The sequence below is a fragment of the Phyllobacterium chamaecytisi genome, assembly GCF_020164455.1.
Lineage (GTDB): Bacteria > Pseudomonadota > Alphaproteobacteria > Rhizobiales > Rhizobiaceae > Phyllobacterium > Phyllobacterium chamaecytisi.
The window spans coordinates 1-53,914 of sequence record NZ_JAIQWW010000030.1 but is presented as its reverse complement, the minus strand read 5'-3'; the positions used below and the strand labels follow the sequence as shown (position 1 = coordinate 53,914).

53 protein-coding genes and 6 pseudogenes are annotated in these 53,914 nt (G+C 55.5%); 31 read left to right on the top strand and 28 right to left on the bottom strand.

What is annotated here, in order from left to right; genetic code table 11:
- Positions 1 to 406 precede the first annotated feature (406 nt).
- Positions 407 to 1,228 (bottom strand): transglutaminase-like domain-containing protein, encoded by an 822-nt coding sequence (locus LB462_RS29000; RefSeq protein ID WP_224515261.1) that lies wholly within the window; start codon positions 1,226 to 1,228, stop codon positions 407 to 409.
- Positions 1,229 to 1,315: 87 nt separating this feature from the next.
- Positions 1,316 to 2,200, bottom strand: coding sequence for a transglutaminase family protein (locus LB462_RS28995; RefSeq protein ID WP_224515259.1), 885 nt, complete (start codon positions 2,198 to 2,200; stop codon positions 1,316 to 1,318).
- Between the two features lie 655 nt (positions 2,201 to 2,855).
- Between LB462_RS28995 and LB462_RS31715 the strand changes: the two genes are divergently transcribed.
- From LB462_RS31715 to katE, 8 genes and pseudogenes are all read left to right on the top strand, one after another.
- Entirely contained in the window at positions 2,856 to 3,089 is a 234-nt protein-coding gene (locus LB462_RS31715) for a DUF892 family protein (protein ID WP_370637339.1), read from the top strand.
- A complete protein-coding gene (locus LB462_RS31710; RefSeq protein WP_370637338.1) occupies positions 3,073 to 3,249 on the top strand; it encodes a DUF892 family protein in 177 nt (58 codons plus the stop codon). The genes LB462_RS31715 and LB462_RS31710 overlap by 17 nt, the downstream gene beginning before the upstream one ends.
- A gap of 1,285 nt (positions 3,250 to 4,534) precedes the next feature.
- Positions 4,535 to 6,115 (top strand): Fic family protein, encoded by a 1,581-nt coding sequence (locus LB462_RS28985; RefSeq protein WP_224515257.1) that lies wholly within the window; start codon positions 4,535 to 4,537, stop codon positions 6,113 to 6,115.
- 687 nt (positions 6,116 to 6,802) lie between these two features.
- Positions 6,803 to 7,282, top strand: coding sequence for a DUF2243 domain-containing protein (locus LB462_RS28980; protein ID WP_224515276.1), 480 nt, complete (start codon positions 6,803 to 6,805; stop codon positions 7,280 to 7,282).
- On the top strand, positions 7,168 to 7,656 hold the full coding sequence (locus LB462_RS28975; RefSeq protein ID WP_370637337.1) for a DUF4142 domain-containing protein: 489 nt from the start codon (positions 7,168 to 7,170) through the stop codon (positions 7,654 to 7,656). The genes LB462_RS28980 and LB462_RS28975 overlap by 115 nt, the downstream gene beginning before the upstream one ends.
- 57 nt (positions 7,657 to 7,713) lie before the next feature.
- Positions 7,714 to 7,977, top strand: a pseudogene (locus LB462_RS31705) (DUF982 domain-containing protein); the annotation flags it as partial.
- A gap of 168 nt (positions 7,978 to 8,145) precedes the next feature.
- Positions 8,146 to 8,640 (top strand): YciE/YciF ferroxidase family protein, encoded by a 495-nt coding sequence (locus LB462_RS28965; protein WP_224515272.1) that lies wholly within the window; start codon positions 8,146 to 8,148, stop codon positions 8,638 to 8,640.
- 47 nt (positions 8,641 to 8,687) lie between these two features.
- Positions 8,688 to 10,796: a catalase gene (katE, locus tag LB462_RS28960; protein ID WP_224515254.1), complete on the top strand. Its 2,109-nt coding sequence runs from the start codon at positions 8,688 to 8,690 to the stop codon at positions 10,794 to 10,796.
- Between the two features lie 88 nt (positions 10,797 to 10,884).
- On the opposite strand, the gene LB462_RS28955 is transcribed toward katE, so the two are convergent.
- Complete coding sequence (locus LB462_RS28955; RefSeq protein ID WP_370637336.1) at positions 10,885 to 11,610, bottom strand: DUF6766 family protein; 726 nt, start codon at positions 11,608 to 11,610, stop codon at positions 10,885 to 10,887.
- Positions 11,611 to 11,723: 113 nt separating this feature from the next.
- Positions 11,724 to 12,614: a PhnA-like protein gene (locus tag LB462_RS28950; RefSeq protein ID WP_224515252.1), complete on the bottom strand. Its 891-nt coding sequence runs from the start codon at positions 12,612 to 12,614 to the stop codon at positions 11,724 to 11,726.
- A gap of 650 nt (positions 12,615 to 13,264) precedes the next feature.
- On the opposite strand from LB462_RS28950, the gene LB462_RS28945 reads away from it, so the two are divergent.
- Both LB462_RS28945 and LB462_RS28940 read left to right on the top strand, forming a co-directional pair.
- Entirely contained in the window at positions 13,265 to 13,426 is a 162-nt protein-coding gene (locus LB462_RS28945; protein ID WP_224515240.1) for a hypothetical protein, read from the top strand.
- A gap of 242 nt (positions 13,427 to 13,668) precedes the next feature.
- The gene (locus LB462_RS28940; RefSeq protein WP_224515238.1) at positions 13,669 to 13,938 is read left to right on the top strand and encodes a hypothetical protein; all 270 of its coding nucleotides are present in this window, start codon (positions 13,669 to 13,671) and stop codon (positions 13,936 to 13,938) included.
- A gap of 620 nt (positions 13,939 to 14,558) precedes the next feature.
- Here LB462_RS28940 and LB462_RS28935 read toward each other — a convergent pair.
- From LB462_RS28935 to LB462_RS28915, 5 genes and pseudogenes are all read right to left on the bottom strand, one after another.
- On the bottom strand, positions 14,559 to 14,990 hold the full coding sequence (locus LB462_RS28935; RefSeq protein ID WP_224515236.1) for a thymidylate synthase family protein: 432 nt from the start codon (positions 14,988 to 14,990) through the stop codon (positions 14,559 to 14,561).
- A 117-nt stretch (positions 14,991 to 15,107) separates the two neighbouring features.
- Positions 15,108 to 15,260, bottom strand: a complete 153-nt coding sequence (locus tag LB462_RS28930) for a DUF6494 family protein (RefSeq protein ID WP_224515235.1) — start codon at positions 15,258 to 15,260, stop codon at positions 15,108 to 15,110.
- 38 nt (positions 15,261 to 15,298) lie between these two features.
- A complete protein-coding gene (locus LB462_RS28925) occupies positions 15,299 to 15,541 on the bottom strand; it encodes a hypothetical protein (RefSeq protein ID WP_224515232.1) in 243 nt (80 codons plus the stop codon).
- Between the two features lie 55 nt (positions 15,542 to 15,596).
- Entirely contained in the window at positions 15,597 to 15,935 is a 339-nt protein-coding gene (locus tag LB462_RS28920) for a hypothetical protein (RefSeq protein WP_224515231.1), read from the bottom strand.
- 236 nt (positions 15,936 to 16,171) lie between these two features.
- A pseudogene (locus tag LB462_RS28915) lies at positions 16,172 to 16,534 on the bottom strand (cell division protein FtsZ); the annotation flags it as partial.
- Positions 16,535 to 16,682: 148 nt separating this feature from the next.
- On the opposite strand from LB462_RS28915, the gene LB462_RS31700 reads away from it, so the two are divergent.
- On the top strand, positions 16,683 to 16,985 hold the full coding sequence (locus LB462_RS31700) for a DUF982 domain-containing protein (RefSeq protein ID WP_224515229.1): 303 nt from the start codon (positions 16,683 to 16,685) through the stop codon (positions 16,983 to 16,985).
- A gap of 100 nt (positions 16,986 to 17,085) precedes the next feature.
- Here the strand turns inward: LB462_RS31700 and LB462_RS28905 are convergent, their stop codons facing one another.
- From LB462_RS28905 to LB462_RS28895, 3 genes and pseudogenes are all read right to left on the bottom strand, one after another.
- Positions 17,086 to 18,063: a L,D-transpeptidase family protein gene (locus LB462_RS28905; protein WP_224515227.1), complete on the bottom strand. Its 978-nt coding sequence runs from the start codon at positions 18,061 to 18,063 to the stop codon at positions 17,086 to 17,088.
- Between the two features lie 159 nt (positions 18,064 to 18,222).
- A pseudogene (locus LB462_RS28900) lies at positions 18,223 to 18,452 on the bottom strand (hypothetical protein).
- 196 nt (positions 18,453 to 18,648) lie between these two features.
- Positions 18,649 to 19,074, bottom strand: coding sequence for an NUDIX hydrolase (locus LB462_RS28895; protein ID WP_224515225.1), 426 nt, complete (start codon positions 19,072 to 19,074; stop codon positions 18,649 to 18,651).
- Between the two features lie 259 nt (positions 19,075 to 19,333).
- On the opposite strand from LB462_RS28895, the gene LB462_RS28890 reads away from it, so the two are divergent.
- Both LB462_RS28890 and LB462_RS28885 read left to right on the top strand, forming a co-directional pair.
- A complete protein-coding gene (locus LB462_RS28890; protein ID WP_224515268.1) occupies positions 19,334 to 19,978 on the top strand; it encodes a DUF47 domain-containing protein in 645 nt (214 codons plus the stop codon).
- Entirely contained in the window at positions 19,978 to 20,982 is a 1,005-nt protein-coding gene (locus tag LB462_RS28885; protein WP_224515223.1) for an inorganic phosphate transporter, read from the top strand. Before LB462_RS28890 ends, LB462_RS28885 begins: the two co-directional genes overlap by 1 nt.
- 44 nt (positions 20,983 to 21,026) lie before the next feature.
- Here LB462_RS28885 and LB462_RS28880 read toward each other — a convergent pair.
- Positions 21,027 to 21,218 (bottom strand): annotated as a pseudogene (locus LB462_RS28880) (PIN domain-containing protein); the annotation flags it as partial.
- A gap of 702 nt (positions 21,219 to 21,920) precedes the next feature.
- On the opposite strand from LB462_RS28880, the gene LB462_RS28875 reads away from it, so the two are divergent.
- Positions 21,921 to 22,535, top strand: a complete 615-nt coding sequence (locus LB462_RS28875) for a type IV toxin-antitoxin system AbiEi family antitoxin domain-containing protein (protein WP_224515222.1) — start codon at positions 21,921 to 21,923, stop codon at positions 22,533 to 22,535.
- Between the two features lie 85 nt (positions 22,536 to 22,620).
- Positions 22,621 to 23,388, top strand: a complete 768-nt coding sequence (locus LB462_RS28870; protein ID WP_224515220.1) for a nucleotidyl transferase AbiEii/AbiGii toxin family protein — start codon at positions 22,621 to 22,623, stop codon at positions 23,386 to 23,388.
- Between the two features lie 638 nt (positions 23,389 to 24,026).
- On the opposite strand, the gene LB462_RS28865 is transcribed toward LB462_RS28870, so the two are convergent.
- A complete protein-coding gene (locus LB462_RS28865) occupies positions 24,027 to 24,458 on the bottom strand; it encodes a hypothetical protein (RefSeq protein ID WP_224515218.1) in 432 nt (143 codons plus the stop codon).
- Between the two features lie 375 nt (positions 24,459 to 24,833).
- Here LB462_RS28865 and LB462_RS28860 point away from each other — a divergent pair, with 375 nt between their 5' ends.
- From LB462_RS28860 to LB462_RS28850, 3 genes are all read left to right on the top strand, one after another.
- A complete protein-coding gene (locus tag LB462_RS28860; protein WP_224515216.1) occupies positions 24,834 to 25,091 on the top strand; it encodes a hypothetical protein in 258 nt (85 codons plus the stop codon).
- A gap of 501 nt (positions 25,092 to 25,592) precedes the next feature.
- Positions 25,593 to 26,582 carry a DUF3991 and toprim domain-containing protein gene (locus LB462_RS28855; protein WP_224515266.1) on the top strand — a complete coding sequence of 330 codons (990 nt, stop codon included), beginning with the start codon at positions 25,593 to 25,595 and terminating at the stop codon, positions 26,580 to 26,582.
- Positions 26,583 to 26,586: 4 nt separating this feature from the next.
- Positions 26,587 to 26,850, top strand: coding sequence for a hypothetical protein (locus tag LB462_RS28850; RefSeq protein ID WP_224515214.1), 264 nt, complete (start codon positions 26,587 to 26,589; stop codon positions 26,848 to 26,850).
- Between the two features lie 88 nt (positions 26,851 to 26,938).
- On the opposite strand, the gene LB462_RS28845 is transcribed toward LB462_RS28850, so the two are convergent.
- Both LB462_RS28845 and LB462_RS28840 read right to left on the bottom strand, forming a co-directional pair.
- Positions 26,939 to 27,187: a hypothetical protein gene (locus LB462_RS28845; protein WP_224515212.1), complete on the bottom strand. Its 249-nt coding sequence runs from the start codon at positions 27,185 to 27,187 to the stop codon at positions 26,939 to 26,941.
- A gap of 42 nt (positions 27,188 to 27,229) precedes the next feature.
- Complete coding sequence (locus tag LB462_RS28840; protein WP_224515210.1) at positions 27,230 to 27,448, bottom strand: hypothetical protein; 219 nt, start codon at positions 27,446 to 27,448, stop codon at positions 27,230 to 27,232.
- A 17-nt stretch (positions 27,449 to 27,465) separates the two neighbouring features.
- Between LB462_RS28840 and LB462_RS28835 the strand changes: the two genes are divergently transcribed.
- On the top strand, positions 27,466 to 28,047 hold the full coding sequence (locus LB462_RS28835; RefSeq protein WP_224515208.1) for a hypothetical protein: 582 nt from the start codon (positions 27,466 to 27,468) through the stop codon (positions 28,045 to 28,047).
- Between the two features lie 295 nt (positions 28,048 to 28,342).
- Positions 28,343 to 29,278 carry an ArdC family protein gene (locus tag LB462_RS28830; RefSeq protein WP_224515206.1) on the top strand — a complete coding sequence of 312 codons (936 nt, stop codon included), beginning with the start codon at positions 28,343 to 28,345 and terminating at the stop codon, positions 29,276 to 29,278.
- A 307-nt stretch (positions 29,279 to 29,585) separates the two neighbouring features.
- Here LB462_RS28830 and LB462_RS28825 read toward each other — a convergent pair whose 3' ends face one another.
- The 4 genes and pseudogenes from LB462_RS28825 to LB462_RS28810 all read right to left on the bottom strand — a co-directional run.
- Positions 29,586 to 30,023: a hypothetical protein gene (locus LB462_RS28825; protein ID WP_224515204.1), complete on the bottom strand. Its 438-nt coding sequence runs from the start codon at positions 30,021 to 30,023 to the stop codon at positions 29,586 to 29,588.
- A gap of 353 nt (positions 30,024 to 30,376) precedes the next feature.
- Positions 30,377 to 30,715, bottom strand: a pseudogene (locus tag LB462_RS28820) (YkvA family protein); the annotation flags it as partial.
- Positions 30,716 to 30,925: 210 nt separating this feature from the next.
- Positions 30,926 to 31,282, bottom strand: coding sequence for a hypothetical protein (locus LB462_RS28815; protein WP_224515193.1), 357 nt, complete (start codon positions 31,280 to 31,282; stop codon positions 30,926 to 30,928).
- A gap of 241 nt (positions 31,283 to 31,523) precedes the next feature.
- A pseudogene (locus LB462_RS28810) lies at positions 31,524 to 31,766 on the bottom strand (RNA polymerase sigma factor); the annotation flags it as partial.
- A gap of 44 nt (positions 31,767 to 31,810) precedes the next feature.
- On the opposite strand from LB462_RS28810, the gene LB462_RS28805 reads away from it, so the two are divergent.
- The 7 genes from LB462_RS28805 to LB462_RS28775 all read left to right on the top strand — a co-directional run bounded on the left by LB462_RS28805 (position 31,811) and on the right by LB462_RS28775 (position 38,862).
- Entirely contained in the window at positions 31,811 to 32,212 is a 402-nt protein-coding gene (locus LB462_RS28805) for an autotransporter outer membrane beta-barrel domain-containing protein (protein WP_370637335.1), read from the top strand.
- A gap of 2,277 nt (positions 32,213 to 34,489) precedes the next feature.
- Positions 34,490 to 34,681 (top strand): hypothetical protein, encoded by a 192-nt coding sequence (locus LB462_RS28800; protein WP_224515191.1) that lies wholly within the window; start codon positions 34,490 to 34,492, stop codon positions 34,679 to 34,681.
- An 871-nt stretch (positions 34,682 to 35,552) separates the two neighbouring features.
- Positions 35,553 to 35,750 (top strand): hypothetical protein, encoded by a 198-nt coding sequence (locus tag LB462_RS28795; protein WP_224515190.1) that lies wholly within the window; start codon positions 35,553 to 35,555, stop codon positions 35,748 to 35,750.
- Between the two features lie 1,597 nt (positions 35,751 to 37,347).
- A complete protein-coding gene (locus LB462_RS28790) occupies positions 37,348 to 37,653 on the top strand; it encodes a DUF982 domain-containing protein (protein ID WP_224515188.1) in 306 nt (101 codons plus the stop codon).
- Between the two features lie 123 nt (positions 37,654 to 37,776).
- Entirely contained in the window at positions 37,777 to 38,034 is a 258-nt protein-coding gene (locus LB462_RS28785; RefSeq protein WP_224515187.1) for a DUF982 domain-containing protein, read from the top strand.
- 69 nt (positions 38,035 to 38,103) lie between these two features.
- Complete coding sequence (locus LB462_RS28780) at positions 38,104 to 38,268, top strand: hypothetical protein (protein ID WP_224515185.1); 165 nt, start codon at positions 38,104 to 38,106, stop codon at positions 38,266 to 38,268.
- 99 nt (positions 38,269 to 38,367) lie between these two features.
- Positions 38,368 to 38,862, top strand: a complete 495-nt coding sequence (locus LB462_RS28775) for a YciE/YciF ferroxidase family protein (protein WP_224515183.1) — start codon at positions 38,368 to 38,370, stop codon at positions 38,860 to 38,862.
- 72 nt (positions 38,863 to 38,934) lie between these two features.
- Here LB462_RS28775 and LB462_RS28770 read toward each other — a convergent pair whose 3' ends face one another.
- The 6 genes from LB462_RS28770 to LB462_RS28745 all read right to left on the bottom strand — a co-directional run bounded on the left by LB462_RS28770 (position 38,935) and on the right by LB462_RS28745 (position 47,743).
- Positions 38,935 to 39,348, bottom strand: a complete 414-nt coding sequence (locus tag LB462_RS28770; protein WP_224515181.1) for a low affinity iron permease family protein — start codon at positions 39,346 to 39,348, stop codon at positions 38,935 to 38,937.
- Positions 39,349 to 41,160: 1,812 nt separating this feature from the next.
- On the bottom strand, positions 41,161 to 41,451 hold the full coding sequence (locus tag LB462_RS28765) for a hypothetical protein (RefSeq protein WP_224515179.1): 291 nt from the start codon (positions 41,449 to 41,451) through the stop codon (positions 41,161 to 41,163).
- A complete protein-coding gene (locus LB462_RS28760; protein WP_224515177.1) occupies positions 41,436 to 41,687 on the bottom strand; it encodes a hypothetical protein in 252 nt (83 codons plus the stop codon). Before LB462_RS28760 ends, LB462_RS28765 begins: the two co-directional genes overlap by 16 nt.
- Before the next feature lie 1,520 nt (positions 41,688 to 43,207).
- The gene (locus tag LB462_RS28755) at positions 43,208 to 44,521 is read right to left on the bottom strand and encodes an MFS transporter (RefSeq protein WP_224515175.1); all 1,314 of its coding nucleotides are present in this window, start codon (positions 44,519 to 44,521) and stop codon (positions 43,208 to 43,210) included.
- Positions 44,522 to 44,924: 403 nt separating this feature from the next.
- Positions 44,925 to 46,025 (bottom strand): helix-turn-helix transcriptional regulator, encoded by a 1,101-nt coding sequence (locus LB462_RS28750; RefSeq protein ID WP_224515174.1) that lies wholly within the window; start codon positions 46,023 to 46,025, stop codon positions 44,925 to 44,927.
- A 206-nt stretch (positions 46,026 to 46,231) separates the two neighbouring features.
- Entirely contained in the window at positions 46,232 to 47,743 is a 1,512-nt protein-coding gene (locus tag LB462_RS28745; protein ID WP_224515263.1) for an alpha/beta hydrolase, read from the bottom strand.
- Positions 47,744 to 48,490: 747 nt separating this feature from the next.
- On the opposite strand from LB462_RS28745, the gene LB462_RS28740 reads away from it, so the two are divergent.
- Positions 48,491 to 48,754 (top strand): hypothetical protein, encoded by a 264-nt coding sequence (locus tag LB462_RS28740; protein WP_224515172.1) that lies wholly within the window; start codon positions 48,491 to 48,493, stop codon positions 48,752 to 48,754.
- Positions 48,755 to 49,286: 532 nt separating this feature from the next.
- Here the strand turns inward: LB462_RS28740 and LB462_RS28735 are convergent.
- Complete coding sequence (locus LB462_RS28735; protein ID WP_224515170.1) at positions 49,287 to 49,712, bottom strand: hypothetical protein; 426 nt, start codon at positions 49,710 to 49,712, stop codon at positions 49,287 to 49,289.
- 625 nt (positions 49,713 to 50,337) lie between these two features.
- Between LB462_RS28735 and LB462_RS28730 the strand changes: the two genes are divergently transcribed.
- The 3 genes from LB462_RS28730 (at position 50,338) to LB462_RS28720 (ending at position 52,871) form a co-directional block, all read left to right on the top strand.
- Entirely contained in the window at positions 50,338 to 51,243 is a 906-nt protein-coding gene (locus tag LB462_RS28730; RefSeq protein WP_224515168.1) for a S1C family serine protease, read from the top strand.
- Between the two features lie 459 nt (positions 51,244 to 51,702).
- A complete protein-coding gene (locus LB462_RS28725) occupies positions 51,703 to 52,467 on the top strand; it encodes an SDR family oxidoreductase (protein ID WP_224515166.1) in 765 nt (254 codons plus the stop codon).
- 161 nt (positions 52,468 to 52,628) lie between these two features.
- Positions 52,629 to 52,871 carry a hypothetical protein gene (locus LB462_RS28720; protein WP_224515164.1) on the top strand — a complete coding sequence of 81 codons (243 nt, stop codon included), beginning with the start codon at positions 52,629 to 52,631 and terminating at the stop codon, positions 52,869 to 52,871.
- Between the two features lie 353 nt (positions 52,872 to 53,224).
- Here LB462_RS28720 and LB462_RS28715 read toward each other — a convergent pair.
- Positions 53,225 to 53,914: GlxA family transcriptional regulator (locus LB462_RS28715; protein ID WP_224515162.1), on the bottom strand; the 690-nt coding region annotated here is incomplete at its 5' end.

Sequence of the window (53,914 nt, the reverse complement as noted above, 5' to 3'; positions counted from 1 at the left end):
CTCCCCGCACACCTCCGTAAAAGCAACGATGCCATAGCGCTTCGTCATCAATGGACGCTCGAGTGGCGGCAGATCTTCGGAAGGCAGGGGATATCTTCGGCGTCGCCGTTCGGCATAACGAAGCTGAGCGGCTCCCTACGCCAAGCGCAACGCCGACAAAGAAGAGGTGCCATAGACGGATATGGCCAGCGACCAGTTCTTGATTATCATAAACTGCGCATCTCTTACCGTTTCCCCGCAGGCTCGGTACCCACGCTATAGGAGACGAAAACGCGGCTGCCGATGCGGTTGATGATTGCTTCAGCCATCCCCGGGATGCGAGAGAAACAAGGCATGGAAAACCTTATCGGTCACTGCGCGTCCCCTCTACCTGTCAACGGGTGCCGCCAGCACGGGCCGTTGACAGTCAGGTCGGATTGGCGGTCGTCACATCCTCTGCAATTACCTCAAAGCGGGTGAGTAACGAGGCACCGAAACTGGTGGATATGGCCACGTCGGTTGCGTCACGCCCAGTGGCCATGAGTATGCGCCCTATGCGCGGCGTGTTGTGGCGGGCATCGACGGTGTGCCAGTGACCGCCAAGATAGACTTCGAACCATGCGCTGAAGTCCATGGGATCCGGATTGAATGGGACGCCGATGTCGCCAAGATACCCCGTGCAATAACGCGCGGGAATGTTCATGCAGCGGCAAAGGGTGATGGCGAGATGGGAAAAATCTCTGCACACGCCTGTCCTGTCCATATATCCGCCATAGGCTGTTCTTAGTGGATCGGCTTTCTGATAGTCGAAGGCTATGTGGTCGTGGACGTAGTCCCGGATCGCCTCAACCCGAGGCCAGCCCAAGGGTGTCGATGAGAACTGCGACCAGGCAAAGTCGCCAAGCCTGTCCGTGTCGCAATAGCGGCTACCGAGGAGGAAGACGAGAACATCGTCGGGCAAATCCTTGATGTCGTGCTGGATGGCATTCCGGGGAATGACGTCTGGCTCGCCGCCGTCATAGATTACGAATTCAGAGGAGATTGTCGTAAGTCCGGGCGGGGCGACAATACGGGTGCAGGCATTGCCAAATCCATCCGTATAACCCCACGCATCGATTGGCTGGTTGAACGTCAGGTTCTGTTCGGTCAGAAGATCGACGCGCCGCGAGGGATGAATATTCAGCACCAGCAACATCGCTGTCGGCTGTAGGCACTCGTATCCCAAGGTGAACCCGGCGCGTATCTTCATCGTCTCTCCTTGATTATAGCCGACTGCCTTGTTGACAATCATGCGGCAACGTCAAGGAGCCACAATGGGTTCCCTACAAATCTTCAATCATGGCATCGTGTCCTCTGTTGTGACATTCACCTGCACCGACATTCCATCATAGTAGGAGGCGTCACCGTCGTAGCTTCCGGTCAGTGGAATGGCTTGCCGCGGGTCGCGGGCAACAGCCACCCGGATCAAATCCCTGTTTCCGACTATCCCATTCGTTGGATCGAATTCCACCCATCCGGCTCCCGGAAGATAGATCTGGCACCACGCATGAGTCGATCCGCCGCCGCGAGTTATCGAGCCATCGCGACTTGGTACGTAAATGTAACCAGTAACAAAGCGCGCCGCTAATCCCAGTGAACGGGCGGCCTCCATCATCAGCACGGCAAAGTCCCGGCAGGTGCCTCGCCGCAGTTGCAAAGTCTGAACAGGGGACTGCGTTCCCCGAGCTGCCCGACGCTCATACACGAAGCTCTCATGAATTCCGTAGCAGAGCGTCATGAGCAGGTGGCCCGTTTCCGTCGGATGGCCGACCCGAACGAACTGTCTGGCCCAGCGGCCGACTTCATCGTCACGATCCGGATAGTGACGCTCAATTGTGTGCTCCAGATCAGCAATCTCATCGTTCGCATAAGCGAAGGGATAGCTGAGCGCCTTTTCGTCAATCTGCAGATCAAGCCCCGCGTCCGGCGTATGGTCGAGGCGAATGTGGCTTTGAAATCTTAACTCCGACGCAGTTGCAGTGACGTCGATGAGCGCGACACAATTGCCGAAGACGTCGTGAATCCAGCGTATTTGTTTGGGCGTTGGTTCGACAACCAATGTTGCCTCCAAAAGGCGCTGGTCAAAACTGTCTCGCGGACGAAACATCAAGCGGTGCTCACCGAAGGCAACTGGTCGCACATAGCGATAGACCGTCGAATGTCTAACCGAAAAAATCGTCATGGTTCACTTTGCTGAAAGTCGTTTTTGCCGCAACAATTGATCATCATTGACGTATCCGATGCCTAAACGTTCGTGCCATTAGGTTGTTAAAAGCATGTCAGTGAACTCAATGGCTGACAATGAGCCTGCGTCCGCAATCCTTCGTGATATGACAACCCCCATGAAAACGCTGGCGACTCCCAGTATCGTAATGAAGCTTTTCGACAAGCCATGCGCGATGCGATAGCGGTGGCAGCAAAGGCGGCCGACGAGGAGGTCACCGTTTCTACCATTGCCGCGGCTCGAGATAGGATTTCGTGCTAGAATGATGACATCGTCGGCAATTTACGTGTTCGGAACATCATTCCTCACCAAGGTTTGTACCGCGTTTGAGATTCCGGCTCTTCGGCAGGGGCCTGGCGCTCAATCCTCTCCGGGGTAAACCTCGGGCCTCATCTTTTGTTAACCATACAGGCGCACGCTGCAACGACTGACGGTCGCATTTCCATCAGCACCCGACCTGCTCTTGTATCGAGTATCCGGCAGGCCGGGACATCGGCTTGTTCTGACCGCCCAGCGATTCTGACAGCACTCCGAAGGTCAAACCTCTCCGGTGCAAAGCAGGGGAACAATCTTCACCCAGCTTTGTTAGCGGATTTTGGATGGAGGACATTCAATGACTGCTGCAGATAAAATGCTGAATGATTGGCTGCGTGATGCGCACGCTATGGAAGAGCAAGCGCTTACTATGCTCAAGGGTCAACAAAGCCGTCTGGAAAACTATCCGGAACTTCGCGAGCGCATTAATGAACATATAGCCGAAACCGAGCGGCATGCGCAAATGATTCGAAGTTGTCTTGAGCGTCGAAATACTGCCACCTCAGGTATGAAGGATGCCGGGGCTTGCTGAGGCAGCCAACTTTGTCGGCGACGACCAGACACACCAAATTTGCGAAGAGATTTTGACAGAAGAAGAGGCCATGGCACAATGGCTGGCAGATCACGCTGGCGAAGTCACGCGAACGTTCCTGAAGAGGGAATCGACAGACGCAGAGACGGCTAAGCGATAGCTAAACGCCGATGGCGGTTGCTGGGGAGACGATATGGTTCGAATCTTTGTTCATCCCACACTGGCGAACTCTTGGAAGCGGGCCTCATCTTGGCGTCTCGAACGCGGTGCTGACCGGTCGCTGCGATCGCAAGTCGCTTCGGGTCACGCATGCCTTCCTTAAAAAACTTGATGATTGTCCCCCAGGTCCAAGTTTCCATAGATTGAACGAGAGTGTGTTTGAAGGAAGGATGCCACCGCCATATTGTGAGCATAGGGCAAGATGTGGCATTCCTCAGACGTGTATTTTTGATCGTGGAAGAATTTATACGTAGCGCAGCTCACTGTAAGGCGGGAGCACGTCGCATCTCTCCAGCCCCAGCTGGCAAAAGTGCACTGACGACAAGCAAACTTCTGCCACATAGGCGGGGGTGTCAATTGTGCGACAACCGCCGGTACGCAAGTGGCTTCTAGAGGACATAGTGCCACGCAGGTTTTCACAGCCGATATTCTTCAAACTCTAAACGTGGAGGCGACGCAGTTAAATGGACGTTTGGAGCGCTGCGAAGCCACACGACTTATCTGCGCCTACCGACAAAAGTTCCATCTGACAGTCCAATATTGTGTACCACTTGCGGTAACTATATTGGCAGGTGGCATGAAGTCGAAAGCAGTTTTATGGTAGCAACCGCCACCAAAGTTTTACGAACATGCCTAATCCAATTGCATCGGAAGCGACCCTTCAATGTACAAGGGAATGCGACTGCCGACGCGAAAGCCAAGGCTTCGGAATACAAGCGGTATGTACGTGCGCTGGAATTGTATCGCGAATTCTACAGGCGGACGGGGCAACGCTACGAAGCAGTGCCCGAGGCGATCCGATCCCTGCCGTATTTGTCAGAAGGATTCAGCATCTGAAGCGGCCCACGTTAACGTTCGAAAGCGTTCGGATTTTAGGGATAAGGGCTGCACAATGAACCCTGCAGGTGAGAACAGGGCAATCTGGCGTGCATTAACACGCCATTGTCGTTTCACATCGATGCCGACACGCTTCTTGCTTGTCTGCTACTGCAAAACACCGAAAGGCAGTGGCGTCCACATGTTCGCGCGTTCTTTGCGGGAGGTTGCAACGAAGTTAGCTCTAGGAGTTAAAAAGTAACGTTTTTCATCGATTGGATGACATTAGGAACATTTCGTGGGATGCCGGAACGTTTTTCCCGGAATTCGTTGTAATTTGCTCATCTGTGGACAGTTTTCATAGGATCAGGCTATAAAGGTACGAATTTCTTGGCGCGGGAACGTTTTTCATGATACCCACCTTCTCTGGCCCTAGCACAACACTCTTCGATGATTGGTTGCCGGAGGAGGCGACTCCTGCGGGATACGTCGCCTTGATCGATGCATACCGTCTGGATGTGACCATCCCATGGACACGATCCGCCACGTCCTCCCGACACCGTGAGTACACGCAGGATGGGTGGAGGATTTTCACGCAGCGACACGCTCCGGAAGCAACGCTGGTCGGGCACCTGACGTTCGCGTTGAAATACGAAGGGGTCGACCTTCTGGTGTTGAAACGCCTTTTTCAGGCGACAGGTCCCGCGCCGATCCAGCAGCTTCTCAACGATGCTCCATCCGGAGCGTACACCCGTCGGATCGCTCACCTGTACGAATGGCTGTTCGACGAGCGCCTCGACGCGCCGGACTCCGCCGGAGGTCGCTATGTCGAGGTGATTGACTCCGACCTCCAGTTCGCAGGTACCGGAACGACCTCCCGCCGATTCAGGGTGAAGGACAACATTCCCGGTACCAGGGAATTCTGTCCGCTCGTCCGTAAGACCGATAGCCTGAACGCCATTGCATCCGCTGACCTGTCGCATCGCGCGGCGGAAGTCATCGCGCAAATATCGCCTGACATCCTTCGCCGAGCAGCCGCTTTTCTTCTTCTGGAGGACACGAAATCGACGTTCGAGATCGAGGGAGAAAGGCCAAGCAACGATCGGCTCCATCGATGGGGACGGGCCGTCTCGCAGGCGGGCAAACACCCGATCAGCAGGGTGGAACTGGAACGACTTCAGCGCATCGTTCTCGAAGGTGCCGGTGCCGTGAAACTCGGCCTGAGGGAAGAGGAAGGCTTCATCGGTCGCCATGACCGATCGACGCATGAGCCGATCCCAAGCCACATCAGCGCACGTGCAGACGACGTTCCGTCCTTGGTCGAGGGCCTGATCGCGTACGACGCGCTCGACTCTGCGCACATGCCGCCCATCGTGGCCGCGGCCACGCTCTCATTCGGCTTCGTGTTCATCCACCCGTTCGCGGACGGCAATGGGCGACTGCATCGGTACCTGATCCATCACGTCTTGGCGCAGTCCGGTTTCAGCCCGAAAGGAATGATCTTCCCCGTCTCGTCCGTGATGAATGACGAGATCGATGCCTATCTGTCCGCTCTCGAATCATACTCCTCCCGCATCCTGCCTCTCGTGAAGTGGAGGCCTACGCCGGATGGCAACGTGGCCATCGACAACGATACGGCCGACTTCTACCGCTACTTCGACGCGACGATCCAGACCGAGTTTCTAGCGCATTGCATCATCCGGACCATCGAGCACGACCTGCCGCGCGAAGTCCGCTATCTGGAGGCACACGATCTTTTCAAGGCGTCCGTCAAACGCTCGATGGATATCGAAGGCCGCCTCGAGGAACTGGCATTCAGCTTCCTCCAGAGCGGGTCGGGAAAATTCTCGAAGCGGGCGCGGATGCGTGAACTCGCATCCTTGGGAGATGAGCGTCTCGATGCCCTCGAAAGCTTATATGAAGCGGCCTTCGCACAGGCGGACGAGCGTTTGGACGGAGAAGCGAGCGATGAGATTTGGAGGCGCAAATAAGCTTTTCTTGGAAGGCTAGCTCATTCCTCACATGGAGAGTAGTTGAGTCAAGAGTATAATCAGCACCAGTTGCCATCTGGCGAAAGTTAACAGGATCCATGGCCCGAACCCTTTGCATGACACGGTCTGCAAGCAGACCTATCCACCTCACATACGGTCGCCCCTCGCAGCGGCCGCACCAAATCCCGCTTGCGGCGGTCGGGGCTCAGGAGACGAGACCATTCTAAATTCTCGGCTTGTGAAGGCATAGTAGCAAGCGGTCCGTCGCCTGGATCCGCCAGGACTGATCGGGTCCTGGAAGATTGCATACCCTTGGCGTGGGACGAGCTCGGTCCCTCAATTGGTCCTGACTACTTCACGGTGGACAACGCGCCAACTCGCATAGCTGCATTAAGGCTGGATCCTTGGGAAGATTTCCACGCCACAGCAGAACCGTTAAGAGCGACTAATACCTTCCGCAGGAAAATCTGGCGATGGCGCAACAGCTTGCGAAATCATCTTTGCATGCATCCCCAGAGTAAATTGGCTGACGCTTCCAACCGTGCTCGCACCATTTGACATTGAGGCCTTGGGGAACGTCTGCGCTGCGGAATAGTTACTGACGGACCCAGGCGGTTGGATCAAAATGAACACAAGCATGAGCCAAGCTGAGGAAAAGAACCAAGCCTCTGGACAAGCGCCCAAAGCATTTCCAGTGTTGGGAGGGTACTCCTCGGCCTCGGTCTTGGAGGTTTTTTCGACGGGATTGTTCTGCACCAGATATTGCAATGGCACCACATGGCAACCAGTGCGGGATATCCCGCCGACAGCGTTGAAAATCTGGAATTCAATACAATGCTCGACGGCGTATTCCACGCCGGAACGTATGTGTTCACGGTCTCAGGATTGATCGTCTTGTGGAATACTGCGCGCAAACGACATTTTCGGTGGTCGGCAGCTCAACTTTTGGCAACCATGCTGATTGGCTTTGGTTTGTTCAATTTGATCGAGGGTTTCGTTGACCATCATCTGCTCGGCCTTCACCATGTCAACGAAACCGTACGGCATGAACTTTGGGTTTACTGGGATATTGGCTTCCTTATTTGGGGAGCCGTCATGCTGCTTACAGGATTGGCACTTTTACGAAGAGGACGAGCTTCTCAATTGAAGCTGCCCCCTTATTCCTAACGGCATGGGCAAGTCAGCCTTGTCAAAACAGACGTGCATCAGCCACGAAAAAGTTCGCAGAGGATATGATCGCTGACCATACCAAGGCCGGCCAGGAAATGATGCCGGCTGCCAAAGCGGACAAGGTCAAGGTTCCGGAGAAACTCGATCAAAAACATCAAGCCAGATTGGACGCGCTAAAGGCCGCGGACAAATCAGCTTTTGACGCAATGTACCGGGCGGAACAGCTGAAGGCGCACGAAACAGCTGCTGCCTTGTTCTCCGATTACGCGAAAAACGGCGAAAAAGGCGGGCTAAAGACCTTTGCCGCCAAAACGCTTCCGACGCTGGAGCAACATCTGGCTGAGGTGCAGAAAATGAAGGTGGCGCTGTAGGAGGACATCGAGTCGTGAGTTATTAAGAAGTAGGTTTTTGGAACAACGGCGCGACGTGTGCCCGCCTTGGTCGTCGATCCCTTAAGGGGCAGTCGCATACCGACTTTGCGCCGCCTCTGCTTGGTCTACAGCGGAACGACATTGGTCGATAAAGCGGAAAAGGGCTGCAATATTGAGGGCCCTCTGGAAGCCTTGTTCTGGATGCTCAACCACTGGCTCGATGAAGGTGGGCCGGAGTACGAAGATGCGATGGCAATTTGTTATGCGTCACTTGAACTGCCTTCAATGCTCGAACATTCGCGCGCCGCATTCTGTGCCGCTGCTCACGAGGCAATGAGTGACATCAGACCGCGTGCTGATTGGGCGAAATCGGTCGCGTTAGCTTCGTCATTGGGCGCTCATCAGCTGAAAATCACGCTAAAACAGGACGACAGGGAACATCTTCGGCGGCGGCAAGTTAAGGTTGCACTTTTGACAAGGAGCATCCCTATGCAGATCAAAACAGTTGAAGACCTGTTCTATGATGGTTTGAAGGACATTTACTATGGCGAGAACAAGATCGTTGCCGCTTTGCCAAAGATGGCGGCGGCGGCGAAGGCGGCAAGTCTAAAGGCCGCTTTCGAAAAACATCTCGAACAGACCAAGACCCATATTCAACGTCTGGAACAAGTGTTCGATGCCTTGGGGAAACCGGCAAAGGGCAAGACGTGCCCTGCCATAGACGCCATCATCGAAGAGGGCGAGCAAATCATCGCGGAGTATGCGGATAGTCCGGCACTTGACCTTGGTTTGATCGCCGGTGCCCAGGCGGTCGAGCATTACGAGATCGTCAAATACAGGGCGCTCAAGAAGCTGGCCACGTCGCTGGGGCTAACCGATGCCGTCGACCTGCTCGATGCCACCTTGCAGGAAGAAATGCAAACCGATGCCGATCTCGACAGTATCTCCGATGCCGGGGACAGCAGCAAAGCCAAGAAAAGATAGCCCCTCGTTCTGCCGCTTCCTGCACTCATCTTCAAAGGATTTACGACATGTCTGAAACACCGGAAAAATCTGCTGATGCAACAATACACGACCAGAAATTGCGCCGCGGCAATGGCGGCGAACTGCATCAGGTTGCTGAAGGCACCACCCCCATATTGACGACCGCTCAGGGCGGACCAGTGGCCGACGATCAAAATTCGTTGAAAATCGGCGAAAGGGGTCCCACCGTTCTTGAGGATTTCCATTTCCGCGAGAAAATCTTCCACTTCGACCACGAACGAATTCCGGAACGGGTGGTGCATGCACGCGGCTATGGAGCCCATGGATTCTTTGAGACGTATGAGTCTCTTGCAAATTATACCAGGGCCGATCTGTTCCAAAAAGCCGGTCAGCGCACGCCGGCATTCGTGCGGTTTTCCACGGTCGCCGGAAACAAAGGGTCGTTCGATCTGGCACGGGACGTGCGAGGATTTGCCGTCAAGCTCTACACCCAGGAGGGGAACTGGGACCTCGTCGGCAACAACATCCCGGTTTTTTTCATTCAGGACGCCATAAAGTTTCCAGACATAATCCATGCTGTCAAACAGGAGCCCGACCGGGCATTTCCGCAGGCCCAGTCGGCACATGACAATTTCTGGGACTTCATCAGCCTGACCCCGGAAAGCATGCACATGATCATGTGGGTCATGTCAGATCGGGCTATCCCGCGCTCGTTCCGCTTCATGGAAGGTTTCGGCGTTCACACATTTCGTTTCGTCAACGCTCAGGATGCATCCACTTTCGTAAAATTCCACTGGAAGCCGAAACTCGGCCTCCAATCCGTCGCGTGGAACGAAGCGGTCAAGGTCAATGGCGCTGATCCGGATTTCCATCGCCGCGACCTGTGGGAATCGATCAAATCAGGCGCATTTCCCGAATGGGAGTTGCAGGTCCAATTGTTCGATCAAGAATTTGCCGACAATTTCGATTTCGACATTCTGGACGCGACCAAGATCATCCCCGAAGAAATTCTGCCGCCGATCCCTGTTGGACGGCTTGTCCTGGACCGGATGCCCGACAACTTCTTCGCCGAGACCGAACAGGTCGCCTTCATGACCCAAAACGTACCACCGGGGATCGACTTTTCAAACGATCCACTGCTTCAGGGCCGCAACTTCTCGTATCTCGACACGCAGCTGAAACGCCTCGGAGGACCCAATTTCACCCATATCCCCATCAATGCCCCCAAATGCCCGTTCGCCAATTTCCAGCAAGATGGACATATGGCCATGCGCAACCCTATCGGCCGGGTGAACTACCAGCCCAATTCATGGGGCGAGGGGCCGAGGGAATCGCCGGACAAGGGCTTCCGGGCATTCGCCGATGCTGAATCTGGTCAAAAAGTTCGGTTGCGGGCTGAATCCTTTGCAGATCATTACAGTCAGGCCCGCCAGTTTTACATCTCCCAGACGTTGCCGGAACAAAAGCACATCGCGGCAGCACTGACGTTTGAGCTCAGTAAAGTCAAAACGCCGGTTATTCGCGAACGTGTCGTCTCCCACCTTTTGAACATTGACGATACCTTGGCGGGGAAAGTTGCTCGGGGACTGGGGCTGAAAGAATTGCCGTCGCCGGCTGACGCCGCTGTTCCCACAAGGCAGGACCTTGCTCCATCACCCGCACTCAGCATAATCAAGAACGGTCCGCAACGCTTTGAGGGCAGGAAGCTCGGCATTTTGTTGACCGATGGCTTTGATGCCAAGCTTGTCCAGGCCCTTCAAAAGGCCCTGCTCGCAGAGAAAGCGATGTTCGAGATTATAACCCCAACAGTTGGCGGTGCTCAAGCGTCAGACGGCTCGTTCATCGAAGGTCACCAGATGATCGATGGTGGTCCTTCTGTGCTTTATGACGCCGTTGCCGTCCTGCCCTCGGAAAGCGGCATGATTGACCTGCTGAGGGAGTCGACGGCGCGGGATTTTGTGGCTGATGCTTTTGCTCACTGCAAGTTCATTGGTTACACCGCCGCTGCCCTGCCGTTATTTGAAAAGGCCGGGATTTTGAACGAGCTGGACGAAGGCGTCGTCCTCCTTGCCGGCTCTAAAGATGTCGCCGCATTTATCGAGGTTCTCGGAAATTTGCGTATTTGGTCGCGCGAACCCAACGTCAAAATGAAGTAAGAAGAGGGCCCGCTCAATCGGGCCCTTTTTTTGACCACCACGATGCCTTCCAATACGCGCACCCATAGGGGCTGGGACCTCCACCGCTTCAAGCCCCCGTTTCGTCATGACCGGCGTCAAGCCCTTTCGATTCCGGCGAACCTTTGAAGCGAAGGTAGATCGACAGCACCACCAGCATTCCGGTCGAGAAGAACTCCGATTGCCAGTTCTGAAAGGATTCGAACCAGAGTTGCGAACTGCCGAGGTATTCAAGAAGCGATTTTGTTTCGTCTCCATGTGCCAGTGCATCGGCGTTCGAGGCGGCGTTGCTGGCGAGGAAATGTCCGACGAACGACAGCACAAACAATACGAACAGGGTCAGACCGAGCGAATAGCGGTAAAGCCAGCGCAGCAGGTTGGAACGGGACATCGCGGCTGGGTAGACGGGCTTTTCGTCGTCGGCCTTTTTGCCGATCGCCTCGTCAGGGTCGCGGGATTCCGCCGATCCGCGCTGGAAAAGGTATGCCGTAAAGACGACATAAATCGCCATCTGCAGCCATTCGCTTTCCCAGTTCTCGAACAGGGCCGACAAAAAGCTCTCATCCATGAGATAGCTGCCGATCGAGATCGCGGGCAGACCGTGTGTCGCGAGCTCTTCATTCTGATAGTGGTATCCGGCAACGATCATACCGACCATGCTCAAGCCGAAGGCGGCAAAGAGCGCTATGGAGAGGCCGTTGTCGCGCAGAAAACGCCGATCCTCGGACTGCTTTTTTGCAGCCCTTCGACTGGAACCTCGTTTCTTTCTCGTCGAGGTATTCGTGTTGCTGCTCATCTGGGAGACCTCACCGTAACTTTTGTCTTCGAAGCAACGATTTGATTGGGGGTGCCCCGCCGTCCAAGAGGATGGCGAGGCGTTTTCGATGACGGCTCCTAAATACCGTTGTGCTACCGGGACCGGCCGAACCTGGTGCCCGCCGTGCCGCCGAACCATCCGCCCGCCGCTCCAAGAAGCAGGGCAAAGAAGGCGAGAATGGCACCGCTCGAGATGACGGTCGTCGTGGTCTGCGCGGTATGGATGGCTTCCTGTTTGATCTTCTCCACCGACGCGGTGTACTGAGCTTGATACTCGTCAATCTGTTTGCGAGCCTGGTCCGCCGGAATGTTGTTGGCGCGTGCCAGTGCGTCGGCGGCGCGTGTTTTTGCCTCTTCGGCCTTGGCGGGATCGCCCGTCAAGGCTGCCTGGATGGAGGAAACCGCTGTCGAGCGCAGCGCTTCAGGATCGGTCCCGCCGCTGGCGCTGCGAATCTGTTCCTCAATTTGACCCATTGGGTTTGTGGCGCTGGCAACCGCCGGTATGGCGGACGATGCGGCTGAACCCACGGCTTGGCCCGCTCCACCGACGACGCTGCTGAGCCCGCTGAACGCGCCGCCGACGAGTGCTCCGACCGAAGTCGTCAACAGGTAAAGGACGACGATGGTGGTGACCGCCCACACTGTCAGTCCATGAAATCCCCCGGTTGATTTCGAAGGGCGGCCTGACAGGCGACTGGCGACATATCCGCCTATGAACGCAGCTATGATGCCCGCCACGACATACCAGATACCTCCGACGATCGAGAAGGTAGACGCCGCCGGATTGTCAGTCGTCGCGGGATCCAGCACAGCTGCGCCGATGCCTACCCCCAACAGATTTAAAAGAAACTGCGATGCCAGGGCGAGGAAGACCCCGGCAAAAATCGCGCCCCACGAGACTTGATTGTAGGCCTCTGCTATTGAGGCGGGATTGTCTGATGCCGGCCATTCGGAACGCCGGCCAACGCTTAACGGTTCTGACATGACAGCCTCCATTGTCTGAATTCACACTTCTGTGACAAACAACCGTCCGGATGGCCTTCCGTTCCTCTTGAGGGAAAATACTTTCCATGGGCGGAAGTGCGGCAGCTTGGTTGGCAAGCGCTGGCAGGCCGTGCTGCAACCCCACGTGTTAGCTGCGTCCGGGGCTATATTGCCCGCAGCCAGATTACGGGAAAATCGCGTGGTGGAACTTCGGGCGTAAGTGGCAGTTAGCAGGAATGCACGATGTTCATTTCAACGAGGCCATCATTGCCGCAGCCGGCCGGCACCGGGTTGTCAGTTCGGTGGCAATGGCTGCAAAGGATAGGGAATCAAAAAGCCTCTGTCGACGTTGCGAGCCTGTAGCCCAATTCAAGTTCGCCTCGGAGGCCCGATGTATTCCAGACTGCACTTCCTTCTTTTGTCCGTTTCCATGATAGCTTTGCTATACCTTCTGAAGGTATAGCCCAAACCAAAGGGAAAGTCGGTGAGTTTTCCGACCTCGTCGTAGAAGGCTCCATCCTTGAACCGGAGAAGCTGCAGGTTAAGGACGACGCCAAGCTGATGGCCCTCACCAAAGACCTTCAAAGGGAACTTTGGGTTGCCAAGGGTGTTTGAAACTCCACGAGACGAACAACAAAAGAGGTAAGCCAATGACGCCCCCTGTCACCCCGCCCAAACCCGATGACAATGATATTCTACCCGAAAAGCCCAAGCCGAAGGACACGCCCTTTCCGGCACCGGGGCAACCGCCAACTCCCGGACAACGAGCCGATCTTAAGGAAGATGACAGCAAGCGCCCCCGCAAGGCATAGCCAGATCGTGTTCGTCACCCTGCCAAAGCCTCCGACGCAGCGGTAATGGGAACCAAAATACTGGTCGCAAGTTGACCCCACAGAAGACATCGATGGCGAACGCGTTCGGTAAGGGCCAGTCCGCGAGGGCTGTCAGGACGAGGTTGAGACATTCGAGAGCAATACCAAAGAAAACGAACACGCCAGGCGAACACCGTCGGATTGAGTGCAATGCCCTGTTTGCCGCAAATTGAGGAAAGAGGATGACCGACAGCAAAACAACAACCGACCACAAAACAATTCGGCGCTGGTCTGAAGAGCGCAAAGGTGTTCCTTCCAAGGTGGTAGAAAGCGGCGAAGGCGGCATCCTGAGGATTGACTTCGGCGAACCGGAAGAAGGTTTGGAGAAAATCTCCTGGGAAGATTTCTTCAAGGTCTTTGACGAACGCAAACTCGCCTTTCTTTACCAGGACAAGACGGCCGACGGCAAAATGAGCCGCTTCAATAAATTCGTCGCCAGAGACGGGTCATAGACGCAATCTCCGGTTTACGGTTTGGACCCATTGGAAAAAACTCGGTCCATCTATGTGTCGACATGCAAGGATTGTTCGCGCGGGAAGTGCCTGGGCCGTTTGCTGGTGGGATCGCGTCTTGCCAAATATTCACAAGCTTGTAGCGGTCAACGCTGCACGCACCATTTTCACAAGGTTCATTCCCGCCGGCGATCCGACACCGCAGGATGCACTTGGAAGCGCCACTATTCGAGATGGCCGGAAATGATCCTCGGGCGGGTAGAAAAATCACGTGTCGATCTGGTCCCGAAACTCGCGCTTTATGTTCCATACGGAGAGTGGTCGAACAGGTCGAGGCCGTCACTTGAGAACGCATAGCCGAAGCTGCGAAGAGGGCCCTAGAACCGCCTTGCGCCGCGGTTGGCCAGGACCAAGCCAGCTACAGTGGTTTCATCAACTTGAGCTCGTCGACAATAGCTCATCAGACGCAAAATCGAGTGTTCCCTGGAAAAGGCGGCAATCATTGGGCAGTATGGTCGACTATCCGTTGGGACCAAAAACATGCCAGCTGGTGACACGTCGCCGGTTGTCCGGTTCATAGAGAGATAGGCGATAAGCCCGGATCGATACGAGCCCGGCGTTCAGCGGTTGTGGTGATTTCTGGCAACTTGGCCACCCTCCGTAAGCCATCTTGCATCGAACCAGCGGTCCGCCGGCCCGTCATAGGGCAGCCGCGTGACATCCCAGTGGCTGACGAAGCGTGCGTAGGCGTCCCAGACCGGTGGGCCGCCGCCGATGAAGACCACACGGCCAGCAAAGCGCCGGAGCGTGTCCTCGGGATCCATGCTGGAGCGAACGACGACAAGTTCCCGATCCGCCCGAGCAAAATCCGGAACGCTCGCGATCGTCTTGGGGCCGGCGAGCAGGACGTGTCCTCTCGTGACGTCGAAAAACCGTGCAACGTCAGCGACGAACTCCGGCGACCGGTCGCCTTCCCATGGAAGGCCGCCTTTGAGGCCGAGCTGTCCCGCTTGCCCGATGGCACAGACAACCCTAACCACAGCCTTCTTCATGAGAACTCCATCCCTAGCTGGTCTGATGGATCTGTTGCAACGTTCCGGTTACCCGAGGCATGGAGCGGCTTGCATTCAGCTTTACCCGCGTCGACTTGCTTGGTTGCTTCGCCAAGCTTACGCAAGTTCGATCGCGCCGTCCACCACGTGGGTGAGGCCCGTGCCATCCGCCGTCAGCGTCATGCGGGCCTTCAGCTTCTTGCCGCTGATCTGCCTTTCGCGCACCGTCTCCTCGATCTTGCGCTGTGACTCGGGTGAAGGCGACAACAACGATAAGGCGCGCGAGATGGGCTTGGGCGTCAGCCAATTCAGACATCCTTTTTCTTCATCAATTTCGACAACTGGGTTTTTATCGCAAGCGCGATATCGCCACGCCGCGCCAAGGACAGGTTGTCGGCAATCTCGATTATGGCGGACAGTATCTCGTCCCTGTGCCAGCCTACGTCGGACGCTTGGCCGACCAGTTCGATCAGTTTGTCCTCAATCGCCAACTGGCATGCATCAAAGCGCTCGGGATGATTTCTGGAAAAGTGTGGTCTCGGAATTGGCATGATACCTTTCTCCTCAAAGGATATCTCATTCATCGGACATCACCTCTGCAGCGTTTCAGCCGGATCGCTCCTTCTCAGTGAGCTCTGTTGGAAACTCAATGGGTGCCAGACCCTGCATGACACGAAGCTTGTTCGCAGTCGTGACGGACAGGTTGGTCCATATGTCGGCTATCGTCTCGGCCGCTTGGGTAAGGTCGTCGTCGATGTCGTCGTGCTGTTCCATTTCCTCAATGATACGATCAAAGGTCTGGGCGCCTTGCTCGACCACACGGTAAAGCCTGGCCGCCTGCGCAGCGCTCAAATCGGCGATCTCAAGCGTCTGGGTAACATCGTCTGCGATCTGCTTGGCGAAGTCTGCCTGCTCCTGCAGCGTCAAAATCCAATCGATGGCCATGATCTCTCCTAAAACAAATTCGCAGAGCCTATCGCCGCCGTCAATCCGCCTGTGCACCGTTGGGATTGTCGCAAACGTCGAACTGAGGCACTACAAACCGAGCCGCACAGGGGAGAACCATTCGACCCATTAGCGAGAAGCGCACTGGACGCGGGTTACCTGCAGCGCTACAGCGCGCGCCGTGGCAAGAACGAAACGTTCCCATCGCCAATGCCAAACGCGCCTATTGTGTCTGCGCCATCAACGTGATCGATGCCAGTCGCAACAACCGAAACCCGGAATGTTCCTTCAAGAGCGGTGTCGAACGTGGCTCCCAAAATGATGTTGGCTTCGTCGTCCACTTCCTCGCGAATCCGCGTGGCCGCCTCATCAACTTCGAACAAGGTCATATCCCGGCCGCCTGAAATGGAAACCAGGACGCCCTTGGCTCCTTTCATCGAAGCGACATCGAGTAGCGGATTTGCAATGGCCGCTTCAGCCGCTGCTGTCGCTCTGCCAGCGCCTGAGCTCTGCCCGGTACCCATCATGGCGCGGCCCATGTCGCGCATCACCGCCCGAACATCGGCAAAATCCAGATTGATCAGTCCTTCGCGGACCATCGGGGCAGGGAGTTTGCGCGACTATGCCCGCCACGGTTCCCTTGTGAAACTATTGATCGATCATGAATTAAGATTAGTTTCAATATTCTGACGCTAGTCCTGATGCTGTAATTGACATAATTTTGCGGTCATCGTTTAACTGCCCCGCATGAAGGATCGTCCGTTCCACATTACTGTGACCATCGAGCCTAGACTGGGAAAGTTTCGCTATGTCAGATCTGCAGGCGAGGCAAACAGGGTATTATTGCAAGAGTGGAACGGCCCGAGAGGCCCGAAATATTTCGCGGCACTTGTCGCTGTCAAAGATAGTCTTGCAGAAAAGAAACCACCATCGCATGCCAGACGAGCGTTCATCGCGGCTGCGATTGAGGCGCGGATACTCGCGGACCATGTCGTTACACCGGTTGCAGACGCGCGCCTGACATTCGCATTCCGTTCGGCCGCCGAATAGTCAGCTGATCCAAAATGCCGTCTTTGGCAATCCGGTGACCAATCCCGATTGCCTCACACGCGCAGGATGAGAACACGACATCCCATCTACGGCGATACCTTCAGTTGACGAACCGGACCACAACGCCAGGCTTCACCATTCCAGCTAGCTCTTCGGCATCCCAGTTTGTCAGACGAACGCAGCCATTCGACCCGACTTTATCGATAAGTTCGGGATCAGGCGTTCCATGAATGCCGTAGGTTGGCTCGGTGAGATCTATCCAGACAGTTCCGACCGGTCCATTGGGGCCCTTGGGGATGGTGAGGACCTTGTCGTTGTTGCCTTGCTTGAAGTTGACCTTTGGATTGTACCTAAAGACAGGCATCCGTGCGACGCCCTTCACCCTGTGCGTTCCCCCTGGAGAAGGATTGTCCTCGCTGCCAACTGTCGCAGGATACGCCGCTAAAATGACATCGCGATTATCGTAAGCCGTGACCTGCCCAGTGGTCTTGTCGGCTTCGATGCGGGCCACATTTCCTTGGCGCGCGGGACCGGGTTTTGCTACCTGGACTGTCTCGCCAGGGACGAAATCCGAACCTGGATTAAGCGCAGTCAGCAAGTCGATATGCATGTGGAAACGCTCTGAAAGCCTTTCGGCGACGCTGGTGTAACCCAAGCTGGGCATCTTGGCCTTTTCACCATAGTCTGCGGGAATATGGTCCACGAGGCTTTTAGCGTCGTCCGCCGTGACCGTGTAGCTGCCGATAATCGGGCCACCCGTCTCCAGCCTGCTGATGACATCGGGGTCGATTGTGCCGTCCGGGGGCATCCCCGTCATCTTTTCGAAACTGGCCACCGCCTTGGTAACATTCTTCCCATACATGCCGTCGATCACGCCCGGCGAGGAACCCGCACGGTCGAGGAGAACCTGGAGGCGGACGATCGCAGGATCGGGATCCGCTGATGGTTTGGGGCCGCGCTTCGTCGGGATGGTGGACAGGGATGCAGAATTGATCGCGTCGGCTTTGACCTCTGCGGCTTCAGCGGCAATGACGGAAACGAGCAGAAAGAACGTGGACATTCCAACAATTGTTCTCATGTTGGCTCAAATGGAGTAGCGATGAAGATGTTCCGAAAATAGCTGTTCTTCTGTGTGAGCGTGTGATCAAGTCCGCTTTTCTGTGAGGCTTTTGATTGCGGCATTTCGAGATGCCGATAGTCGACGCGGTGATCCGCGGACTGGATCCAGATTATCGATCTAATTTTGACCATCTTCCCTGTAGTAATGAAGACGAGAGTGATGTCGACGGCATAGCCAGCGGACTTGCAGCGGTTCCTCGTAGCGTGATGTGCGTCGACAGCTTCAACGCCGCAGAGTTCACAGGCGTGTCTTTCCAACGGTCCAGCTTTCAGCGCTTTTTGCACCGCCTAACTTCCATCATATGTTTTCGGGTTCGCGCGACGCCAGTCTGCCTGCCTTTGTGTCACTTTCGATCGTTATGTTGGGGTCCTGTCACGTGCTTTGCGTTTGGCAACCAAGGCAAAATAGAATATCAGACCCGTTGGCAAGGTATGCTGCCCAAGTTCAAGACAAATGCCCTCTTATCGGCGTTTTCAAGACAACAGTTATGATTGTATCGATTTCGAGCAATGCCGGTAGGAAACACCAGCGTCTTAAACGCTTTCAACTGGATTTCACCGATATTTCCGAAAACCCTTGCACCTCCTTGATAAACGAAATGAGAGCTCGATCGCTGACCATGACTGCCGCCCGGTCCGGATGTACCCATATTCTCGTGCGCTCGCCTTGCTCGGGCCATTGCCACAATTGCTCGCAGACGGCCAAGGTATAGACTGAAACCCTGATCTGGATAGACATTCTGGAAAGCTCTTTCCAGTAGAGGTATTGTCCAATCGGATGTTTCGAGACCGTGCCAAGAACGCCCGCCTCTTCCTTGGCCTCCTCTGCGGCGGCCTCGGCGTCGCTCCGCCCTTTCATTCGCCATCCTTTGGGAATGATATAGCGTTTGGTACGTCGGGTTGTAATCAGAAGAATTTCAACCTGTCCATCGTCCCCGATACGGTAGGGCAGGGCGGCAACCTGTGGCATGACCCCTTTCTTCCCCGGGCTTTGGATATTACGCTGTCCTCTTCTGCGCGACATCTCGTTCTCTGATTTTGATTACCAATGGCCGGAAGCCTACCGCCGACGAAAGGTCATTATGGGCGGATTCTACTTAACCGTCTAACCAATTTCGAGGCTTCTGGTTCCGAATTTGCCTTGGTCCTGGTTGAAGTGGCGGGCTGATCCAGCTATGACGGAACAGGCCGCCGCGGATCGGAAGGTCGCCAATGGGAACGTGCCCGCCATGCTAAAATGGTTTCGCGCTTTATTGCCACGTGAGGACCGTTTCTTTGATCTTTTTGCCCAGCATTCGCGCGTTGTTGTTGAGGCAGCCAAAGCCCTCAAAGCACTTCTCGGCGGTGAAGGCGAGATTGAACATCACTGCAATCGCATCATCAAACTTGAAAATGAAGCCGATGAAATCACGCGCGAGGTGTTGCTTGCCGTGCGGCGCAGTTTCATTACTCCCTTTGACCGCGGCGATATCAGCGACTTGATTCAGTCGTTGGACGATGCCATCGATACGATGCACAAGACGGTCAAGACTATCCAGCTTTTCGAGCAAACAAGCTTTGATCCTCGTATGCGTGAAATGGGCGTGCTCATCGTAGAAGCCGCGGAATTGGTCGCAGAAGCAATTCCGCTTCTCAACCGCCTGGGAACGCATTCGGGCCGGCTGAGCGCCATTGCTGAAGAAGTCGTGCGCGTCGAAGGCCGCGCCGATGATCTGCACGATGAGGGGCTGAAAGACTTGTTCCGTCGCTATGGCAAATCCGATGCCATGGCCTACCTCATCGGCAGCGAGATTTACGGTGAGCTGGAAAAGGTTGTCGACCGCTTTGAGGACGTCGCGGATGAAATCAGCGGCATCGTGATCGAGAACGTTTGATGGATACAGCGCTCAGCTTTCCCCTGCTGGCGGGTCTGATTGCGGTTGCGTTGTTCTTTGATTTTCTCAACGGGCTGCACGATGCGGCCAATTCGATCGCGACCATCGTGTCGACGCGGGTGCTCCGTCCGCAATATGCTGTGCTGTGGGCGGCCTTCTTCAATTTCATCGCCTTCCTGTTCTTCGGCCTGCACGTTGCCGAGACATTGGGGACCGGGATTATCGACCCGACCATCGTGACACCCCGGCTGATCTTTGCCGCTCTCATGGGCGCGATAGTCTGGAACATCGTCACATGGATATTCGGGATTCCGTCGAGTTCGTCGCACGCACTTGTCGGCGGTCTGGTCGGTGCGGGCCTGGTCAGGACAGGTTTTGACGCTATCGTATGGACCGGACTGCTGAAAACAGTTGGCGCAATCTTCATGTCACCGATGATCGGTTTCTTCCTGGCACTTTTGCTTGTGCTGATTGTCTCCTGGATTTTTGTTCGGCAGACACCATTCGCCGTCGACCACACATTTCGCGGTCTGCAATTTGTCTCCGCCTCACTTTATTCGCTCGGGCATGGCGGCAATGACGCGCAGAAGACCATGGGCATCATTGCGGTGCTGCTGTTCTCGCAGGGGTATCTCGGGACAGAGTTCAGGGTCCCATTCTGGGTCGTCATTGCATGTCAGTCGGCGATGGCGCTTGGCACAATTTTCGGCGGCTGGCGGATCGTGCATACAATGGGATCAAAAATTACCAGGCTCAATCCCATGCAGGGTTTCTGTGCTGAAACCGGGGGTGCAATCACGCTGTTCGCAGCGACATGGCTCGGTATTCCGGTATCAACAACGCATACGATCACCGGGGCGATCATCGGCGTTGGAGCAGCCCGGCGCGTTTCAGCTGTCCGCTGGGGACTGGCGAGCAACATCGTCATCGCCTGGCTGGTCACCATGCCGGCAGCGGCATTTATTGCAGCGCTGTTTTATGTTGTTGCCGGGCTCGGTCTGTAAACTTTGAGCGGTATGACAGCGGCACGAGATGACGTAACGCGTGGGAACCACTTTTCAAGCACGCGCCGCCGTTTGCCGGCGGGCTTTTCAAGCACGCCTCGGCGGATTTCCGCAATGGTGAGCGACGAGATGCAGAGATCTTTGTCGGCCTGTTTCGCCGGCCAGTCAAACAGCGCTTCTGACGGAGTTGGCCAGGTAACGTTGCTGATGATATTTGTGTCGAGCAGGAACCGCATCACATCTTGACTTTGCACCCCTCATCCAGGGTACGAGTCAATTCGAGCTCGGCGCCGACAAGCGGGGAGCGCGGAGCAGCAAGAATGCCAACCTCTCGAGGAGGTTCGCCAGAGATCGACCTGCTGACGGTTGCGCGTAGCTCTGAGGCGTCGGAGCAAGGAGGAAATTGCTCTCTCTGCCCTTTGCATCTCCATCCGCCGCGATGACTAAGACCGTGTCACCGAAGTAAGTTGAGGCGGCACACGGTTAACGTCGTGGCGCAGGAAACGGGCTTTGCGGACGGCGAACGCATGCGCTGCCCGTTCCTGCGGACCTTCGGCCTGCCCGCTATTGCGACGGAACGCGCAGCGGGAGGCGGGGGCGGCTCCTGACTTCGGGTCCGGCTAAGGTTTTCTGTCACGATTGGCATCTGCAGGGCGCATTTTTTGGGTAAACCGCCCACAACCCACTAAGCAACGAGCCTGGGAATTGACCGTTCGACTAATCGCAGGAGTCGGATGTTGCGAGCCCTCGCAACCACACCTTTTCGCGATATGCTAAGCTGGAGGGCAGGTGCTCAAATTCGCCCTGATTCGAAAATGTTCGGCAGAATTTCAAATGGATAGTCGTCGCTGGGCGGATTCTTGCCTCCATCTATCTGACCTTTCTGTTACAAATCCTTGTATATTGCAAATTAACATCGAGGGTTTATAACATTCATTATGATTGCTCAAACCCACCGAGATCGCGCCCTGGAGGTCGCACGGCGACAAGGAATCGCGCGGGGCAGCGATTTCGATGCCGCTGGCGTGCCGCGCGTCTACCTGCAAAGGCTGCGTGACGAGGGAGTTCTCCAGCAGGTCGGTCGTGGCCTCTATAAACTGGCGAATGCGGAGGTCGCCAGTGCCACCAGCCTGGCTGAAGCCGCACGCATAAAGCCAAAAGGGGTCATCGGCCTGCTGTCGGCGCTGCAATTCCACAACCTCACGACCCAGACGCCGCATGCCGTCTGGATGCTGCTCGGGCCAAAGGACTGGGCGCCGTCCAATCCATCGGTCACGCTAAAGATCGTCCGCGCCAGCGGTGAGGCGCTGACGGCCGGCATAGAGATTCATCAGGTCGACGGCGTGCCCGTTCCGATCACCTCGCCAGCGAAAACCGTCGCCGACTGCTTCAAGCACCGCAACAAGATCGGTCTTGATGTTGCGATCGAGGCACTGCGGGACCTCATCAAATCGCGAAAGGGGCGGGCAGGGCTGAACGAGCTTTGGCGTTACGCTGAGATCGACCGTGTCCAGACCGTGATGCGTCCCTACATCGAGGCCATGGTTTCATGAAGGCGCGCCTAAGAATATTGGCGTCTCTGTACGCGATCGGCTGACTCAGCATGCTCGCGAACGTCGCGAGAACGCCCAGTTGCTGATGACGCGTTATGCCATCGAGCGTGTGCTTTATCGTCTAAGTGTTTCGCCGTACCGGGATCACTTCGTCCTCAAGGGCGCGATGTTGTTCAGCCTATGGGCGCCTGTGCCCTACCGTGCTACCGGCGACCTCGATCTCCTCGGCTTTGGCGAGAACGCTCCTGTTGCCATCGCCGCTGTATTTGCGGAAATCCTGGCCACAAAGGTTGAAGATGAGGGGGTAATCTTTCGGCCGGATACGCTGCGTGCCGCCCCGGCGCGTGAGCAAGACGAATATGCCGGCGTGCGGTTGGACTTCGTGGCGGAACTTGCTGGCGCGCGCCTTGCCATGCTTGTCGACATTGGATACGGCGATGCGATCACGCCGGGCCCGGTCGATATGGAATATCCTTCGCTTCTGGGGCAGCCGGCACCGCATCTTAAAGCCTATCCACCTGAAACTGTTGTGGCGGAGAAGTTCCAAGCCATGGTGGCGCTGGACATGCTCAATTCGCGCATGAAGGATTTTTTCGATCTCTGGGCCATTGCGGGTGCCTTCGCCTTTGAAGGAGAGGTTCTGGCGCGGGCGCCAGACGACCTTCGAGCGCCGCGAGACGCGGCTTCCCACCGAAACGCCACTGGCGCTGACGGCGGGCTTCGCCGACGCCAAGCAAGTCCAATGGGCGGCGTTTCTGAAGCGAACCGAGATCGCCCTCGTGCCGCAGCCCCTTCCGGAAATTCAGGCGCGCATCGCCGAACTTGTGATGCCACCCACGATCGCAGCGGCTAAGTCTATGCCTTTCAATGCGCAGTGGGTAGGCGGTGGTCCCTGGATTGGCGCATAGCATTTCGAGGTTGCACATGGAACTCTGCCGAGGCCCGACGGCATCGCTTTTCCAAGTGCGATATGGTTTGATGACGGTACTTTTAGAGGCAGATTCGGGCGCGTCGCCGGACGTCGGGAGGTGCAAAAATCGTCCTGGATCCCGATAGTTACTGAAACCCCAGAAAAATTTTTGCGCCGCTTTCCCTTTGAAATCAAAAGCGTAGCATTTTAACAGACCCGGCGTCGGAATTTTCTCGCCGCCAGAAAGTATTTGCGAGCGATTTCAATTGGTTATACGCTGTTTAAACCATAGAGTGTAGGGAAATCGGCGGCAATAGCGCAATTCGGCGGGGTTATCGCCCTCCGCTCCTGTGCCCCGCGAGTTGTCTTTGATCGTCTCCGGCACTCCTTCTAAACAACTTCCAAAACTGAAACGCGGTTGACGTTGCAAGTAAAGCGCTTTCCATACGGCGTAGGGCTCGAGCGTATCACAGCGTGCAAATAGGCTGGTCTGCTCGCGCCTTCAGTCGATGACGTGGCGAGATTTCTTACGTTCATAGTTACACTCAGATCATTCAGGCAATTGTGCGAGCCGTCGTTGTTTATCCAACCAACATACTGCGCAAGCGAGCGAACATGCGCTGTCTCGCGATAAGTTTGCGCAGATAGTGGGCTGCTGTCGCAGCGCTCACGCTGGCGCCGAAATGGCAGTAACAGATAACTTTGTGTAACTGATTGTCGGTCAGTTGGAAGAACCGCATTGCTTCGCCGTAACTGTCATTTTCCAAACCGGCTGCGCGAAGGAGGGTATCTTCGAAAGCAACCGAGATTGGTGAGCTGTCGGCCCGCATGGCCCCGCGCGCTCTTATCGGCTGGTTCTCGGTCTGGTGCAGCGTCGCGAGACGCCGAGTGGGGTTCTGTTCAAGGAGTTCAGCCCAGCGTTCAAGTCGCTCGCTGCGCGACATGACGTGGCGCGGGTAGTCCTGACCGACCTCGGCGATGACTTGCAATTGCTCGAGTGCATGGTGTTTCATTTTGGCCTCCTGTCGATGATGCGACATCAACCAACTGTGATGAAAAATGTTCCGGCTTCGCGGTGGACGATGAAATAATTCGGAGCGACAAAACAGGTGACACAATCCATATGCCGCGCAAAGAACGACGTTGCCGCTCATGATTGAAGTCTCGACGACGAAGGCCGGGTCATCCACATCGGGAGTTTGTCCAAGTCCGTCGCGCCCCGGTTGCGGATCGGCTGCGAAATGCTTATGACTTATGTTTCATCTCGCCTCCGATCAGGAGCGGAAGCCCGTTGAAGAGATTGCCAACAAAAGCCGCGATACCATGTCGATAGAGCCGTAGAGGAAGCCACATCCCGCTCAGCCAACTGGGACGGTTTGTTTGCGATTATGCCGCTCTGCGTTTTCGCCCTGATCGCTTCTGAATTCATGCCTGGCAGCCTGCTCGCGCCGATCGCGGACGAACTCCGCATTAGCGAAGAATCGGCCGGGCAGGCGATCGCGATCTCCGGCGCTTTCGCCGTCGTCACGAGCCTGTTCATCTCGTACCTTGCGGGCCAATGGGACCCAAAACTACTCCTGCTTGCGCTGACGGGATTGACGGCTGATGCGCGCAGGTCTCCTCACATCCGTAAATACAGTGATTGACGCGTGGGTCCCGGGTTGAATTTTTTGTTAAGGAATCCATCGGCAACGGCGCGCGCTATGTCGCCATCGCTACGGAGCTCGGTGGCGTTCGATCACTGGCGAAAACGTGCATTGTAAGCCTTGGCGTTGGATGCGCGATCCTCGCAGGAATAACGATCGTTGGCCTTCCAACCCGCACTCTTGGGTCCGGTCCCGCCTTTCAGATCCGGCGAAGAGTTCAGCATCCTTCCGAACCACGAACGCGACGATGAAGACGATCTGAAGATCGTCCACGGCCGGCTCATTGAGCCGGCATTTCCTTTCGGGTGCCGCTTGCGAGCGGCAGGCGGCAAGGGAAGCTTCGCCGCGGCTGAAGCGGCCGGCTGGCACAATGCAGATCTGCAGCTTGTCAGCCGCCCCCTTGCCGCCTTTGCTCTTCGCGGGCCGCCGGAAACGGTGCCGCAAACTGCGGGAAGAGAAGAGTTAGTAAAGAAAGGCGGACGCGCGAGCGCCGGTAGAAGCATGGAGAGACAAGAACTGGAAGAACTGCGCGAGCGCGTCTCGTGCGCCGTCATGCTGGAGCAGGCCGACTTTGCTGTCGATGTGAGAGAGAGCACCCGCAAGGCGGTGAAATACCGGCGCGGGGCGGACATCATTATCGTCATTCATGAGGGGAGGGGTTGGTTCGATCCGCTCTCGGACGCGAAAGGCGACGTCTTCCGTCTCGCCGAACATCTTGACGGGGTGTCCTTCGTGACAGCGCTTGACCGTGTCGCCTCGCTAGTGGGTTTCATATCCAAAGAGCCTGTCTGGAGCAGCCCGCCTCGCGGTTCAGCGCCCACCGGTTCCATGCCGCAACGATGGGATAATCGGCGCAAGCCATCAAGGGGGTCGACGACGTGGCGCTATCTGCACGTCGAACGATGCCTGCCCGAGGCCATCATCCGCGAAGCCATCCGTCGTAATATGCTGCGGGAAGGCCCATACGGCAGCATGTGGGCGGCGCACCTCGACGATGAAGGTGTGCTCACCGGTTGGGAGGAGCGCGGTCCCGCCTGGCGTGGCTTCTCGAGCGGGGGTTCGAAGGTGCTGTTCCGGCTTGGCTCCCCCGACGCAGTTCGTCTGTGTGTCACGGAAGCTGCGATCGACGCAATGAGCCTCGCCGCCTTGGAAGGGTTGCGGGAGGGCAGTCTTTATCTCAGCACCGGCGGGGGATGGTCGCCGAAAACGGAAGCGGCGGTTCGCGTGCTCGCCGCGCGTCCCTGCGCCCGGATCGTCGCCGCCACCGATGCCAACAGCCAGGGAGAGGCGTTTGCCACTCGTCTGCGCGACATCGCCGATGAAGCCGGCTGCGACTGGTTGCGGCTCGCGCCATGGGCTGATGATTGGAATGAAGCTTTATGCGTTACGGAAAACCATGCTGTTGGGCACCAGGCTGATTATGTAATCGATCGGTCGTCGGCGGTGATGCCGCGCGTTGGCGCCAAAATGCAGACAACTCGCCGAGATTGAGAAAGTGACGGCAGCCGATGTCGATGGCGCTGGTGGCGCCGAGACGAAAGCCGATGACACCGCGCCGGAGACGATGGGTCCTATAGCGGATGGGTTGCCCGCATCGCCGCCGACGCCATCGGCGCTGACCAGTTCCTGCCCAACATGGCCAGCGAGGCGTTTCTCTCATGCCTGCCGCGCCCTGCGCTCAAAGCCGTGGCGGAAACTGCCGCATCAAGCTCAAGGACACCCGCTCGGCGGCAGGCGATCCGGCGAACAACGGCGCTAGCTGTTCGACGAGGCGCTCTACGATATCGGCGCGTTCGGTTTCCTTATCGACGAGGCCCGTGACCGCCAATATACGGGGCCATCGAGCTTCATTGACTGGGCCGAGCCGTGAAATGCGGCGTCAAACCGGAAAGACCGCTCGGCACACCAGGACCGCCCATGCGTTGCGGCGGCGATCGGCAAGAGCAGGAAGCGCATTTGTGCAGGACGAGCCGGCCGAACCGCACTGACCTCTCGACCTGCGCGTGAGGCTCGACCTGCGGACCGCCGCGCGCCGCGACGGACATGACCGATGCCGTCCGGTTACGGGCAAAGACGTCAAGCAACTTCCGGCTCAAGTCCTCGGGTTTGCTGCGGTCTGAACCGGACAAGCGGTCTGGTCAAAGGCCGCGTGCCGCGCCGCGCAGCGGCAGGATCGACGCGCTTCGCAAGGCGCGGCCGCGTTTGCTGCAGACCGCGATGCGGTCCGCATCCTCCGCAGCCCCACCCCCGCTCCATCGCATCGCCCTGACCTTGGGCCAGGCCGCTTGCCCGGTTCGTGTCGACCGCACCCGAGGGACAGTGCCGGACGACGGCAGACCCGGGCTTTGCTCAACCACGCACAAGGACATCGATCATGACATTGCTCAACCGCTCCTCCAGGGCCCGCCCAGCCGCACAACGCGCCACCACCCTCGAAATGGTCCGCCTCGCGTGCCCCAACGCGCCCCAGGCAAGCCGCATCTGCGAAAGCTTCGGCCTTGCCATCGTCGACAGCGACGGCATCCGCGAGCTTCACCGCAACCAGCTCATCGGCAGCGCCGAAGCGCTGAAGGAGGGTCTCGCCGAAAAGGCCATGCAGATCCACATGCAGCGCATCGTCAGCGCCTTCGTCGGCTCCGCCTACGGCGCCGGGCAATTCTACAGCCGCGCGGTCACCGAGGCGCGTGACCTGACCATGAAGCTCTGCAACGATGATCGCAGCGAAGATGTCGACGGTGCGGTCGGCTTCGACAGCCGCGCCCAGCGCAAGCGCGAATTCGCCGCCGATATGGGCGTGCAGGCCCACGTGCTGCGCATGGCTGCCGAAGGCGCCGTAGCAGCCTACGAGGACATCACCGGCGACGCCTGGAAGCCCTATGAACGCGCCGGCTCGGCGGCAGCGGCTCCGTCGATCGGCCAGAAGGCCGCGTCGCTGCAGATGTCGGCCTTCGATTGAACCGAAGGGGCGAAAATCCCTTCCTTCATCCTGGTGAAGCCGGCGCGTTTTAAGCGCCGGCTCTCCTTGTGTTGAAAGCCATGCGCCGATCACGGTTCGTCCCGGTGAGCGGTCTAGCGTCGCCGGAGTTGGACGGTCGCAACGGCCAGGCCGTCCTCCACTTCGTTTCGGCCCGTCCGCCAAGGTTCCAACATTCAATCGTGTCTTTCAGCGGGTGCGCCGCCTCCGGCCGCCGCTTCAACGACCGCCGTGACGATCCGCGATGGGCGCGGTTTGCAAGAGTGAGGACAAGACGATGAAGAAGGAAAAAACAACCAGCGAGCAGCACGTAAACGTCTATACGCGTATCACCGATAGGATAATTGCGGCATTGGACGAGGGCGTGCGGCCGTGGGTGCAGCCCTGGAACAGCCGACATCTTGCCGGTCGCGTGTCCCGGCCATTACGCCACAATGGCGAGCCGTATTCGGGCATCAATGTGCTGCTTCTTTGGTCTGAAGCAATGGCACGCGGCTATGCCTCTTCGACGTGGATGACATTTCGTCAGGCGCAGGAACTCGGAGCCTGCGTCAGAAGGGGCGAGACAGGCTCGATGGTCGTCTATGCCAACCGCATCAGCAAAACCGAGACCGATGGGGCGGGAAATGAGATCGAGCGCGATATCCCTTTCTTGAAAGCTTACAGCGTTTTCAACGTTGAACAGATCGAGCGTCTCGGTGACCGATACGCAGACGTGCCTGACGGTGGAATTGCCCAACGGATCGACAGGATCGCACATGCGGATGTCTTTTTTGCGAAGACCGGTGCAACTGTCCGTCACGGCGGCGACAGGGCTTATTATGCACCGGGCCCGGATATTATCCAGATGCCGCCGATTGAAACCTTCCAAGACAGCGAGAGCTATTATGCAACGCTGGCGCACGAAAGCGTGCATTGGGCCGGAGCGAGCCACCGGCTGAACCGCGATCTGTCCAGATATGCAAAAGATCGCACGGAGCGCGCTCGCGAAGAACTGATTGCCGAATTGGGCGCGGCTTTCCTCGCCGCCGATCTCGGTATGGTGCCGGAACTGGAGCCGCGCCCCGACCATGCAAGCTATCTCGCGTCGTGGCTCTCAGTGCTGAAAAATGACAAGCGCTTCATCGTCCAGGCCGCGGCTCAGGCACAGCGATCTGTGACTTTTCTTCATGATCTCCAGACCGTGCCACGACGGGATGCGGCCTGGCGATAAGCTGCTTCGCGGTCCTATTATCTCTCTTTGCCAAGGAATTGCCGATCTCCGTCATCTGGATAAAGGAAGCTCACATCCTGACATCCCCGGATTGTGGATGACAGCCAGTCAAGGGCCGATGGAAAGGCACGCTATGTAGGCGACGCCCCGTAGTCTTATTCATTGCGAAATCGTAGATAAAAATACCATCAAAAGCGCCATGACAGACAAGAGGGCGATCAACGACGAGACGATAACGGCAATTGTCCGGATCCCCTTGCTCTGACGCGCTCTACGCCCATTCCCGTCATATCCTGGTGTTCAACGTTCAACCGCCAACAGTTTCGCCCGTGTCGGTCAGCGGTCGTTCGGCAATCGTTATCCACCAATAATGAAATTCATTCTTCTTATTGTCGTTCCATGCACACCATCTGTCTTGAGCGGGCTCCTCCTCATAATGGTCGAAACCAGTGATGAAGCTTTCGATGGCAGCGACACATTCTTCACGCGTAGCGTAGATCGGCAGCAGAGGTTCATCCCACAGGATGTCCCCAAATGTCGTTTGAACCCCATGCTTGATCCTGAGCATCGTCGAAGCCCTGCCGTGTTTATGGAAATGAGGCTCAACGGTACCATGCCAAGGGCTGGTATTTCCGTCGAGCCTCCGTCCGGTGGGCACCAGACTTGGGTATTTAAATCTAAACAAACGGGGTCGGGCAAGGACTTTACCACCGGGTCCATGAAATTTGTTGCTGATATCGTGCAACAGCGCCTCTCCCTCCTTCGGGAGCAGTTTATTGTGGTGTAAATCGGCGCGTTGACGATCGCGGCTCCGTGTTCAAGGGCGGTCGCGTTTTCGACCGACAAATGAACGGGAGGCGCCTATGGTTACGAAACTTGCAGAGTTAAAATTGTCGAAGGGGCTTCTCATCGAGCTCACCCAATGCGGTTATGAAACCGCGGAAGATTTAGCCGATAAGCCAGCCGCAGAGGCGCTTTGCATCCCTTAAATGCGTGGTGCCCACTTTCGCAAGGCTGCGCCCGCTTTGGGCCGCCATCTGGGCAAATGGAATGAACATCCATCGGCATTGGCCTTACATCAGCACTCATAACCGCGGCACCGACGCGGCTGACGGGACGCCCTACACTGGAAGCAGCCGTTGCCCGAAACTCTGTCATTAGGACTGGGGGAACCATGCGAACCGCCGCCATAATGCCCAACGGGACGATGATAACGTCATCAAGATAGCCTAAGACCGGGATGAAATCGGGTATCAGATCAATCGGAGAGAGCGCATAAGCGGCTACACATCCAGCGGTAAGTTTTGCATACCATGGCACCCTTGGATCGCGTGCCGCGATCCAAAGCGCAACTACATCCCGTTTGATGGACCGGGCCCAGGCTTTTGCTTTATCAAGGGCTCTCCTCACGTCATAGTTTGAGCCCTCGCTAGACATCCCTTTCCTTCATCCATTTGCGCAATTCGGTCTCAAGCGGCCGCAGCACGTTGGAAGCATCGCCAGGTTGGTGTTCTCGGCAAGGGCAATTATGACAGCGAGAACCGATTCCTTGGTACATCCGGAGCGCGAGCATTCAGTCTTAGACTGCCCGCTGGCAGTCAGCGAAGCGGTCGGGGTCGTTTCTTGTGCGCGTCGGGACGGGAATTTTCATGAGCCGTCGCCTGTAAAGTGCTCATTGTTATAGGGCGGTTCGCCGAAGTCCTTAGCGCTGTACAGCGCGATCATTTGCCCTTCGCCTTCGTCGGGTACGCCCGTGAAGAGAAATACCTCACCAAGTTCAGGATGATGACCGTGGACGCCATTGAACGGGAACTCGTCGGGATCGGGAGATTCGTGAACGGTGACGTCGTCAACAGAGTCGCCCTTCACATGAATAACGATTTCTGCAGAACCTGAAAGCTCCTCCGTATCCGTCAACGCCTCCCTGACCTCAAATTCAAACTCCGGATCCCATCCTTCATTTCCAATGAAATCCTTCTCGCGGAACCTGACTTTCCAGGGCATGGATCAATCCTCCGATCAGAGCAGTAGCGGTTGTTCATCCTCTGCTTTTGCTTGTAGCAAAACAATCAGTCCATTGTCGGGCAGGGGCTTTTGCTACTGCAGCGCCTCTTCGGCCGGCGCATTCATCCATCCGCACCGAGGAGCCTTTGGTAAAGTGCGTTTCGCAAACCTTGCGGCTTCGCAAGTTATAAAGCATCCGCTGATCCGGGCGGATATGGATGCGCTAGACGTCGGGTGAAAGTTAGGCAACAAGATATATTGGAAAGCCGATCCGATCCCTGATTGTAGCGATCAGTCGCTCGCAGCGCCGACCGGCAAACGGGGAATGCATCAAGCAATACCGAACCGATCTGCGCGTCCAGTTGTTGACGCACAAGGTGCCTAGCACGGTGAAGCCGCGTCTTCACAGTTTCGGGCCGGCAAGCAGGTTGGCAGTCTTCTCGATACTCAGACCCTCAATCACCCGAGCGACGAAGACGATCCGGCAAGCGGATCATCGTCGACGAGAACTGGTCGATCACGCCGCAAGTGCAGCTGGCCTATTCCAATATCGATTTTGACGACTTCACCGATCCCTTCGGCGCGGACGTTTCGCTCGACAAGAGCGACAGCCTGAAGGGTCGCCTCGGCATCTCCGCCGACTACCAGAATGCATGGCAGGACAGTTCGGGCAGGATGGCACGCAGCAATGTCTACGGGATCGCCAACCTCTATCACGAATTCCTCGATGGTTCGGAAGTTGACCTTGCCGGCGTCAATTTCGCCAATGAAAGCGATCGCACCTGGGGCGGCGTCGGCGCTGGCGGGTCGTATAGCTGGGCCGATGACAAATACGCGCTCTATGGCGAGGTGTCCCTGAATACCAGCCTCAGCGACTTTGCCGACAGTTACAGCGTCAATGGCACGACGGGTTTCAAGGTGACGTTCTAACCACTCGCAAGCGTCTGATCTCCCGACCTGCCGTTTACGCACGACCAAAGCGGTCGGGTTGCTGATAGGTGGTGAGCCTGGGACGTCTGCGCTGGTATGGTTAGTTAAACACAGAAGCCCGATCTGCCAGCAGCGAAAAAACTGGTAGATCGGGCCCAAGTTTGCTGACGCGTGAAAAAGAAGCAATCCGCTCTTCGTCAGCATTTCATCGCCCAACGTGGGGGCAAGGCGTGGAACCGCGTCTCGAAAGATGTTCTTCGATTGCGGAATGCCGCGGCCTTACTCCTATCAACTGTCGTGATGATCGGAGTGAGGTCGCTTCCGCTTGGGTCCCGTAAAAAAGCTAGGGAAACGCCTGAGTCGGGTAAATAAATACATTGATCTAATTTCGCTCACCATCTCGTGAACGGGCACCAATTCGGCGGGCGGAGCGAGACTCGACGCGCTGGTAGGATCAAATAAGCCCCCGATATCCTATTTTGGTAGTTGCGCAAAAGCATTCACCCTGCTGTATTTCCGTGAAATAGCGCATCATCCGGTGCCGTAATTTGCTGCTAAAGCGTACATGTTCAAACCACGTGAAAGCAGATCAGCTGGACTGGTCATCTTTCGGTCCGCTCCTTGACTCGCAAAAGTGAGGCCCGCCGCCGGGTATCCCAAGGGGTGGGTGGATTGCGACGAGCCTCTGTCAGGAGCGTCTACGTTCCCCGACAAGCCTTGAACCGGCCCCGGGCGCAATTGTTCCGACACTGTGCGTTACTGCACGGAGGTCCACGCGGAGACGCGAGGCTCAGATCTTTCGGTGCACATCAACGTCCGTGCCTCTTCGAAGAAACGTCCTCCTGCTCTCCGATCGAGTGAAACTGTTCGTGGCGTGTGGAAGTTCCCGCAAAGAACGCTTGCCTCATTGCGTCCTTGTGGAACTCATCCTTTGGCTGCCGACGCTCAGGGTTAGCGTCTCTTGGATTTGGATTCAGCATCAAGACGAGCTTTGCGAAGGCGATCTGTCTTCTCTTTAACTCGCTTCCGCTCTTCTTCCGCATCTCTTTTGGCAATGTCGGTGGCGTTGTCGAGCTTAACTTCAGATGACGACCGCTTGAAATTTGGAGATTCACCTAATGGGAGGGGCCTTTTTGCACTGCTTATTTTAGGCATAATTGCATCTCCGTAAGTAAGAACCTGAAGCCGCTCCATGTTGGCGCGGCGACGGGCGGCTTCAGCTTGCCCTGGCCGAGCGCCTTAAATTCAACCTATAACTGATGATTATGTTCCACGAATGATGTCTTAGGATTCAGCCCGACTTCTTTTGATCAACTGCGGTTATAGCAATGCGCTTGGCATCGCGCATTCCCGGGTCGAACAACTTCATGATTGTCCACCCCAGCCGGTCTTAGTTTGGGTGCGATCGATCCCGAGTATCGCTGCTGCTCTTTCGTATGCACGTGACATCGTCGCGCAATCGACGCGCGGAGAGGAGATTTCGGCCAGCAATTAACGCGCTGGGTTTCAACGAACTATGTATGAGAAAAATGTTTCTCCCACGGGGTAAAAATCCACGGTGGACGCAAATGGTTACGACCTGCGCCGAGGCTTAGCCTTGTGCACTGAAAGACTTGCCCGTTGGTGGTCCACGCTCCGGCTCGTCCACATACTTGCCAGCCTCCTTCGCCGCCTGAAGCCAAAGCGGCGGCGCCTGGTGAAAGGTTTTCCTTCAGCCGTCTTCAACTGGCCAGTCGCTCTGGATTTGCTCTGCGGCTTGAAGGGCCGATGTGACCACGCGCCTTCTACTACGCTGGCTGGTCATGATGCGCACTTCTTTGAAGGTTTTTTCGTCCATCAGAGCCAAACGGGAACCAGCAGAGTCAGTTCTGCAGGGCGGGGTAGCTAGTATTTACTAGATAAGCGTTGCTACCTACGCCCTGCGCAGTATCTGACCATCCTTCATCTCGAAGACACCATCTTGGCCCCTTGGCTGTCAAAATCGCGCGATAGTTCTCCGGTAGCCAATGAATTGTCCGCATGACGAGCAATGTATCGGTGTGACACCGCCCACATCATCAGGGATCTTGAGGTATATCATACTGCAAGTTTTACAGTCCAGTTCATGGTCCAAGCGTTGCTTTGAAAATGCCCCGTGGCGTCGGCCCAAAGCCGAACCACTATTACATTCTGCGTCGCCAAACTTGTCGAGCCAAACTTTGCGATGCGGGGCTGCGCACCGAATTGTGCGGAACCTACGGCAAGGAAGCTGGTTAAGATCGAGGAAGAGGGTGACATATGAATGGTGAAGATGAAAAGCCAAAGCCGCGTCACGTCGTTAGGCACCTTAAGCGGCTGGACTACGGCGAGGCCCTTCGTTCGTATCACAAACCTTTACCCAATGACGAGGGGTTTGAAGAGTTGCTGCAGCGCTTGGACGAGGCCGAAAAACGGATAAATACGCGAGATGATCCATCAGCGGGGCGTTGAATGTTCGCCATGTTGTGCTTGGTTCGAGCAGGCCGAGGCAATCGCTGGAAAAAAGTTATTCAGACAAAGAAAGCCGGAAGACGAAGCACTCACGGTTCAGGGGGGACTGAGGATGTGAGTGCAGTTTCGGACGCTTCCGGCTAGTTCCTGAGCCAGCAATTTGATTGAGGGCGAAACTGCCGGTCAGCTAAGTACATGGTACACCTGTTTTGCAGCCTGAAGCTCCGATCACAGATATTTGTACCGGCAAAAAAGAGGCCGGGCGACACAACACCGTGGGAGGCGTGTAGTCAGCACCGGCCTTGGGGTGCTGCCGCAAGGAGAGTTGGGGTCACCTCATCCAGGGCAGCAAGGAAGTGTCACCCACGCTCCCGGCTGGGTCCAATCACACTTCTTTGCAAGCTTGAATACTCGACATAAAAAAGGGAGGACAGAGCCACATCTCGCCCCCGTTTCCTCCCTCAAGATGGCTGGTTGTGAAAACCAGCATGCCATCACAACCTGCGCTGGAAACTTACACCCGTTTTGGTTTTCTGTATTTTTTTAATTTTGTCTGCGCAATGGCTGTTTCCATCATATCCACTAGCGCCGCGAGTTTGGCGGTGACCGGGGGAGTAGGCGAAACCACTATACTTCCGCATCGCCTTTATGCTCGCTGCAATACCATTATTGAGCGATCGCGCCGAGTGACACACAATCGATAATCGGGGGCTCGCCGCGAGGTATTGAGGCAATCAGCGCCAAGATTAGAATGGGGAGCGTAATCCAAAGAAGATCGTAGGCCGCGGCTGTCACAGGACTTTCTCCCTTCATCAATGACGATAGGGAACCCTTCGGCGCAGGAGATGTTCCTTGGTCAAAGGAGATCACCATGACTGAACGTAAAAAATCACCGGAAAGCGATGCCAAAGGCCAATTCGCAAAGACGCAGCATGGGGGCGACAATGATGGCGTTTCCAGCGCAAATCCGCGTGTTCTATCTGGCAAGAAGAACGGCGATGCAACATTCAAGTCGGATGCGAAAGAGAATGAAAAGGACCGCCGAGCTCCTGGCAAGTCCAAGCATTAGGGACAAATTGGCTGCCTAACCGTTGGGGTATTTAATTCAGGCATTTCCGGTTAACCGATATCTTGGAAGTTCCCCACCTGCCGAATACACAATACTAAAAGCAGGTCGAGTTGCTGATGGAAATGGGGACCATAAGCTGCTTGAGCCTGCGCCTGTATGATTAACAAAAAGTGAGGCCCGATATCGTGGTAACCGTCCGACACCGAGCCTCTTGCTGAAGAGTGCCAAGCCCCCTCAACCAGCTAACAACACGAGGCGAGCGGGAATGTTCCCCAGAAATAAGAGCGTCAATTTCCAGCCTTCAATTACTCCAGCTCGAAAACCTCGGCATGGTCAGCGACCTCACCATCCCCTTGAATGATGCGTGGCGCAGCTTACCGTGGAGGGTCGAGAGGGTCTGCATCTTTGGGTGCCCACCTAAAGGTTGGCGTCTCTTGGATTTAGCTTCAGCATCAAGACGCTTTGCGAAGGCGCTCTGCGCTTTAACTCGCTTCCGCTCTTCTTCGGCAGCTCTTTTGGCAATGTCGGTGGCGTTGTCGAGCTTAACTTCAGGTACCCGGCGGACTGTCTCGGCAAATAAGCAGCTACGAGGATTAAAATTGTTCGTCTATAGTCCGCCGCTGGACCAATGTTGTCCGCGCACGAAGAAAGCTCGCCAAATCCCTTTCAGCTATCAGCAAGTTCTCAGAATCCCGTGAACGAGCTGAGCCTCAAGTCGGATGATTCTTCCATCTGCGATGTAGTAAACCGCCTCACAGCTCGCTTGACCGCGCAGCTGGCGTTCCACCTCGCACCAGCGACCAATGTAGCCACTGCATAAGTTGCAGAAGATTTGATCGTTTGCCGACACAGGATCAGGCACTCGCATATTTGTGGTGCCGCACTCGGAACACTCAAGCGGGTCACGGGGCGGATGAGATACCGCTATGTAGTCGGCCATGCGAAGAATGTTCATCCCAAATTCCTCCCATTAGTACTGCCCGCAAGAATACCGCGCCGAACAACGCTACCTACTTCCGCACTTCGAGCACTCTAGCTTGCTGTCGGACGCCAAGCATTATGAATTGCTGGGCCTTGCGGAGCTTCGTAGCGCGGCAATGTCGCTGATCAACAGCTCCTGATTGACAGCGGCCGATGCAATTGCGTCCGGGTCCACCAATCCCCTGTCGAAGAAAATCATGACGCGCCTTGCTAGACGATCTGTATGTACGTGATCTTTGGAGCGATTGAGTTTTTTTGACGCTCTAAGAAGCGCAGTCTCCATGATATTCCAGTCATCGCTGGAATAAAATAACGTCCTCATTTTACGGGGCATAGTTTCCTCCCGCTTTGGTGTTTGGCGGGAGCACTTATCATCTCTCAATCACTGGCGTGCTATCAGGTGGCCAGAAACATGGTTAGTAAAAAACTCTTCGAAACTGGCGTCAATACTATGTCTACTTGCGGACAATTAGCGCCGCCGTGGTTGCTTTTGTATTACGAACGGACTTAAGCCGTAATTGCAAGGATGCTTGAAGACGTCGCGTTCTTGCCGCAAATAGTTCGGAACCTTTATCTCGGTTTGCAGTTTCCGCGCAAACAAGCAAAGGAGCTTCGAATGTTCAAACCCCTAAGAGTACGTATACCGGAAAGTGCAACACCCATACGCATCGCGTCATTGCCCGAGGCAACCGAATTTATCCTTCTGAAATGGCCGCCCCATCAAAGTCCCATTCTCCAGGACGCACGACAAAAATGCCTGGATGCTGTCTCCGGTAAGCTGCCGGTCGAAATAGCTCGGACAGCGTTCATCGTCGCAGCCAAGGAAGTCGGTATATATGCTCGGCGCTCGCGACTGAAGAAGATAGTCGCGGTCATAGCTCCCAACCTAGCGTTAGCTGCCGAGCCCACCGAACTGGTTTAATCGGCAAGCATGGTTTGACATAACGCAAACGCTGGCCTCGGTTTTGACAGCAGATCATAGACTCTACCTCATGTTCGCCTCCAATGGACCGCAACCTTTCTCAGCCTTTTGTGTTCGGCGAAAATGGATAAGCTCAAGTTTGAAAATGTTTTCGTTATAGGTCCGCGCTTTCACGAGCGCAGAAAGTTGGCCCCTGTACCTGCAGCGCTGGCCTTCATGTTGAAACATCGGCCAAGGGATACGGGAGCGAAGAAAGAAACGGCTCTTACGGAACTGCGGCGCGCAATTTCTGGAGATGCCTCGGTGGCAGATGCAAGAGCGGCCTTTGTACCTGCTGCCGATGAAGCGGGAATTTTGGCTCCTACGGTTGCTTCCGAGTGAGCCGCTTTTTTACCTTGTGCAACAACAAACGTAGGATGTTATTTTTGCTTGCGAAACCGAGCGATAGCCATGCATGACAAAAACGGTAAATCCAAGGATCACAACAATTCCAAAGAGCGGTGGCGGCGGAACGAGTTACGCGAAGCGCTGCAAACGCACTATAAAACCGTCCCGACGGATGATCGCTTCCGGGATATGCTGCAACGCCTGGATCAAAAAGAGGGGGAGCAATAGGACAACTGACTGACATCACGTTTTTGCCGAAACTTGGAACTCTTTTTACTTGCTGTCGTTGTCGCGTTGATTGCAATCAAGCAATAGAGGGACACTGACATGGTTGAGAAAACACTCGAAACGCTCTTTCATGAAACACTGAAAGATATGTACTACGCCGAACGGAAAATCCTGAAAGCTTTGCCGAAGATGGAAAGGGCTGCCGCCCACCCGGACCTAAAAGCGGCCTTTGAAAAGCATCGCATGGAAACCGAAGTTCAGGTTGAGCGTCTGCAGCAGGTCTTCGAAATTTTCGGTAAGCGAGCACAGGGCAAAACCTGCGATGCTATCGAGGGAATAATCGCTGAAGCCGAACAAATAATGGACGACTTCAAGGGGCAACCTGCCATTGACGCTGGACTTGCATCTTCCGCACAGGCCGTCGAACATTACGAAATAGCCCGCTATGGCACCTTGGCTCGTTGGGCCGGCGACCTTGGTCTGAAGGATGCGAAGGCACTCCTTGTGGCTACATTGAACGAGGAAGAAGCGACCGACAAGGCTCTGACTACGCTTGCTGAAGCAAGTCTCAATCCATCAGCGAAGGCGGCCTAAACATCAAAGGAAATTCTTCCGCGGCGGCCGAGCTGGGCCGCCGTATTGCACCCACCACTCGATTTTATCGGATTAAGTTGCGGGCTTTGCGTGCTTGCGCGCGACGTTCTTCGCGACTTTGGCTTGTGCCGCCTCGGCTTGTTTCGCTGCTGCTTCGCATTGGTCGTGGAAAGCCTCGACCTCTGTTTGCGTGAGTTTCTCGATCCCTACGAATTTATTCAAACCGGCTCCAGAGCGAATTAGCTCATCCAGCTTGGCTTGGATGGCCGCCCCGTCGCGATTCTGCGTGTTTTGAATAAGGAAAACCATCAAAAATGTGATGATCGTCGTCGAGGTGTTTATGATCAGCTGCCACGTTTCAGAGAAACCAAAAAAAGGGCCACTTACGGCCCAAATCAGCACCAAGCTCACACCGACGACAAAGACGGTCGGTTTGCCTGCTGCTGTTGCTACCGCGGTGGCGGCTCTATTGAACCATTTTTCCATTCACAACCTCGTCGCCTTTCTGCTCGCTGCAAAACCATTCCTGCCCACCGACCAGCCACCATCATGCAGATGGCCGTTAAGACGTGAAGGCAAAATGAAACCAGAGAAGCGCTAACAACGGCGACGGCAGCCACGATAGCCTGCCAATCATAAGATAAAAGCGTTGAAGCCAACATGGAACCAGAGCACCCATTTAGGATTGAATCGTCGTGAGCAACGTGGTCAATGATGGAAAGTTCCGATGCTGCTGCTGGATTTCGCTGAAACACAAGAGCGCGCTCTGAAGCGTAACCCAGTCCTAAATTAATTGAGCTGAGGCGGAACTATTGTCGCGGACTATGATTAGGTCATATCCGGCACGGTTCTCCGGTGAACCCAATGAGCCGACTAACGCCTGGCTCTTTCGTGGCGCTGGAATCGAAAGTCCGTCAGTCATGGAGTTTGTTTGGAAGCCGATCCATTTCGATGACAGACAAAGACCGGATGACATCCTCGCGATAGCATCTGTTATAGTCATCGGCCGCGTCTGCCGCCTATCCAGCGGCCCTCAACGTGGTGATTGGTATTTCAACTTTCAGCTCGGCCGGACGCCGTTTAGAACACGGGCAATGAACGGAGTTGTTCCAAAACGCAAAACGGCCCAACGGCAAGTACTCGACACGTTCGAGGAATATTTGGAGACACCGTCTGACTTGGGCGGAGGGAGACCAGTCGGAGTCGGATCAGGGCGGCCATGACGCCGAAATGAGTTTGAACTTTTGCCGTTTTTTGCCGCCCATTATTGCACCCGTTTGTTGATTTAAAAGGCAATCTGTCGGCCTGTCACGTCGGAGGTCTAGGGGTTTAGCTCGTGGAATCTGCGCCATTGGACGCGGTCACGGCAGGCTAAAGCCGTCTCCTGGTTGGCTTCCACGATGTCGGGAGCCCTTCCATTGGGATAGATGGTTACGAGATTGTACATCAGCCCAGTATTAGTACCGTTGGCGTCCTTGGAGTTCCCTGGACGCAGAGATGCCGGCCAGCTATCAGGAGTCACATAGACGGCAGAGATTCCTGCATCGCGAACGCTGAACGAATCAACCCAGCGCGACCGGATGACCCCAACGACGATTTGAACCTCTTCCGCGGTGGCCCAGTGCGCTACAACTGGCCCGGGTTGTTTTTTAGCGAGTGCCGGCGCTGCAATGCAAGCTGCAGTCAATGCGATGAGAAGTTTGCATTTCCTTTGTATCTGGTGGCCTTTGCTACCTAACGAGAAACGCCTAATATGTCGATGACGGCGAGCATGAATCCACTACAGATCACGACGGCAGGTTGACCAGAATCCGGCACACTTGGACCAGTTTGAACTGCTCGTCGGGCTTGTCTTTGTTTTTCGAACAAAGCTTGATTGTTCCAGATGCTATAAACTCAGCCCACGTTGAAAACAGCATGACACGAAGAACCGAACAATGGCCGTGCCTGGGTGGCCAGAGGTGAAGGCTACACCGTGCAGGTTGTTCGACGGTCAACTGCCCCAGCGCCGAACTATCGCCAACGGTACTATTCCGAATATCAGATAGACCCCGCTCACAATGAATAGTGCGACAAATCGCTTTCGCACCTGTCTCGAACATTGCAAAATCCCGCTGAGTCGTGCCAGAACATCTTATCGCGCGCAAGAGGCATGCCAACGGTCGGCACGTTGGGCCACATTTTGTTCCACATTTCGCGCCACAAACCATAGGCAACGGCGGGAAAAAAGACAGCAAAAACAATAACCATCCTTACCCTTGGAGCTACCCGTCAGTACCATATCCAGGTCAAAGCTTTCTAGCGCGGCTTGGTGGGCTGCCAGCCAAGACGTCTCTCCCTCCACACACCGGTAAGCAATTTTTCGATTTCCTCCGCGCTATGCTGCTGGAAGCGACCAGCCAGCGTTACCGCCAAGGCGTAACGGTCTATCCGGGCCGGCCGCATCTCCTCGGCCCTGTCGGCTTGCCGGTTGATTTCGCGCATGAGTTCCTCGTCGTCATCCATCATGATAGTCCCGCCTTCTCGCCTATATTCCCATCGACCGTTTGTTTTCCACGGCAGCCCCGGAGCGCCTACCATCGCAGCCATGAACCGTCTGCTTTGCCCGTGTCGTCCGTGGCCTCGATCATATCCACAAGCGCACGCTTCACCTCCGGCTCGGTCCAACCAGCTTCAATGGCCTCCACAATCAATTCTTTAAGGGCTTCAACCCGCCGTTCATTTTTTTCCGCAACGGCCGTAAAGCGCTCTTGCAAGGCCCGCTCGCAGTCAAGCCAGCGTTTAGGGTGTATAGCAGGAAGTACAGGTCCCTTAATCTGAGCCATAGGTCTCTCCAATCCAAGGCCAGGATGCACATGACTGCCAACAACGTCAGCATGGCGTCTCAAGTTGCATCCGATGACCGGCCGGAGTGGATCGCCGCGAGCAGCTGACCGCATCTTACGAATAGAGCAGCCATATATATTAAGGGTGAGTTTCAACTTTTGCCGCTTTTACGGCACGTTACTACACGCGGAAATTTGAAACGTTTGTTGATTTAAAAGGGCATCCTATCGGCCTGTCACACCGGACGTTTAGTTACGGAACTGTGGAGCAAAAACCACTAGATTTCAGGATGACGTAGCCTCGACGAATTTACGGACGGAGTTACAGTTACGTACTTGCGCGCTTCGATTATTCCATTGCGGCTTCCACCGACGCCGCGAATAGACGACGGATGGATAGCTGCAAGCCGACAGGACCTTCCGCGGCTTATTTTACGAAACAAAGATGACGATGAGTACGGCTTTTACGCCAATGTGGAGACACAGGCAGCCGGTTTCTACGATTGGAGAGTTGTCCTCTTGCAATTGCGATCGGCGGGCGGCTGAGCATGAAATTGCGTCACATCGTTACGCATAAAACACACTCCTTTTTAGGTACCCAACCCGCCTTCACATACGCACAACAACGATAGCAGGCCGGTGTCGACACAGTGGGCGCTGTGGTCAGCACTCAAAGCGTGCTCTTGTACGGTTAAAAAAGGTGAGGTACAGGCGCCTAAATGGCTTGATAACTGAGACAGCAAAGCCCGATCTACCGGAAAACGCAAATAGCCGACAGACCTTCTGCTGACATTGGGGGCATCCCAGCGCCGCCACCATACCGATCATCTCAAAAAAGAAAATAACTGAATAGAGCGGCGTGTGCGCGGCACTGCGCTCGCTGCTGTAGTGAGCCGCCCGACCAGGCTGAAACGCTAACCAGCCGGTCGGGCGCTTTTGCCTGAATCGTCATGAAAGGGTCAAGTGGCGGCAGGCTCAAGGTCAGCTATCGTGAGTTCACTGACCTGCTTTCAACGACAGGACTGGTCCATTAAGTTCCCCTCGGTCCACCCAGCAAAGCCCGATCCGCCGTAAACGCAAGAACCGGCAGATCGGGCCGTTCAGCCTGTGTGAAAAAGAAGTGGAGTTCTTTGTCAGGCTCTGCCGACGCGGGGTGTCGGCACTCGGAAGTTTTTTCAGAAAAATGGCAACAAAAAGGAAATGACCAGTTGTCTCATAGACGGCTGGCGCTCTGTGCTGCGCAAAGCGTGATCAATGCGCCTGATGCTTGATCAAGCAGTTACAGCGTCACTTGTTTGGGCTGAACAGAATGAGGTTCAATTTGTTTACATCAGAGCTGCCCAATAAAGTCTCCGCTTTGGCAGCTTCAGGGTCAGTATCGCTTCCTTCGAAACGGCACTGATCGAGAGCTACGCCTGAGGCTAGGTAACCTCGGTGCCGACGGTCTCAATGAGTGGCGTCAAATTCCAGACTTCTAGTCTCCCGTCTTGAAAGTTGGAATTGACGCGGGAGGTGTCGATTCAACGTGTCGGTGCTAGTTCGTCTGACGTTCCTACCTCTGTGGCAGACGGAACGCCCAGAAGTAAGACAACGCTAACGAAGCATAGACAAGCCAAGACATAGAACCCAGCATCACCATTGCCAGTCAATCGATCCGTGTAAGCTTTGACCTGCGGCGACAAGAAGCTGCCAAGATTGCCAAGAGAAACTATGAATGCAATCCCACTGGCGGCACCCGTGCCAGATAGATATCGCGTTGGTAAGCTCCAAAAGACAGGTTGTGACGCGGTCAGACCCGGAACGGCAATACAGCTCGCGATCACGATAACCAACAGGCTCGTGGTCATGCCAATTGCTGCAAGAGCGAGTGTGCCAGCGGTGATCATGGCAATGCAGACAAGGCGATGATTGTCGTTTTTGTCGGCATAGACCGTGAAGGCCCGGGTAGCAACGACAGCGCACAGCCACGGAACAGCCAAAAGGATGCCGACCATAAAGTCGACGTCGGTTCCTGCCGCCTGCGCAATCCGCGATGGGAGATAAAAAGTTAGCGGACCCGTTCCCATTTGGATGAAGAAATAAATACCGATGAAGATGAGCACACGAGGATCCTTAAGCACGCCCAGAGCCGTGTGGCTGACTGCGCGCAATTTAATAGTTTCTTCGCTCTCCAAGGCTGCCGTCAGTACTCGTTTCTCTTCGGAACTGAGCCACTTCGCTTCACTCGGTTTGCTGTCGAGGTAGAAGAGGGCAACGATGCCTACAATGGTTGCAGCGACCCCCTCTACAACAAACATCCATTGCCAATTGCTTAAACCCAGAATGCCGTGGTGTGTCAGCAACCAGCCGGACAGCGGACTTCCAATGACAAGCGAAAGCGGAACGCCAAGGTAAAAGAGCCCTGTCGCACGCGCACGTTGTTTGGCTGGAAACCAGTATGTGAGGTAAAGCAGAACACCTGGATAAAAACCCGCCTCGCATACGCCCAGAAGAAAGCGCAACACGTAAAGCTGCGTAGGCGTGTGCGCGAACATCATGGCGGCCGACACAAGACCCCACGAGATCATGATGCGGCTTAACCAAAGCCGTGCACCTACACGGTGGAGGATAAGGTTACTGGGAACCTCAAACAATGCGTAGCCAATAAAGAAAATGCCGGCCCCCAATGCGTAGGCCGCATCACTGATGCCAGTTTCGGCCTGATAAGCATTTTTGGCAAAACCAATGTTAGCCCGGTCGAGAAAGGCGAGAATAAGCATCAGTGCAAGGAAAGGGAGCAGCCTGCGCGTCGCTTTCGCGACGGCGCTGGCAAGCGCGCGCTCGTTTGAATTCATGTATTCGTTCCTCCCTGTGGCCGAACCGTTCGTCTAACAACGATCCGCTCAATAATCACAGGTAAATGAAACATTCACGTACGAAAAGTCAAGGTGGCCCTGGAACGACATCGGGTTTCCTGTCCAAAAAGGCGCTATCTCAAGCCATCTGTTGGGGTGGGCAGGCTAGCTTGTTAAAGAACCCAACTATTCCATGCGGCTAGCGCCGCCGCACTGTCCTGCTGCAGGGCGCGACTATCCGCACCCGCGCAACAAGGGGCATTGGCTGGGCAAACCGTTCAAGCCGCTGGAATACGCCCAGGACAGCGACATCACCAAAGAGATCGTGGATACCCAGCTTGCCCTTCGCGTCGGTGGGACTTGATCGAGTGCACCGCGCGCCGCTGAGCACCGCCCGCAGCCATCAAAGTAGTGGATGGCCAGCCATTCTCGCAAGCAGCGCGACCAATTCCGCCTGCCGATGCGTGTCGGTTTTGTAGAAAACGGCCTTCAGCTGGCACCTTGCGGTTTCGTAGCAGATTCCCAAGTGATCCGCGGCGACCTTCAGCTCTTCGCCTGATGTAATACGGCGCGCCAGCATCGCCTCGGCGGGTGTCATCCCGAAGCAGGCCTGCAACGCGGTCGCCGGGGATTGGGGATGGATGTCCGGATCGATAAAGACGACAACAACTTGATAGGATGCGAAGGGGTTTGAGGTATTTCCTCCGAGACGCGACGGGTAAGCAAGCAAAGGTCTGCCTTGAAGGCGCGGCAACGGTATAGGGCTTAACATTGCTGGCGGGTTCGGATTCCGCAACATAGTATGCAACGCGCGCCTGAGCGCGTTCGTCGCCTCCCTGTCGATGCATGCCAATTGGCGGCCCGTAACCAGAAGATCTCGGCCGAACATCCTTTCTGCAGGTTCATTCGCCAGGATGACGGCAGCGTTCCTGTCAAGCATGACTGCAGGCGTACCGCTTGTGCTGAAAGCATCCAGCGCACCTTCGGCATGCGCGAAGCTCAGCATTTTCGCGAGCGCTGCCGCAGAGCTCAGCTGTCTGGAGAAGCCGGCAAAACTTTGCAACTCGGATGGCGAAAAAGGGCCCTGCTGGATCGACCTTTGGATGGACAAGATCCAGAGGTCATCGCCCGCGGCAACCTTCACACCCGCAAACCACCTAAGACCGAAAGGAGCGAGAAATTCCTGATAATATGGACGCCTGTCAATTTGCTCGGAAGAGAGAACGTCTAGATCGCTGACCACCCCTTTGCGTTTCATTAGCGGCACCAAGTTGTACCGATCATCCCGGTCGATCCAGCCATCGCGGACGTAAACCTCGAATGATGGGCCCATCTCGCGACTGCGCGGCATGCACGGCAACGGCCCCTTTGCGTCGAACAGCATCGAGCCAAAGCTACCAGTAGCGGTCGCGACCACATCCATTGCGGCATCCCAGCCAGCAGGATCGGTCGCCGCTGCGATTATGGCATTGCCAACCGCCTCGAGATCAAAAGCTGTACGCATCTCCTTCCCCCAGTCCCGACTTTACATTAGCGGACTGGAAACTTCGAGTCCTCCGAGTTGGAGTGAGCCTAGTCAATACGATTACAGTTCGTGACCCAATCGGACATGCGACCAACTCTTGTTTGAGGTTCGCTCGCCGCAATGCAGGCAGACGTCAGCCGGCTCGGGTCCCAAGGATATATGTGGGTATTATCCTCGCGGAGAAATTACGGACCCGACACCAAGTGATTCCTCGGCAAGGGGGAGACGGCCGAAGCTTCCAACGCCGGCGACGAATCCTCAGGACCCAAAAAATGTGGTCCTTCTATCTCGGCTAGACAGGGTGTCGTGATTGGAGCTTTCGGGTTGTTCAAAAAATCTGAGATTACCTCCCCGCCGCAAGGTGTCGTGTCGACTACATCGTGACCTATGCCACGGAATACCACAAGCTGGCTGCTTCCGGTATTCCCCGCGACGTATTTCGCCCATTTTGATGGTGTCGCTGGGTCATATTCTCCGGACAACAGCAGGACCGGAACCTGATTTGCCTTCAGCGATTTGTGAGTTTTGACGGGTTTTGCCGACGGCCAGAGCGGGCAAGCCCACGTATAAATATTGTCCGCTGCCCAGTGGTCGAAGAGCGGGAATTTTACGGCTGGCGCAGAGGGAGGAACGCTGTCATTGCACACAATGGAAAGATGCATCCCATCCGCAAAATCGGATTTATCGTCCCCGGACAGATCGTCACCAAGTATTTCGACGAGCATCCTGTAATCCTGCTCGTTTGTATCCTTGATCAACTGCGGCAGCACCTCGATCGCACCCCGGTCATAGAACCCGTCGAACATCAGCTCAAGAAAATCGTCACCCGACACCCGCATGAAGCGGGCCGATCCTTCGACTTCCCCTAACCGAAGCAACACGGGCTGGGCATTGAGTTGCCGCACTATCCAGCCGATCATCGTCATCAGATTTGGAAAATTTTTGGAACAGCCCGAGTGCTTGCTGCAATCCTTTTCGAGCGTTCTTAGTGCGCTGTCGAGACTGTTGGAACCCTGGTCAACATATCCCACATCAAGGGGAAGCGTTGAATCGAGGACCACCGCGATTACGTCTTCGGGATGATCTTCCAGCACCTGCAGGGCGAGTTTCGTTCCGTACGAAATGCCGTACAACACCCATTTTTCGATGCCAAGCGCGATGCGCAAATCGTGGATGTCGGCCGCGTTTTCGATTGTGTTGTAGGCCGTGAGGTCGATGCCCTTTTTTAACAACGCATCGCGGCACGCCGTAACATCGCGTTTCTGCGCCAAGTCAAACTTAACCACTTCATCGACCTTGGAGACGACCTCGCTCCATACCGACGGTGTGTAGTGCGCTGAGCAATCCAACGAGGGTTCCGCGCGGCCGACACCCCGCTGATCCACCACGACGAGCTGTCTGCCGCGCAACCATGGGCCGTTGTCGATGAAACTCAACCACTGGGCAATATCTTCTTCGTTGTCGATCATGGCCATTTGACCAGGTCCCCCGGTCAGGTAAACAATCGGCTCGTGCCGCGTTCGATCAGGCTCGAAAATAACCACTGGCAGCTTGATCTGTCGACTGGTTGTCTTGCTGCGATTCTCGGGGACGGTGAGGTACCCGCATTTTAGATCGCGATCTCGCGGTAGGTCGAACCAACATGTCGACTGTTCGAATTTCCCTTCGGCAAAAGCAGATCCGGCCAGACCTCCCATGGTCAACAAGAAGATCAGTAGAATGCGGATTGAATTTGCAGAGCTCAGTCGCAAACACCGTCCAAACCGGATCGCAAGCATGACATTTGTCCCCCTGCTGGTGGTCGGTTCTCGTCCAACCCGCGCAGCGGATCCAATGTAGAATGATTATTCTGCATGGCATCACCCGTTTGGGTGAAGTTTTGGTTTACCAATGCTTGTATATATACTGTTCAAGATCGGTTTGTGGAAGAATCGAAACTATATCGTCAGGTTTACTCCCGCAGTCTTCGCGGATTAATATTTGGATTACCTCATATACATACTTCGTACTATTAGGAAATATCAATTTCCAGCGGACCGTTATTCCAATCGGCTGCTGCGAAGAGTTCTTTTTTTGGGAGATCGGCAATGTCTGCATCACGTCGTCTTTTCCTATCCGCGCTTAGCGCCGGGCTGCTCTATGCAGCAGGCATCACTATGACTGCCGCTAAAGGCGGTGGCGGTGGCAGTGGAGGCGGAGGTGGCGGCGGCGGGGGAGGCAATGGTGGAGGGGGAGGCGGAAAAGGCGGCGGGGGCAATGGTGGAGGTGGAAAGGGTGGCGGGGGGAAAGGTGGAAGTGGGAAAGGAGGAAGCGGTAGCGGGAAAAATGGCAACCACGGCGACTCCGGGGCTAGCGGATCCAACCGTCTTCCTTGCTCGAAAACCGCTGGTTCCGGCACAGCCGGATGCTAGTTCATTATAGAATTGCAAATTATAGAGGGGGTTATGAAAAAGTACCTGATCGCCGCGGTGCCCTTGGCAGCCGTTTTTCTGGTCACCAGCGCGCAGGCGAGCTCCGAAAAAAAACGCACTCTTGCCGCGTGTACTGCTGCGCTTGCGAAACAAAACCTCAAGCCCGCATCCGCCGCTCCGACTATGACCTTCAACAGGAAGGGTAATCGGGTGTCGGTCAAGGGCAAGGTCACGGGGGGTGCCACTTTCATCTGTAATACACTCGAAAACGCGGTAGTCAGTCTCAAAGTCCAGTGAAACCGCACGGGGTCCCGCTGTGCAGCTATCGATGCGCCATTATGCTTGTCATTTTACTTTCGAATCCCGCCTTGAATCGGCAGAACGACTCTGCTCGGGGTATCTTTTTCGGTGTGCATACCATTTTATGCCTATGTCATTCGACTGCCATAGGCTCTGATACACAGTGAGGTAGTGGTTCGCGATTCCAGTCACGCGGCAAGCATTCAGAATACCCATCGTTGACGAGGCGGCAACTCGCTAGTCGGCGCTTTTGCCGTCCAAGGAGAAGTGGTCGGTGTGGTCCTCCAGGACTCCGTTTGATACGTCTGGATGCCTGCACAGCGGCGCTCCGCCTTTTCAACACCGAGCCTGGGGCAGAGAATTAAAGTCCATCCAACACCAGATCGCGTCGAGGCTGAGCATGAAGGGCACAGAGCGATCTCTTTAACGGTGGCATCCGCAAGCCACTTGGGTATCCCCTATGAAATGGCTTCGAGCTGACCCATGCATCGATATAGTCCGAACCCGCTGATCTCAGAACTCTCGTCAGTCATCTTGTTTGGTCGAAGTTTGCCGTCATACTGTACCATCCGGGTACGTAGGTATCGGTGTGTGAACACGCTCGAGCAATATCAGGATGTTGGTTTACCCACTTCTTCAAGGCGGTCCACGCTGGGCTCTCTGTAAAGGTCCGGGCACGCCGCCAGCCAGCAATGGGAATGCCGAATTCCTGTGAGACAATGTCAACATCATCATCTGCAAATCGCGACAGTACTATGCGTGGCCCACGGTCCTTGCAGATAGCATAATAGTGTTGGTTATCCAGTTTCAAAATTTCGAGCGCACTGCCAAGCGGAATGTCGTGATCACAAGCTCGATTTTCCAGCATTCTCAGATGCGGGCCATCGACGCAGATGATCCCTATGAATGTTCGGCTGCAAATGTCAGTTCGATAAAATTCACGTCTGTCCGTCATCTTGTTCTCGTACGGTTTTTTGCAGGAACAACGCAGGCACGCTCTGACGAAGAATTCATGCACGCACAGAGGTGCAATATAACATTGATAGCAGTTTGCTATAAGGGATAGTAAATGGAAAAGAAAAAGACATGCTTCGTTTTGCAGAACGAAGCTATAGACATCGTCTATACCTGTTGGCGAGCATGGAATTTATCCTCCATTCGCCGTTGTGGCATCAATCTAACCTGCGCGGCATAGCCTGCAAATGTAATTCGATGGTTTTGCATGCACATCACCCGACTGGGGGTGACCGCTCATCGATCCGATATAGAGTTGAGTGCACTTTTTTCGCGACGGCCCGTTTCCGCTTTGGATTAGGAAACCCGGGAAGTGTTTCCTGCAGGAGTCATTCAGTCCCCTCCCAAACGGTCTCCACGAATGGTGAGCTTTCCGATTGCACACGCATGGCCGGGATAAACGCCAGACTGCAGAGCAGGGCGTGAATAAACCGCGAGCGCAGTGTGGAGACATGTCTATGTTCTAGGTCTTGTGTTTGGCCGTTGGTCCTCACACCTATAGAAGACGATAAGTTGTCCCGCTCGGCTCGTCGCGGCCTTTACCGGGCCTTGCCAGGATTGAAATCATGACTATCGATACGGCTTTGCAGTCAATCATAACTGTCCGCTCCTCAATTCCCGATGACGCGTTTACAGCGGCTACGCTAGGTACCTTGAGAGAGGGCAGCGGCGTGGTCATTCGGGAGGACGGGCTGGTGCTCACGATCGGCTATCTGATTACAGAAGCTGAGGAGGTTTGGCTGACGCGCCATGACGGGCAAGTTATTCCCGGTCATGCGCTGACGTATGATCAAGAAACGGGATTTGGCCTCGTGCAGGCGATTGGGCCTCTCGGCGTGCCTGCGGTGGACTTCGGCGATGCCGCCCAAGCCAACGTAGGAGATCCCGTTGTGCTTGCGGACGGGATCGGTCAGTTCGTCCGAGCGAATATCGTCGCCAAGCAGGAGTTTGCTGGCTATTGGGAGTACGTACTGGATGAGGCGATCTTCATTGCGCCGGCTCATCCTTCCTGGGGAGGGGCTGCACTGGTTGACGGGGATGGCAAACTCCTGGGCATCGGCTCGCTTCACTTGCAAATGAGCAAAAATGGAGAGCTTGCGGACATCAATATGATCGTACCGATCAATTTGTTGCCACCGATCCTGGATGATCTACTCAAGCGCGGCCGAGTGAACAAGCCGCCGCGGCCCTGGCTCGGGACGTTCTCCGCCGAGAGCAGCGGCAAGGTCGTGGTTATGAGTGTCGCGCCGGGGGGGCCGGCGGCTCAGGCGGGCCTGCGTCAGGGCGACGTTATCTCGGAAATCCGAGGCGAGGAGGTGGATGGGCTCGGTGATTTTTACCGGAAGGTGTGGACGAGTGGCCCCGCTGGCGTTGAGATTCCCATGAGGGTTCTGCGTAACGGGCGTGAGGCATGGTTGCGCGTGAAGTCAGCAGATCGCAACAGCTTTCTTAGAAAACCGCCCTTGCAGTGAGGCAGAGTTTCGCAACAATCGACCGCTATTGGCGCGAAGTGAACGTTAGTGAAGGTGTGCCCGTAGAGCATGTATTCGCGCATACAGATTACTCCTGTCGCATCGTGAGCCTCGGCCGTGTTTCTTCCGCACGTTTGGCATTCTCGCCAAGCGCTTCCCCTAGTGTTACTAGATTGGAGGCTACGGACGAAGGGCGGAGGATATTGCGTAGTGCTAGTCCAGGGAAAGGAAAACGATTCTATGTAGCATAACTCGTTGCCCGACCCCTTATGTTAACGGCCGTGCGCATGCCTTGTCGTGCGTCGGGACGACAAGGCGAAGCGGTCATTCAATACGTTGAAATCCGACTTTTGAGACAGAGCTCGTTAGATCACCGACGCGACTTTTTTTCGTGTAGATTATGGTGATGTTCGGGGGAGCTATGGCCGAAGGCGGGATTCTGACGAAGGGAAGAGATCGATGGAATTGTTCGACCTTAAAGGACAAGTGGCGATGGTCACGGGTTCGGGCAGCGGCATTGGCCAGGCTATTGCGATTGGTTTGGCGGAGGCTGGAGCCGACGTAGCCTGCTTCGGCCATCTCTCAAACGGCGGTTTGAACGGAACGGCGGACAAAATTCGCTCTCTTGGCCGGCGAGCCTTAACGCTCGAAGGCACCGTAACCTCTGCCGCGGACCTAAAGAGAGCGATCGATCTGATAGAGAACGAACTTGGCTCTTTGACGGTTGCCGTCAACAACGCAGGTATTGGTGCTGGCGGCGATGCCGAGACGCTTCCACTGGAGAACTGGCAACGGGTCTACGACGTAAATGTAACAGGTGTTTTTTTGTCCTGCCAGGCGCAAGCACGCGTAATGCTTCCCCGAAAGAGAGGCTCCATCATTAACATTGCTTCAATGTCAGGCTCGATAGTCAATCGTGATTTGAAACAAGCCGACTACAACTCGTCCAAGGCCGCGGTTATCCACCTGTCAAAAAGCCTGGCAATGGAATGGATTGATCGAGGCATCCGGGTCAATTCGATCAGCCCGGGCTACACGCTGACACCCATGAATCGTCGAGCTGAAGTCGCTGATCAGGTGAAAATATTCGAACGGGACACTCCCATGGGCCGCCTGGCCTTCCCCGAAGAAATGGTCGGGCCGGCCGTATTCCTTTCAAGCGGTGCTTCGTCATTCGTAACTGGCATCGATCTCGTCGTGGATGGCGGTTTTATGTGTTGGTAGCCGCCCGCAAAGGGACCATCAGGTGGGCACGCGAACTGTTCGAGCCAACATTGACGCCAGCCCAAGTGAGTATTTCAATGTTCGGATCGCTTGGTCTATCAACGGCGCACTAGCGATTGAGAGCCGTACGCGCTCCAGCCATTGATGTTGGAGGATGTGTCATGTCTCTGCATCTTTTTGAAAAACTCACCTACAGCGAAGACGATTGGGACATTATGCAGGACGCCCACCTTAAGGTGTGCGAGTTTCTCGGCCACGACCCGGTTTTCTATAAAAATGCGGACCGCTTGGCGCGCACCATAATGAATCTCTTCGATGGCGGCGCGCGTGATTTTCAGATCATCGCTTCGATAGCGGCCCATCGGGAAGCCATGTTGGACCGTCAATTAGCCACGTATCATTGATTGTCGCAAAACATGTATGATTGCCAAATCTTCGAAAGGTTTGGTGGCTGGTCATGACTTTGACGAAACTGCAGCATTTCTGGATCTTGGGCCTCGAATGCGATCCTCTGTTTGATCGACACTATACACCACGTGGCAGACTGAGCTTTCCTGTGAGCGCCACGGATGGACCGAGTATATTCAAAGCGGGCCAACAAGCTGGAAGTGGCAAATCACTGGGGCCGGGAAACGGGCTCTAGAAACTCACAACGCCCGGCGGTGAGGCTGACGGGCCCCTTCGAGCTTCGCCGAACCCGTAACCGAAAAGGCCTAATAACGGAAATAACCCCGAATTATTGGTTCGGGATCTCTTGCTAATTTTGCTTCAGTGCCTGACGTAAGGCACCAAACCGCAGACGATAACGCGCCGGGGTCAAACCCGTCTTTCGGCGGAACAGGCGGCCGAAAAAGCTCGTATCCTCATAGCCAGCCTCGTTGGCGATGGCTTCGATAGGCAGATCGGTGGCCTCCAGCATTTGCTTGGCTTCCTCGAGCCGTAGTGCGTGCACATAGTCGAGGGGTTTCATGCCCGTTGCTTTTGTGAAGCGGCGGATGAATGAGCGTTCCGGCAGACCATAACGTGTTGCCATCGCGGCCACCGGGGCGTGGGTTTTGTAGTTCATTGCCAGCCATTCCTGGCAACCGTTGATGACAGCATCGGTTGTCTGCCGGAAGGTCGTCAGTGATGCAAATGGCTGTTGCCCCATGTCATGCCACTGCAGCATGTAGACCTTGGCGACCTCCATGGCCTCCTTCAGACCGACAAACCGCGCGATCAGGTAAAGTGCTAGATCCTGCCAGCTCGATCCGCCTCCCGCCATGACGATGCGCTGCGCCTCGCCGCTCAACACGAGGGACCGATCCAGTCTGACGCGCACCCCCGCATAGTTATTGGTCAGCGTCTTCACATAACCCCAGTGAATGGTGGCGTCACAATTGGTGAGTAGTCCGGCCTCGCCGAGCAGCACCGCGCCCGAACAGGCGCTGGCCATCATTGCACCATG

What these genes read in the sequence shown, in the direction of transcription:
- LB462_RS28965 (WP_224515272.1), top strand. Translation starts at nt 8,146, where the DNA reads ATGCAGATCAAAACAGTTGAAGACCTGTTCTATGATGGTTTGAAGGAC.
- LB462_RS28735 (WP_224515170.1), bottom strand. Translation starts at nt 49,712, where the DNA reads ATGACGGACAGACGTGAATTTTATCGAACTGACATTTGCAGCCGAACA.
- LB462_RS28770 (WP_224515181.1), bottom strand. Translation starts at nt 39,348, where the DNA reads ATGGAAAAATGGTTCAATAGAGCCGCCACCGCGGTAGCAACAGCAGCA.
- LB462_RS28730 (WP_224515168.1), top strand. Translation starts at nt 50,338, where the DNA reads ATGACTATCGATACGGCTTTGCAGTCAATCATAACTGTCCGCTCCTCA.
- LB462_RS28955 (WP_370637336.1), bottom strand. Translation starts at nt 11,610, where the DNA reads ATGAGCAGCAACACGAATACCTCGACGAGAAAGAAACGAGGTTCCAGT.
- LB462_RS28765 (WP_224515179.1), bottom strand. Translation starts at nt 41,451, where the DNA reads ATGGCTGCGATGGTAGGCGCTCCGGGGCTGCCGTGGAAAACAAACGGT.
- LB462_RS28995 (WP_224515259.1), bottom strand. Translation starts at nt 2,200, where the DNA reads ATGACGATTTTTTCGGTTAGACATTCGACGGTCTATCGCTATGTGCGA.
- LB462_RS28815 (WP_224515193.1), bottom strand. Translation starts at nt 31,282, where the DNA reads ATGCCCTGGAAAGTCAGGTTCCGCGAGAAGGATTTCATTGGAAATGAA.
- LB462_RS28835 (WP_224515208.1), top strand. Translation starts at nt 27,466, where the DNA reads ATGACATTGCTCAACCGCTCCTCCAGGGCCCGCCCAGCCGCACAACGC.
- LB462_RS28885 (WP_224515223.1), top strand. Translation starts at nt 19,978, where the DNA reads ATGGATACAGCGCTCAGCTTTCCCCTGCTGGCGGGTCTGATTGCGGTT.
- LB462_RS28890 (WP_224515268.1), top strand. Translation starts at nt 19,334, where the DNA reads ATGCTAAAATGGTTTCGCGCTTTATTGCCACGTGAGGACCGTTTCTTT.
- LB462_RS28865 (WP_224515218.1), bottom strand. Translation starts at nt 24,458, where the DNA reads ATGAAACACCATGCACTCGAGCAATTGCAAGTCATCGCCGAGGTCGGT.
- LB462_RS28895 (WP_224515225.1), bottom strand. Translation starts at nt 19,074, where the DNA reads ATGCCACAGGTTGCCGCCCTGCCCTACCGTATCGGGGACGATGGACAG.
- LB462_RS28925 (WP_224515232.1), bottom strand. Translation starts at nt 15,541, where the DNA reads ATGCCAATTCCGAGACCACACTTTTCCAGAAATCATCCCGAGCGCTTT.
- katE (WP_224515254.1), top strand. Translation starts at nt 8,688, where the DNA reads ATGTCTGAAACACCGGAAAAATCTGCTGATGCAACAATACACGACCAG.
- LB462_RS28950 (WP_224515252.1), bottom strand. Translation starts at nt 12,614, where the DNA reads ATGTCAGAACCGTTAAGCGTTGGCCGGCGTTCCGAATGGCCGGCATCA.
- LB462_RS28750 (WP_224515174.1), bottom strand. Translation starts at nt 46,025, where the DNA reads ATGCGTACAGCTTTTGATCTCGAGGCGGTTGGCAATGCCATAATCGCA.
- LB462_RS28830 (WP_224515206.1), top strand. Translation starts at nt 28,343, where the DNA reads ATGAAGAAGGAAAAAACAACCAGCGAGCAGCACGTAAACGTCTATACG.
- LB462_RS28870 (WP_224515220.1), top strand. Translation starts at nt 22,621, where the DNA reads ATGACGCGTTATGCCATCGAGCGTGTGCTTTATCGTCTAAGTGTTTCG.
- LB462_RS28745 (WP_224515263.1), bottom strand. Translation starts at nt 47,743, where the DNA reads ATGGGAGGTCTGGCCGGATCTGCTTTTGCCGAAGGGAAATTCGAACAG.
- LB462_RS28800 (WP_224515191.1), top strand. Translation starts at nt 34,490, where the DNA reads ATGAATGGTGAAGATGAAAAGCCAAAGCCGCGTCACGTCGTTAGGCAC.
- LB462_RS28785 (WP_224515187.1), top strand. Translation starts at nt 37,777, where the DNA reads ATGGATAAGCTCAAGTTTGAAAATGTTTTCGTTATAGGTCCGCGCTTT.
- LB462_RS28940 (WP_224515238.1), top strand. Translation starts at nt 13,669, where the DNA reads ATGACCGACAGCAAAACAACAACCGACCACAAAACAATTCGGCGCTGG.
- LB462_RS28855 (WP_224515266.1), top strand. Translation starts at nt 25,593, where the DNA reads ATGGAGAGACAAGAACTGGAAGAACTGCGCGAGCGCGTCTCGTGCGCC.
- LB462_RS31700 (WP_224515229.1), top strand. Translation starts at nt 16,683, where the DNA reads ATGAAGGATCGTCCGTTCCACATTACTGTGACCATCGAGCCTAGACTG.
- LB462_RS31710 (WP_370637338.1), top strand. Translation starts at nt 3,073, where the DNA reads ATGCCGGGGCTTGCTGAGGCAGCCAACTTTGTCGGCGACGACCAGACA.
- LB462_RS31715 (WP_370637339.1), top strand. Translation starts at nt 2,856, where the DNA reads ATGACTGCTGCAGATAAAATGCTGAATGATTGGCTGCGTGATGCGCAC.
- LB462_RS28875 (WP_224515222.1), top strand. Translation starts at nt 21,921, where the DNA reads ATGATTGCTCAAACCCACCGAGATCGCGCCCTGGAGGTCGCACGGCGA.
- LB462_RS28755 (WP_224515175.1), bottom strand. Translation starts at nt 44,521, where the DNA reads ATGAATTCAAACGAGCGCGCGCTTGCCAGCGCCGTCGCGAAAGCGACG.
- LB462_RS28935 (WP_224515236.1), bottom strand. Translation starts at nt 14,990, where the DNA reads ATGAAGAAGGCTGTGGTTAGGGTTGTCTGTGCCATCGGGCAAGCGGGA.
- LB462_RS28985 (WP_224515257.1), top strand. Translation starts at nt 4,535, where the DNA reads ATGATACCCACCTTCTCTGGCCCTAGCACAACACTCTTCGATGATTGG.
- LB462_RS28945 (WP_224515240.1), top strand. Translation starts at nt 13,265, where the DNA reads ATGACGCCCCCTGTCACCCCGCCCAAACCCGATGACAATGATATTCTA.
- LB462_RS29000 (WP_224515261.1), bottom strand. Translation starts at nt 1,228, where the DNA reads ATGAAGATACGCGCCGGGTTCACCTTGGGATACGAGTGCCTACAGCCG.
- LB462_RS28775 (WP_224515183.1), top strand. Translation starts at nt 38,368, where the DNA reads ATGGTTGAGAAAACACTCGAAACGCTCTTTCATGAAACACTGAAAGAT.
- LB462_RS28860 (WP_224515216.1), top strand. Translation starts at nt 24,834, where the DNA reads ATGCCGCTCTGCGTTTTCGCCCTGATCGCTTCTGAATTCATGCCTGGC.
- LB462_RS28795 (WP_224515190.1), top strand. Translation starts at nt 35,553, where the DNA reads ATGACTGAACGTAAAAAATCACCGGAAAGCGATGCCAAAGGCCAATTC.
- LB462_RS28780 (WP_224515185.1), top strand. Translation starts at nt 38,104, where the DNA reads ATGCATGACAAAAACGGTAAATCCAAGGATCACAACAATTCCAAAGAG.
- LB462_RS28920 (WP_224515231.1), bottom strand. Translation starts at nt 15,935, where the DNA reads ATGGCCATCGATTGGATTTTGACGCTGCAGGAGCAGGCAGACTTCGCC.
- LB462_RS28725 (WP_224515166.1), top strand. Translation starts at nt 51,703, where the DNA reads ATGGAATTGTTCGACCTTAAAGGACAAGTGGCGATGGTCACGGGTTCG.
- LB462_RS28760 (WP_224515177.1), bottom strand. Translation starts at nt 41,687, where the DNA reads ATGGCTCAGATTAAGGGACCTGTACTTCCTGCTATACACCCTAAACGC.
- LB462_RS28720 (WP_224515164.1), top strand. Translation starts at nt 52,629, where the DNA reads ATGTCTCTGCATCTTTTTGAAAAACTCACCTACAGCGAAGACGATTGG.
- LB462_RS28740 (WP_224515172.1), top strand. Translation starts at nt 48,491, where the DNA reads ATGAAAAAGTACCTGATCGCCGCGGTGCCCTTGGCAGCCGTTTTTCTG.
- LB462_RS28790 (WP_224515188.1), top strand. Translation starts at nt 37,348, where the DNA reads ATGTTCAAACCCCTAAGAGTACGTATACCGGAAAGTGCAACACCCATA.
- LB462_RS28905 (WP_224515227.1), bottom strand. Translation starts at nt 18,063, where the DNA reads ATGAGAACAATTGTTGGAATGTCCACGTTCTTTCTGCTCGTTTCCGTC.